Below are 55,418 nucleotides of genomic sequence, written 5' to 3'. Positions count from 1 at the left end.
GCCGGTTCGATGATCCAGAAGCCCTGGCTGGTGGCCGCAGCCCAGGCAAGCACCGCGAAGGCGATGGTTGCAAGACCGAGGCCGAAGAGCTGTGCCGGCTTGTAGCGCCCGAAGCGATGCAGCAGCACGCGGCCGTTGAGCATCGACGATATGACGACGCCGACCATCAGCGGGCCGGTCAGCAGGCCGGAATGCGACGGGCTGACACCCATGACCATCTGGAAGAATAGCGGAAAGAACAGGCTCGCGCCGAGCATGCCCATGAAGGTCAGGGCGAGCACGATGCAGGCGACGACGAACAGCCGGTTATGGAAGAGATCGGGCGGCAGCACCGGTTCGGCTTCGCGCCGGATGTGGAAGACGAACAGAACGCAGAGAACCAGGGCGAGTGCGGACAGGCTGAAAATTTCCGGCGAATTCCAGGCCCATTCATTGCCGCCGAGCGCCAGCACCAGCAGGAAGCTGGTCGTGCAGGCCGTCAGCAAGGCTGCACCGAGATAGTCGATGCGACGGCTGTGTGACTGATGCGGCCGCTTGAGCGCGCGGCCGATCATGACCAGCGCGACGGCGCCGATCGGCAGGTTGACATAGAAGATCCAGTGCCAGGACAGGAGATCGGTGATGATGCCGCCGGCAATCGGGCCGATGACACTGCAGATGGCGAAGACAGCCGCGATCGAGCCCTGATTGCGCCCGCGCTTGGCCGGCGGCACGATATCGCCGATGATGATCTGCGCCAGCGGCATCAATCCGCCCGCGCCGATGCCCTGGATGGCGCGGAAGATGATGAGCTGCATCAGCGTTTGCGCCATGCCGCTCAGGACCGAGCCGAGAAGGAAGATCAGGATCGCCGCATAGATCATCGGCTTGCGGCCATATTGGTCGCTGAGCTTGCCGTAAAGCGGCATGGTGCTGGTGGAGGCGAGCACATAGGCGCTGACGACCCAGGAGAGATGCGTCAAACCGCCGAGATCGCTGACAATGCGCGGCAGTGCGGTGGCGACGATGCTCTGGTCGATGGCGCCAAGGCCGAGAACGATCATCAGGCCGAGAATGACAGCACGGATCTCGCGACGATCCGGCGGATTATCACCGGCTGGCGTCAGTGGCGGAGTGGCATTCAGGGGTGTGCCGCTCATTGTCCGATCTCCCCAAGCGGCCCGACCGCGCCGCGAATGGCCGCGCGTTGTTCGGGTGATAGTTTGGCCAGTTCCGATGCGAGCCAGTCGGTTCGCTTCTGCTTCATGCTGCGCATGATGTCTTGACCTTTCTCGGTCGCCATCAGGCCATTGCGCCTGCGGTCAGTGGGGTCTGGTTCCGAACGCATGATGAGGCCGTCCCTCTCCATCACCTTCACATGCCCGGATATCGTCGGGCCGCGCAGCTTCTCCATCCGCGCAAGTTCGGCAACGCCGATGCCCGGTTGGCGCATGATGGCAAAGAGCAGCAGGGCGTGCAGCGGCGAAAGGCCGGGATCGTCGCTCTCGCGCCGCAATTGCCGATACAGACGATGGAGGGCGGGACGCAGCGCTTCAGCGAGCGCCTGTGCTTCTTCGAGCGCGTGACGAGGGTCGGATTTATCCATTGGTCTCGATCGACATATAGATAGGTAGGCTTCCTATCTATATGTCGAGTCCACGTACTTGCGCAAGCAGTAATATTGTGAAACATTTTCAATCATTGCGCGTTGTTCATCGGTGTTGCGACTCAAGAGGAGAAGAGCTGTGAAACGACTTCTGACAACGGTAACAGTGACTGCTTTAAGTGCATTGATGGCGCTCTCGTCTTTCGATCCGGCCACCGCGGGACCGATCCAGCCGATGGTCCAGCCGGCAGCTGCGCAGACAAGCACCCAGGCCGCGGGCGTGATCGACGTACAGTATCGTCATCACCGCAGGCACTATCGCCCGCATCGCCCTCATTATCGTCCGCACTACCGTCCGCATTATCGCGGCGGCTATTGGCATGGCCACCGCGGCTATCGCTATGCGCGCCCGGGCTATCGCCGCTATCACGACGGCTACTGGTATCCGCTGGCCGCCTTCACGGCCGGTGCGATCATTGGCGGGGCCATTTCTCATCCGCCCCGTGGCAGCGCTCATGTTCGCTGGTGCGCCAGCCGCTACAAGACCTACCGCGCTTCCGACGATACCTATCAGCCGACCAATGGACCGCGCCGTCAGTGCGTGAGCCCATAAGCCGAATGGGTGATGCTCTCTCCGTCATCGCGGAGAGAGCGCCGCTTCAGTCAGTTGTGGGGAGAGGCATCTTCAATCCTGTCAGCTGTTGCGAGACATCCCAAAGCCGCCGCCAAATGGCGGGGTCACGGGCATGTGCGGCAATCTTGGAGCGGACCGGCGGCCCCTTGAGTTCATAAAAGCCGTTTGGACCATACATGAGGCCACCTTCCGCCTCAGGCGAGGTGGCGGCAAGAAGCGTCGGCAAGGCGCCCGCCGCTGCCGATTGCGAGAGCATCGGCTCCATGATTTTCATCAGGAACTCGAGCGAACTTGCCCTTTCTCGGCCCATGCGTGGCCCCGCTGTCTGCAGACCGGTAACCGAATATCCGGGATGGGCGGCAACGCTTTTCAGCTTCCAGCCCTCCGCGCGGGCAATGCGATCGAGCTCCAGGCTGAACAGCAGCGTCGCGAGCTTTGACTGGCAATAGGCGCGCCAGGGCCTGTAATTTCTTCGCCATTGCAGATCGTCGAAATTGATCCGGCCGCTGCGATGCGCCAGGCTGCTGACGGTGACCACGCGCGGATTGTCGGAGGCGAAGACCTTGGGCAGCAGCCGCATCGTCCAGGCAAAATGGCCGATATAATTGGCTCCCATCTGCATCTCGAAACCGTCTTCCGTTTCGTGCCGATCCGGAATGGCCATGACGCCGGCATTGTTGATGAGAAGATCGATGTGCGGCACGGAGGCCGCGATGCGATCGGCCGTACGGGCGACCGAATCGAGGCGGGAAAGATCGAGAGGTTCGAAGGCTATATCCGCATCCGGCGTCGCCGAGCGGATATTGGCGAGCGCCTCTGCGCCCTTTCTTTCATTGCGCGAGGCGATGATCACCTTTGCGCCGGCGCCTGCCAGCGCCTTGGCTGCTTCATAGCCGATGCCACTATTGGCGCCGGTGATAACTGCAATTCTGCCTGCTTGCGCAGGAATGTCTTTCACTGACCAATCTGGCATTGCGGAACTCCTGTAAGGGGATTTGGCATCGCCTATTGTATCTGGTAATTTATTGCACTAAATGCAAGTTTGTAATTGATGAAAATAAACAATGAAAAAAATTAGATGATTGCGCTGGCATATCAGCGATTCCAGGCACTCTGATGGTGTGGCGCGCCTTTGAAATGCCACGCTGCTCGGTCCTGATCGCAATGCATTCGCCATCGTAGCCGGAGATTGGATTCGCGGAATGACGACAAAGACATCATGCTCCGATTTTGTGCAGTTTTTCCGCTCGTGGGTGAGCGATCCGATGCGGGTTGCCGCGGTCGCGCCTTCGGGTGAGCGTCTGGCCAGGCTGATGACGCAGGAAATCGATCCGTTTGACGGTCCCGTGCTGGAGCTTGGTCCCGGCACGGGTGTTTTCACGCGCGCCTTGTTGGCGCGCGGGATTCCTGAAAGCGCCCTGACCCTTGTCGAATTCGGCGAGGAGTTTGCCGTTCGGCTGCGCGCCCGCTTCCCCGAAGCGCGCGTGGTGCAGATGGATGCGGCGCAGCTTGGCGATTGTGGCCTGTTTGACGACGCGCCCTTTGGCGCCGTCATCAGCGGTCTGCCGCTATTGTCCATGCCGCCTTCCAAAGTCGCGGCGATTGTCGGCGGCGCCTTCGAGACGATGAAACCAGGCGGCGCCTTCTATCAGTTCACCTATGGTCCGCGTTGTCCGGTTCCCCGGCCCATTCTGGAAAGCCTGGGTCTGAGAGGCAAGCGCATTGGCGGCACCGTGCGCAACATCCCGCCCGCCGGCGTCTACAGGATATCGCGGCAAAATCCGCTTGAGCTCTCGATTGACGGCTCCAAATATCGTAGCACCGAGACGGGTGCGGGAATCGCCGCATATGCGGCGGAAGCCGGCAAGGCCGATACGGGACGGCCTGAAGCAAGTGCATAATGGGGGACCAGATGGCGGATTTGCCTGGCATCGATGTCGCGGTGAGGGAAGGGCGGCGTGAACGGAAGCGCCGCCAGACCCGGGAGCGTATCGAAAACGAGGCCTTGACGCTGTTTCTCGAGCGGGGCTTCGACAATACGACGATTGAAGACATCACCGAGGCAGCCGATGTCTCCAAACGCAGCTTCTTCGACTATTTTCCCAGCAAGGAAGATGTGGTTGCCGCCTGGCAGGACAGTTTTGCCTCCGAGTTGATCGGCGCCGTCGCAGCTCAGCCCCCGGACGCGTCGCTTGTGGAGGTTATCGAGGCGGCGATCAACGCGGCTTTGCATGCCGCTATCTCGGATCCGCGGCATCTTGCCGTCGCGGTCCTGATCCGTGACACGCCGGCGCTTCGCGCCCGCGATCAGCTGAAATATGCCAAGCTTGAAAGAAAGCTCGCGGCTGCGCTGCATGCCCGTTGTCACGGCGACCATAAGGAGCGGTTCCGCCTGAGTGTGCTCGCGGCTGCGGTCGTCAGCATGCTGCGCATCGGCGGTGAACGCTGGAATGATACGCCGCAAGGGACGACGTCGCTGGAAGACTTTGCCAGCAGCATATTCAAGGAGCTTTGGGAAGCGCTTGCTGATCTCGGCGTGCACGCGCAGCAGCATTTGTCGCACCGCTAGGCTCGACGGGGGCTTGTGATGGCCCTCTGCAATCGCACGCGAAAATGCGCCGCGCCGATCACGACACCCCGGAAAGAATAGCCTGTCTTGGGGCCGTGCATTGCATATGCTGAGCTGCCGACCCATGTACTAAGGCGTCGCGGCCTTATTCCCCTCTTCGCGACCAGCTCAATTTGCTCGAAAAGTCCCGGCCGCTCCGTTGCCGGGAACTCTATTCATATTTCAGATCAGCAAAGGGACCATCACCATGTCAGATTTCGACGCAGCCAAGTCCGGTCAATTCAAGATCGGCGGCGATCTCCCCGTTAATCGTCTCGGCTTCGGTGCCATGCGCATCACGGGTGCCGGCATATGGGGCGAGCCCGATGACCATGCGGAAGCCGTCCGCACCCTGAAGCGCCTGCCGGAACTCGGCATCAACTTCATCGATACGGCCGATTCCTATGGCCCGGATGTGTCCGAACGCCTCATCAAGGAAGCTCTGCATCCCTATCCCAACGGCCTCGTCGTCGCCACCAAGGGCGGATTGACCCGCACCGGCCCGAATGTCTGGGTACCTTTGGGCCGCCCGGAATATCTCATCCAGCAGGCGCATAAGAGCCTGCGTAATCTCGGCGTCGACCGGATCGACCTCTGGCAGCTTCACCGGATCGATTCCAAGGTGCCGGCGGCCGAGCAATTCGATGCCGTGAAATCTCTGCTGAGCGACGGCATTATCCGCCATGCGGGCCTGAGCGAAGTCTCGGTTGCCGACATCGAAGCCGCCTCGAAGCATTTCAAGGTCGTGACGGTGCAGAACCGCTATAATCTCGTCGACCGCACCAGCGAAGACGTGCTCGATTATTGCGAGAAGCACAATATCGGCTTCATTCCCTGGTTCCCGCTGGCCGCCGGCGATCTCGCCAAGGAAGGCTCGCTTCTCGATACCATCGCCAAGAAGCATGGTGCTGCGCCGAGCCAGATCGCACTTGCCTGGGTGCTGAAGCGCAGCCCCGTGATGCTGCCCATCCCGGGCACCGGCAAGGTCAAGCATCTCGAAGAGAACACCTCGGCCGTGAACATCGTGCTTTCCGACGAGGAATTTACTGCGTTGGATGTCGAGGGCAAGAAGGCGTTCAAGGCGGCGTAAGGCAATCGGGGCTTCAACAAAGCCACATCGTCCTATCGAGAACACCGAGGCGGCGGAGAAAAATCTCCGCCGCCTCGTCGGGAATCTGGACGGCATTATACGTCGATGCTTGCGATCACGATGATGTGAATCGCGGATCCCTGCTATCCGACGACTGTAAATTAGGCGGCGGAATACCGGAATGGCTGGAGATATGCGGCCTTTCCGGCGTTTTCGCGTAAAAGCAATGCGCTTGCTGCATTGCTGCATTGCGAAAGCCTGCCTTTTCATGAATGCGCCAGCATTATATCTATTTGTCTCGAAGGAAGCGCACTCCTCCTCCCAGCGCTCCTTCATTGATTGGCAACACTCCTCCTCCTCCCAGTTGCCAATCCGGATCAAGAGCCCGACGCATCCTCCTCCCGCGTCGGGCTCTTTTTTATTCTCCTTTCTCTCGGCATTTCAGCTTCGATCAACGGCGTTGCGCCTTTGCAATGCCATCACGAATTAGCATCGCTTCATGTGATCAAGAACACCTTTGCCGGCTTGCGCCCAAGGTGGCGATGCGTAGAGTGGCGCGACATTCAGGCGTAGGAAGAGGTTGCATGATGCAGCGTATGGCAGGTTCGGGCCGATGGAGAGGGATGCTTCTCCGGGCTGCAGCCGTCTTCGTGACGCTTTCTCTGGCGGCTTGCGGCCGTCCGATCGGGGTCATGCAGCCGATCGGCGAAAATGTGCCGGGCACATCGAAGGTCAACTTGCTGGTCGCCACGACGCGCTTGCCGGACAAGGATCCGGCGATCCTGTTCTCGGGCGAGCGCGGCCTTGGGCTGAAGGTTGATGCGGTCAGCATCTCGATTCCGCCGGAAGCCAACCGCAAGGTCGGCCAGGTGCAATGGCCGAGCCGTTTGCCCGGCAACCCCCTGAAGAATTTCGTGACGACGGCGGTCAAGCCGCTGGCGACCGAAGCGGACGGGCGAGCCTGGCTGCATACGGAGCTGCCGAAGAACAAGCGGGTGCTGATCTTCGTGCATGGTTTCAACAACCGCTACGAGGATGCAGTCTATCGCTTCGCGCAGATCGTCCATGATTCGCATGCCGACGTCGCGCCGATCGTCTTCACCTGGCCGTCGCGCGCCAGCATCTTCGACTATGCCTATGACAAGGAAAGCACCAACTATTCCCGCGATTCGCTGGAGGAACTGTTGCGCCGCGTCGCCGCCGATCCGTCAGTCGGCGAAATAACCGTCATGGCCCATTCGATGGGCAGCTGGCTTGCCGTCGAATCCTTGAGGCAGATGGCGATCCGCAATGGCCGCGTTGCGCCGAAGATCAAGAATGTCATCCTGGCGTCGCCGGATCTTGATGTCGATGTCTTCGGCAGGCAGTTTGCAGCGCTAGGCAAGGACAAGCCGCATTTCACGCTGTTCGTCTCGCGCGATGACCGCGCTCTGTCGCTGTCCAGGCGCATTTCCGGCAATATCGATCGCCTGGGCCAGATCGATCCTACTGCCGAACCCTATCGCAGCGAGCTGGAAAAGCAGGGAATCACCGTACTCGATCTCACCCAGCTCAAGACCGGTGACGGCCTCAATCACGGCAAGTTCGCCGAAAGCCCGGAAGTGGTGAAGCTGATCGGCGCCCGGTTGATTGCGGGACAGACGATTACCGATTCCGATGTCGGTATCGGCGATGCCGTCGGCGCGGTTGCCATGGGTGCCGCTCAGACCGTCGGCAGCGTCGCCGGTGCCGCCGTCAGCGCGCCGATCGCCATCTTCGACCCGCGCACGCGCCAGAATTACGGCGAACAATGGCGCCGCGTCGGTGCCTCCGCCGGCAACACCTTCGGCTCCGTCGGCGATAGCGTGCAAGCGACGGGCAGCAATGTCGGAGAGGCATTGGGCCAATAAAAGCCTCATGCCCTGACCAGTAACAGCCGTCTTCCTTGTGTTTTGAAAACGCAATAGCCAGCTCGTGCGATCTGATATATCAGAAGATGACGCCCATTGGGCGGCATGGTTTATTGGTGATCGATGACGGCATCACGCGGCACGTCTGATTGGAGCAGATGAGATGAGATGGAAGCGCACGATCCAGTTGCTGGATGTTCATTGCGAGGGTGAAATCGGCCGGGTTGCCATTGGCGGCGTGCCGAAGATCCCCGGCAACAGCATTGCCGAGCAACTGCACTGGCTGAACACCGATCCCAAGGGTCAGGAACTCCGTCGCTTCCTCGTGCTGGAGCCGCGCGGTGCGCCAATCGGCTCCGTCAACCTGCTGCTGCCGGCCAAACATCCGGATGCCGATGCCGCCTTCATTATCCTGCAGCCGGATCAGGCGCATGCCAGCTCCGGCTCCAATTCGATTTGCGTGACGACGGCGCTGCTCGAATCCGGCATTGTCGAGATGAAGGAGCCGGAAACGGTTGTCACGCTCGAGACGGCGGCTGGCCTCGTGCGGGCGACGGCGACCTGCCGTGATGGTCGCTGCGAGAAGGTGCGGCTGACCATGGTGCCTTCCTTCGTGCATGAGCTGGATGTCGAGATCGACACGCCGCAATGGGGCAAGATCAAGCTCGATCTTTGCTACGGCGGTATTTTTTATGGGCTCGTCGATGTCGGCCAGATCGGCCTGACTATCGAGAAGGCCAATGCGGCCGCCCTCGTGCAGGCCGGCATGGTTCTCAAGGAGGCGATCAATCGCACAAAGTCGGTCGTCCATCCGGAAATCCCGGCGATATCGGGCGTTGCCTATGTCATGTTCCGCGATATCGATGCGGACGGTGCCATCCGCACCTGCACGACCATGTGGCCCGGTCGCGCCGATCGCTCGCCCTGCGGCACTGGCAATTCCGCCAATCTGGCAACGCTGCATGCGCGCGGCAAGGCCAAGGTCGGCGATGTCTTCAAATCTCGCTCGATCATCGGCTCGGAGTTCGAGGTGGGCCTGCAGGCAGAGACCGAAGTCGCCGGCAAGACGGCAATCATCCCCACGATAACAGGCCGTGGCTTCACCTTCGGCTTGAGCCAGGTGGCGCTCGATCCCTTCGATCCGATGGCGGATGGCTTCGCGATGACGGATGTCTGGGGACCTTCGGCGGGGGAAATCTAGAGTCTATCCCTTCGGATAGATCACGCCTTTGCGCAAAATAATATTCCCATAGAGCCGGGGTTCGCTGGTCTGTATCAGCGCGTGCGCCTGCTTCACCCGGTCGTAAAACTCCGCCGGCAGCAGCGGCACGACCTTGATCTCGGGCACATGCCGGGCGCAGCACTCGATCATCTCGGCATGAACCGGATCGACCGCATCGCGATCCTGGCGCACGGTCGCGCGGAAGATCGCCTGCGGCACGAAATCGTCGATCGGCAGCACGCTGAGCACGGCGTCGAGCACGCGGACGACGCCATGGCCGTCGAGACGGATGAGGCGGCGCCCATGTTCGAGACCCGGATAATTGCCGTCGACGAGGGCGATTTCGTCGCCGTGGCCCATGGCGCGCAAGGTCGCCAACAGTTCCGGGCTTAACAGCGGGTCAATGCCCTTCAGCATGCTCTATCTCCTTGAAGAGGACGTTTTGGTCGATGAGGTAGCGCGCGAAGATCGGCAGGCTGGCGCCGCCGATGGCGCGTGCCTGCGGCCCCACGGCGCCTTCCATGATCTCTGGCATGACGACGCCCTGCAGGTCGAGCTCCGAAGCCGCCTTGATGGTTGCGCGCACCACGCGTTCCCGCACCCAGTCGGGAAAGCCGCCATCGATGACGGCGGCGCTGAAATCGATCACCGAGGCGGAGGCGACAATCGCCTGTGCCAGCGCCTTGGCCGTATCCTGGATCCAGATTTCCAGCGGCTCGCCGAAATCGATCCAGTTGTCGGCCGAGTACCAGAGCGGGCGCGGGTCGAAGCCGTGATCCCTCAACAGGTTCTCGAGCACGAAGATCGAGGCGATTTCCAGAAGCTGGCGGTTCTCGCCGTTGCGGCCGCGCACGGGCAGGGGGCCGAGCGCGCCGGCTGTGCCGGTGCGGCCGACGAAGATCGAGGAATTGAGAACGATGCCGCCGCCGAGGAAGGAGCCGATGAAGAAATAGACGAAATCCGGATAATGCGCGCCGACACCGAAGACGAGTTCGGCGCCGCAGGCACTGGTGGCGTCGTTCTGCAGGAAGACGGGATAGGTGACGCGCGCTGCGATCTCTGCCTGCAGGTTGAAGCCGCGCCACACATCCATCGCTCCCGGCGGCGCGCCCACCTGCTCCGCCCAGTTCCACAATTCGAACGGTGCTGCGACCCCGATGCCGACAAGCTTGCGGCGCTCTTCGCTGCTGAGGCGCCCCTCAAGTTCCTGAATGCCCGTGGTTATGAAAGCGATGATGTCCTGCGGCAACGGATAGGGATAGATCCTGTGAAGCTGCATCCTGATGCCGCCGACGAAATCCATCAGCACCAGATCGGCGCTGCGCCGGCCGATCTTGACGCCGAAGGAAAGCACGGCATCGGGGTTGAGCCGCATGGGGATGGATGGCTGCCCGACGCGGCCGCGAACCGGTGCATCGCGGGACAGCAGCCCGTCCTTTTCCAATTCCCGCATGATGACGGAAACGGTCTGTGCCGAAAGGCCGCTACGCCGGGCGATATCGGCTTTTGACAGCGCCCCGTGCCGACGCACGAGCGACAGCACTAGCCGCTCATTGTGCGCGCGCACACCAATCTGGTTCGCGCCCCCGCTGGGGTCGAGAATCGCTGGTGTTGTGGGTGTATCCTCCGGGTCATGCACGAGAGACATGGGCCTGCTCCTTCCACCATGGCCATGCCCTATTTTCTACCAGAATGCCATATCCAATTAATAATTCAATCGGATTTATTTATTGACAGACGGAAATCTTTAGGCTCAGATATGGACCGTCGAGGACGCGCATATGACCTGGGAGGAGGTCTTTCGGAACTAATCTGACAGGCATGGCGCATCTTTAAGCCGGGTTCGGGCCCGGGGCTGCCGGGTGGTCCGGCTTTTTAAACATCGGGAGGATTGAATGAAGAAATCTGTTATTTCCGCAGCTGTTGCTGCTCTGGCACTGGGCGTTGCCTTCGCCGCGCCGGCCAAGGCCGCAGGCGTCTCCGCCTGCCTCATTACCAAAACCGATACCAACCCCTTCTTCGTCAAGATGAAGGAAGGTGCCACCGCCAAGGCCAAGGAACTCGGCGTGACGCTGAAGTCCTATGCCGGCAAGATCGATGGTGACAGCGAAAGCCAGGTCGCCGCGATCGAAAGCTGCATCGCCGATGGCGCGAAGGGCATTCTGATCGCCGCTTCCGACACGAAGGGCATCGTTCCCTCGGTCAAGAAGGCCCGCGACGCCGGCCTGCTCGTCATCGCACTCGACACGCCGCTTGAGCCGGCCGATTCCGCCGATGCCACCTTCGCAACCGACAACCTGCTCGCCGGCAAGCTCGTTGGCCAGTGGGCAAAGGAAACCCTGGGTGACAAGGTGAAGGACGCCAAGGTCGGCTTCCTCGATCTGACGCCGTCGCAGCCGTCCGTCGACGTTCTGCGCGACCAGGGCTTCATGATCGGCTTCGGCATCGACCCGAAGGACCCGAACAAGATTGGCGATGAAACCGATCCGCGCATCGTTGGCCATGACGTGACCAACGGCAACGAAGAAGGCGGCCGCAAGGCCATGGAAAACCTTCTCCAGAAGGACTCCAGCATCAACGTCATCCACACGATCAACGAACCGGCCGCAGTCGGCGCCTATCAGGCCCTGAAGGCTGTCGGCCTCGAAAAGCAGGTGTTGATCGTCTCCATCGACGGCGGTTGCCCGGGCGTCAAGTCGGTCAAGGAAGGCGTCATCGGCGCGACTGCGCAGCAGTATCCGCTGATGATGGCGTCGCTCGGCGTCGAGGCGATCAAGAAGTTCGCCGATAACGGTGAAAAGCCGAAGCCGACCGAAGGCAAGTCCTTCTTCGACACCGGCGTTTCCCTGGTGACGGACAAGCCGGTTTCCGGCGTCAAGTCCATCGACACCAAGGAAGGTCTCGGGAAGTGCTGGGGCTAAGCCCTTCACGAATGTGATATGATCCCTTCGGGAGCCGCGTCATGCGCCTGCTGGCGCGGCTCTTCCCACAGGGAGCAGACATAGCAACAGTCATGTCGGTCGGGCTTTCATGCTGGCCGGCTCCAACAGCCGGCGGTTCCCGCGCGTCCGGCGCGGTGGCGGAGGAATATTATGTCCGGAGCACAAGAATTCGAAGAGGTTCTCGACGGCAGCGACAAGAATGTCGCCTCGTTCGATCACCAGAATGCCTCTCTTCTCAAGCGCATACAGCATTTCCTGCACTCGACCCAGGCAGCAGTGCCGCTGATCGTGCTGGTGCTGGCAATCGCCGCCTTTGGCATCGCCATAGGCGGGAAGTTCTTTTCTGCCTACACGCTGACATTGATCCTGCAGCAGATCGCCATCGTCGGCATTCTCGCTTCGGCGCAGACGCTCGTCATCCTGACCGCCGGCATCGATCTGTCGATCGGCGTGATAATGGTGATCGCCTCGGTCGTTATGGGCAATTTCGCCGTCACTTACGGCCTACCGGCGCCGATTGCCATTATCGCCGGTTTTATTGCGGGTGGCCTCTGCGGTTTGCTCAACGGTTTCCTCGTTGCCAACATGAAGTTGCCGCCGTTCATCGTGACGCTCGGCACCTGGAAGATCGTTGCGGCGATCAATTACATCTATTCAAGCAATAACACCATTCGCGACACCGACGTCGACCAACAGGCGCCGTTGCTGCATCTTTTTGCCGCCAGCTTCCGGGTTGGCGGCGCTGTGCTGACGCTCGGTGTCATCGCCATGGCGCTGCTGGTCGTTGGCCTCTGGTACGTGCTCAATCATACCGCGTGGGGCCGCCACGTTTACGCGGTTGGCGACGATCCGGAAGCAGCGAAACTTGCCGGTATCCAGACCAAGAAGGTGCTTCTTGCTGTCTACGGCGTTTCGGGGCTGATCGCCGCCTTCGCCGCCTGGGTGTCCATTGGCCGCAATGGCTCTGTCTCACCCTCTTCGGCCGAGACCGATTTTAATCTTCAGGCCATTACCGCGACCGTGATCGGTGGCATCTCGCTCTTCGGTGGCCGTGGCTCGATCCTCGGCAGCTTGTTCGGCGCCATGATCGTCGGCGTCGTTTCCATGGGCCTCAACATGCTCGGCGCCGATCCGCAATGGAAGGTGCTCCTGACCGGCGTTCTCATCATCGGCGCCGTCGCGATCGATCAGTGGATCAGAAAGGTATCGGCATGACCCCGACAGGCGAACCCATTCTCACCGCCCGCGGCCTCGTCAAGCGTTATGGACGTGTCACCGCGCTCGACCATGCCGATTTCGATCTCTATCCCGGCGAGATTCTTGCCGTGATCGGCGATAACGGCGCCGGTAAATCCTCGCTGATCAAGGCGATCTCCGGCGCAGTCATCCCAGATGAAGGCGAGATCAAGCTGGATGGGAAAACCGTTCAGTTCCGCTCACCGATGGAAGCGCGTGAGGCCGGCATCGAGACCGTCTATCAGAACCTCGCCCTGTCGCCGGCGCTGTCGATCGCCGACAACATGTTCCTCGGTCGCGAGATCCGCAAACCCGGTGTTCTCGGCTCGGTGCTCCGCATGCTCGACCGCCCGGCGATGGAAAAACGTGCCCGCGACAAGCTCACCGAGCTTGGCCTGATGACGATCCAGAACATCAATCAGGCAGTGGAAACGCTCTCGGGCGGCCAGCGCCAGGGTGTTGCCGTGGCACGTGCTGCAGCCTTCGGCTCGAAGGTTGTCATCATGGACGAACCCACCGCCGCACTTGGCGTCAAGGAAAGCCGCAAGGTCCTCGAACTCATCCTCGATGTCCGCGCCCGTGGCTTGCCGATCGTGCTGATTTCGCACAATATGCCTCACGTCTTCGAGGTGGCGGACCGCATCCATATCCACCGCCTTGGGCGACGCCTGACCGTCATCGATCCCAAGGAATACACCATGTCCGATGCCGTCGCCTTCATGACCGGCGCCAAGGCTCCCCCAGTGGAGACTGTTGCCGCATGACTGTTGCGCTTGAGGATGTTGCCGGCGAAATCGTTGCGCGCGCCGGCAACGCAAAGAGGATCCTGGTGGCGATTGCCGGCCCGCCCGGCGCCGGCAAATCGACACTGGCCGACAATGTCGTCAAGGCGCTCAAGGCCAAGGGCGAAAGCGCCGAGGTGCTGCCGATGGACGGCTTCCACATGGATAACGCCGTCCTCATCGAAAAGGGCCTTCTGAAACGAAAGGGCGTGCCGGAGAGTTTCGACGTGCGCGCTTTCCTCGATATTGTCAGGGCCGTACGGGCTGCCGATCAGGAAGTGCTCGTGCCGGTCTTTGATCGCTCGCGCGAGCTTGCCATTGCATCCGCCCGCGTCGTTTCGCCCGATCATCGCTTCATCGTGGTCGAGGGAAATTACCTGCTGTTCAGCGAAGGAAAATGGGCGGAGCTGGAGGGCATGTTCGACTATTCGATCATGCTTGCGCCGCCGATCGAGGTGCTCGAGGAGCGGCTCTGGGCGCGCTGGAGGGGCTATAATCTCGACGACGAGGAGGCCAGCGCCAAGGTCTACGGCAACGATCTGCCGAACGGCCGGCGTATCCTCGAAAGCCGTCGCCCGGCCGATATCACCATCGACATCGTGCAGGATTGAATCTTACGATCATTTAACCGCCGTCGCGGATTGTTTTGCGGTGGCGGTTGGTGCTATCGAAGCGCGACAGCACAAAGCGTGATCCCGAAAAGTGTGAAGCGGTTTTCGGAAGAGATCATGCTCACATTTCCAGAGGTCGCGCCCATGCAAAAGCTCACCATCCGCCGTCCCGATGACTGGCATCTGCATTTGCGGGATGGGGCGATGATGGAAGGCGTGATCGGCGATACCTCGAGGCATTTTGCCCGCGCCATCATCATGCCCAATCTGGTGCCGCCGGTCGTGACCACCGCCGATGCGGCTGCCTATCGCGAGCGTATCCTGAAGGCGCTGCCGGCTGGCGACCGCTTCCAGCCGCTGATGACGCTCTATCTCACCGAGCATACCAGCCCGGACGATGTTGATGAGGGAAAGAAGGGCGGCCTCATCACCGCGGTCAAGCTTTATCCCGCCGGTGCGACGACGAACTCCCATGGCGGCGTGCGCAATCTCGATAACGCCATGCCGGCGCTGGAGCGTATGGCGAAGATCGGCCTGCCGCTCTGCGTGCATGGCGAGGTGACGACGCCCGAGGTGGATATTTTCGACCGCGAGGCGGTCTTCATCGAGACCGTCCTTGATCCGTTGCGCCAGCGCTTGCCGGAGCTGAAGGTGACGATGGAGCATGTGACGACATCGGATGGCGTCAACTACATCAAATCGGCCAAGGCCAATCTCGCCGGCTCGATTACGACGCATCATCTGATCATCAACCGTAACGCCATCCTCGTCGGCGGCATCCGGCCGCATTATTACTGCCTGCCGGTTGCCAAGCGCGAAAGCCATCGCCTGGCGCTGCGGGCAGCCGCCACAAGCGGCGACAGCAGGTTCTTCCTCGGCACGGATTCGGCGCCGCATGTCGATCCGCTGAAGGAATGCGCCTGCGGCTGCGCCGGCATCTATACGTCGATCAATACGATGAGCTGCCTCGCGCATGTTTTCGAGCAAGAGGGCGCATTGGACAGGCTGGAAGCCTTCGCATCGCTGAATGGCCCGACATGGTACGGCCTGCCTGTTAACGAGGACAGCATCACCTTGGTGCGCCGTCCGGATGCCGTGACATTCCCGGCGAAGATCGAGACCGGGGCCGGCCCGGTCACCGTATTTGACCCGATGTTCCCGTTGCATTGGGACGTTGAAGAATAATTTAGTTTTTGTGTATATAAGTATTTCTGAATTTATAAGCAGTATTAACGATAAGTATTCGTTCATTGTCGCGATATGGAACGTATATTTTGTTGAAATATATTTTCTTTATTATTTGCCGTAACTAATTTGATACCCTTGAGGGCTAGCGTGTCATTGATCCCCTACGGTAATGAAGAGACCGTCGAAAGAGCATGATGCTGGTCGATTACAACTCCCTCCTTCTCGCGCTCGGCGTCTCGGCGTCCTGCCTTGCGGTCACACTGGTGGGAAGCTGGTTTTCGCGCCGGCCTGATACTTTCCTTTTGACGTGCTCCGCCGGCCTGGTCCCGCTTGTTGCCGGCATCTTCATATATGGCGCCTATGTCGACAGACCCCTGCCGATTTTTGCCAATCTGACTTTTGTGTTGTTTTTCATCGGCTTCGCCACGATCTGGGTCGCCGGTCATCAATTCCGCACGCGCCGTCTTTCAAAGGCGCGCTTTCTGCTCGGATGCCTGGTCGGCATTGCCGCCTCGGTCGGGCCGATGCTGGCGGGCTATGATGGGCTGGCCTTCATCGGCGACAATCTCGTCATCAGCCTGCTTCTGCTGCTGACGGCGCGCGAGTATTGGCTGAGCCGCCATGAAGCCCCCACGCCGCTCTATGGCATCACCGCGCTCTACACTTTGACGGCCATTTCTTTCGTGCTCTGCGCGGCAGTGCTGATCGCGGACGGCAAGCTTGTGCTGGGCCGCGCGCCGGACAACTGGGCGGAGGATTTCAGCCTTGCCGTCTGCATCGCGGGCATGACCGGGATTGGCGCGCTGTCGCTTGCTCTGCACCAATGGCGGCAGGCGGCGTTGCACCGGCAGGAGGCGATCACCGATTCCCTGACGGGGCTGCTCAATCGCCGCGCCCTTTTCGATCTTTACGGCCACCGCACCTTTGGCCCGTCGATGGCCGTCATCGTCTTCGATATCGATCGGTTCAAGGCGATCAACGATCAGCATGGCCATGCTGCGGGCGATCTCGTGCTCAGGCTTTTCGGCAAGGAGCTGTCCGTAGGCCTGCGCTCGTCCGATACGGTCGCCCGGCTTGGCGGCGAGGAATTCGCGCTGGTGCTCGACAATACGCTGCCCGGTCGCGCCGAGCAGGTGGCCGAACGGGTGCGAGACGCCTTTGCCGGGCAGGTGGTCAGCATTGACGACAAGGCCCTGGTCTGCACGGTCAGTGCCGGTGTTGCGACCGGCACGGTCAAGGGCATCGGTTTCGATGAGGTCCTTCGCGCCGCCGACAAGGCGCTTTATGTGGCAAAGCGCAACGGCCGCAACCGTGTCGAGGTCGCGGCCTATCTTCACGCAGTCTAGGCAATCATTTCGTTAGACGCGTCGATGCTTTGCGAGCCAGTCAGAACAAGGCCCGCACGAAGGCACATGCCGCAAGAAGCGATGCCACGGTGCGCACATGGTTCCAGCGTGTCCAGTCGCTGAGATAGGTCGACCAGAGCTGGGCTCCTTCCGCCGTGTGCCCGTCGACCTTGTCCAGCGCGTCGTTCAACGGCACGTTGAACACCATGGTCGAAAGAAGGCTGGCGACGATATAGAGCGCGGCCCCGGCCAGCATCAGCACGCTGATGCCGCCGCGCCAATAGAGGATTGCCATCACGGCGATGAATATCGACAGCGCCGCCGTGAGCAGGAACAGCACGATAAAGGGCGAGCGCACGATCGTCGTGTTGATCGATTGCATGGCGGCGATCCCCTGGTCGGCAGGGAGGCGGGCAAAGGCCTGCATGATGAATGTCGAGAAGGCGAAGTAGACGCCAGCCAGAAGGCCGCTGCTGAGCGCCGCGACGATAAGGGCGATATTGGTGATCGGAAAGGTCATGGCTAGATGCTCCAGATGCCGGTTGATGCGGTTTCGCGGGCATAATCGGAAAAATCCTTTGGTTGCCTTCCAAGGATCTGTCTCACGCCTTCTTCGACGCGAGAATTGCGCCCGTCCAGAACTTGCGTGAACAGTTCATGCAGGAGATCGGTCGCCTCTTGCGGCAAGCCGAAAGCGGTCATCTCGGCGATAAAGGCATCAATAGGGACTGTTTCGTAGGTAACAGCCCGGCCGGAAGCGGCCGCGATTTCGGAAACGGCGTCGCGGAACGTCAGAGCACGAGGTCCCGTCAGCTCGTAGGTCTGGTTGCGATGGCGCGGATTGGTCAGAGCCTCGACCGCGGCGTCGGCAAGATCGCCTGCATCAACGAAAGGTTCGACGACATCTCCGGCCGGCAAGGCCAGCTTTCCCTGGAGAAGCCCGTCCAGAAAGGCACCCTCGCTGAAATTCTGGTTGAACCAGCTGGCACGCAGAATGGTGTAGTCGACGCCGACAGCCTTGAGTTCCCTTTCGCTGAGGACAGCGCCGTCCTCGCCGCGGCCAGACAGCAGGACGATATGCCCGACACCAGCCACGACTGCCGTCTTCGCAAAGGCCGAAATTGCTTCGGCCGCCCAGGCGACGGCAAGATCCGGCTGGAAGGTGACATAGGCGGTGGAAGCGCCTTCCAGCGCCTGACGCCATGTGCCGCGGTCCTGCCAATCGAAGCGAGGCGTCGTCGAGCGCGATGCGGCGCGGACATGGATGCCACGCTCCTTCAGTCGCTCGGCGACCCGGCCTCCGGTTTTTCCCAATCCGCCGATGATGGCGACTGTCGAGATCTGCATATCAAACTCCCCAGGTTCAAAATGTGATAAATTCTCTCATTTGCCAAATGTGATAAACTCTCTTATATTGCTTGTCAACAGTGACGAGCGAGGAATGAAATGGCGCAGGAACCGGTGGCGAGACGCAGGCGCAGCAAGGATGAGGCGGGCACGCCGCGGCGCATCCCCAGCCAGCAGCGCGGTCGCGAACGGGTCGAGCGCATATTGGCTGTCGCAACGGAGCTGATCGCCAGCAATGGCAGCGATGCGCTGCGCATGGGCGAGATCGTCGAGAAGGCCGACGTCTCCTTCGGCTCGCTCTATCAATATTTCCCCGACAAGACCGCGATCATCCGCGTGCTGGCCGAGCGCTTCAACGAGCAGGGGCGGCAATGCGTCGAGGACGAGCTGCTGGCGATCAAGAGCATCGGCGACCTGCAGGCCGGGCTCGGCCGCATTGTCGACGGCTACTACGCCATGTTTCTTGGCGAGCCCGTGATGCGCGATATCTGGCATGCCACCCAAGCGGACAAGCTGCTGCAGCAGGTCGACGCGGAGGATACGGAATGGCATTCGCAGGCCTTCCTCACTGTTCTCGTGCGTCTTTGGCCGGAGCGTGATCGCGTGGAGCTTGCAAGGATTGCCCGACTGACCATGCAGCTGGTCGCCGCCGCCGTCCGCTATGCGATTTCGATCGAAAGAGACGAAGGGGATAGAGCGATCGCCCTGTTCAAGACCATGCTGCCGGCCGATCTCGGCGCGATCCGGTAGGCGCATCCGCCACAGCCTGCAGACCTTGCGTCTATCGTGGCGACAGATGCATGCAAAACCTTCTATTCGTCTGGAAACCAGGGCCGCCAACTGCTATTGCCGCTGGAACATTAGCGCTGCGAAGGAGACCCGAATGACCCAGATGACATTTACCGATCGCGCCGTCATGGCGGAGTTGGTGGCCAGGATGCTTTGGGAGATCAAGGCGGTCCATTTCAGCGCCGACAAGCCCTATAAATTTGCCTCCGGCATGGCGAGCCCGGTCTATATCGATTGCCGCAAGCTGATCTCCTATCCGCGCATCCGCTCGACGGTCATGGATTTCGCCGCAAGTATCATCGTCCGCAATGTCGGCTTCGAGCAGTTCGACTGCGTTGCCGGCGGCGAAACGGCGGGTATTCCCTTCGCCGCCTTCCTGGCGGAGCGGCTGAACCTGCCGATGATCTATGTGCGCAAGCAACCGAAGGGACATGGCCGCAACGCCCAGATCGAAGGTGACATGAAGGACGGCGCCCGCGTGCTCGTCATCGAGGATCTGACGACGGCCGGCGGCAGCATGTTCACCTTCATCGACGCCATCCGCGCCGCCGGCGGCATCGTCGATCATGGCATGGCGCTGTTCTACTACGGCATTTTCCCGGAGGCGGTCGAACGCTTTGCCAACAAGAAGGTCCGCCTGCATCACATCGCCACCTGGCGTGATGTGCTTGCGGTCGCCAAGGAGCAGAAGCTGTTCGACGACAAGACGCTCGAGGAAGTCGAGGCCTTTCTCAACGCACCACTCACCTGGTCGGGCTGGAACGGCGGCATTTCGGAGCTGCCCACAAACTGACGCTTTGCTTTTGCCGTGAATTTATCTAATCGATTTATGAACCTGGATACGACAGACGCGCTCTTTGGGAGGCCGGAATGATATTGTGCTGTGGCGAAGCTTTGATCGACATGCTGCCGCGGGAGACGACGCAGGGCGAAAAGGGCTTTGCGCCCTATGCCGGCGGCGCGATCTTCAACACCGCCATAGCGCTTGGCCGCCTCGGCGTGCCCACAGGTTTCTTCACCGGCATTGCCGACGACATGATGGGTGAGATCCTGCGCGACACGTTGTCTGCGTCCAAGGTGGATTATAGCTACTGCGCCATCGCACCGCGTCCCAGCACCATCGCGTTCGTCAAGCTCGTCAATGGCCAGGCGACCTACGCCTTCTACGATGAAGGCTCCGCTGGCCGCATGATCACCGAGGCAGACCTCCCGGCACTCGGCGATGATTGCGAAGCCCTGCATTTCGGCGCGATCAGCCTGATCCCCGATCCCTGCGGCGCAACCTATGAGGCGCTGATGAAGCGCGAATATCAAAGCCGCGTCATCTCGCTCGATCCGAATATCCGCCCGGGCTTCATCAAGGACAAACAGGCGCATATGGGCCGCATCGGCCGCATGGCCGCCATGTCCGACATCCTGAAATTCTCGGACGAGGATCTGGAGTGGTTCGGCATATCAGGAAATCATGACGAACTCGCCGCTCACTGGCTGAACCAGGGCGCCAAGCTGGTCGTCGTGACGAAGGGTGCCGAGGGGGCGACGGGCTATACCAAGTCGTTGAAAGTCTCCGTGCCGAGCGAGCGCGTCACCGTCGTCGATACGGTCGGCGCTGGCGACACCTTCGATGCCGGCATCCTGGCCTCGCTGAAGATGAATGGTCTGCTGACCAAGGCGCAGGTGGCTTCGCTCGATGAGAGGGCGCTGCAGGATGCACTGGCTTTGGGCGCCAAGGCTGCGGCGGTGACAGTGTCCCGCGCCGGCGCTAATCCGCCTTGGGCAGCTGAGATCGGGCTCTAGTCTAACCCTCCCCTTGAGGGGGAGGGTCGGCACGCAGTGCCGGGGTGGGGTGATCCTTCGGGCAATGGGAGAGTTCAGTCACCCCCACCCGCCTCTTTGCGGCCACCTCCCCCCTCAAGGGGGAGGTGAATAAATGCCTTACTTCGCGCGGCTTGCCAGCGCAGCCACCAGACCTTGTGTCGAGGAATCGTGGCCTGTAGCGCTTTCCTTGCCTTCGACAACCGGCAGCAGACCGGTTGCCAGTTCCTTGCCGAGCTCGACGCCCCACTGGTCGAAGGAGTTGATGCGGAACAGCACGCCTTCGACGAAGACTCGATGTTCGTAGAGTGCGATCAGGCGTCCCAGGGCAAACGGCGTCAGCTTGTCGTAGACGAAGGTGATTGATGGGCGGTTGCCGGTGAAGACGCGATGCGGTGCGATGAAATCGGCCTTCTTGTCGTCCATGCCCTTGGAGGTGAGCTGTTCCTTGGCTTCCTCGAAGGTGCGGCCCTTCATCAGTGCTTCCGACTGTGCAAGGCAATTGGCCATCAGCAGCTGATGCTGGTGGCGCAGCTCTGGCTCGAAACCGTTGGCGGCGATCATGAACTCGGCCGGGATGACGCTCGTGCCCTGGTGGATGAGCTGGTAGAAGGCGTGCTGGCCGTTGGTGCCCGGTTCGCCCCAGACGACCGGACCGGAATTGCCTTCCACCGGCGTGCCGTCGATGGTGACGCCCTTGCCGTTCGATTCCATGTCGAGCTGCTGGAGATAGGCCGGGAAGCGCGACAGGCGCTGGTCATAGGGCAGGATGGCGCGCGTCGTGTAGCCGAGCACGTTGCGATGGTAGAAGCCGATGAGGCCGAGCAGCATCGGCAGGTTTTCCTTGAACGGCGCCTGACGGAAGTGGTTGTCCATCGCATGCGCGCCGTCGAGGAACTTGCCAAAGTTTTCCGGGCCGACGGCGATCATCAGCGGCAGGCCGATGGCCGACCAGATCGAGTAGCGGCCGCCAACCCAATCCCAGAAGCCGAAAACGCGCTGGCTGTCGATGCCGAACGCGGCAACCTTGTCGAGCGCCGTCGAGACGGCGGCGAAATGATGCTGCACGGCAGCTTCACCGAGCGCGTCGGCGATGAACTTGCGCGCCGTCTGGGCATTGGTCATCGTTTCGATCGTCGTGAAGGTCTTCGACGCGACGATGAAGAGCGTCGTTTCCGGCTTAACGAGCTTCAGAATGTCGGCGATGTGGGCGCTGTCGATGTTGGAAACGAAATGCGAGCGCGGACCGTCATGGAAAGGAGCCAGCGCCAGCGTCGCCATGACCGGGCCGAGATCGGAACCGCCGATGCCGATATTGATGACATCGGTGATCGCCTTGCCCGTGGAGCCCTTGAGCGCGCCGGAGCGGATGCCGTCGGCAAACTTGCCCATGGCCGCCAGCACGGCGTTGACGTCAGGCATTACATCCTTGCCGTCGACCAGCACCGGCGTGTTGGAGCGGTTGCGAAGTGCTGTGTGGAGCACGGCGCGGTTTTCGGTGAAATTGATGGCAACGCCGGAGAACATTTCCTCGCGCTTGGCAGCGACGCCGCCCTCGGTTGCGAGCTTTTCGAGCAGGCCGAGGATCTGGTCGTTCACCGCCGTCTTGGAAAAATCCATCAGCAGGTCGTCGAAGGAAGCGCTGAAGTGGGAGAAGCGCTTGGGATCGGCAGCAAAGGCGGCGCGAATGTCCGTTGCCTTCGTTGCCGATGCGGTGCTCTTCAGTTGATCGACGAGGGCGTTCATGGGAGGCTCCTTGCGGTTCGCGCCACAAGCCGTCAGACAGGGCAGGGCGCTTTGAGTTTGGTCGCGGAAACTATTCCCTATGTAGGGCGTAAATCAAGTTCACGTATCGTCCAAAACGAAAAAAGGCCGCTCGCCGGCTAAGGCGAACGGCCTCCTGAATGACATGGGATTATGTCAGCCGCGCAACTCCTTGCGCAGGATCTTGCCGACATTTGATTTCGGCAGCTCGGTACGGAATTCGATGAAGCGAGGACGCTTGTAGTTGGTGAGGTTGGCGGCGCAATGCGCCTTGATGTCGGCCTCGGTCAAAGCTTGGTCCTTCTTGACGATGAAGAGCTTCACCGCCTCGCCGGAATGCGGGTCCGCAACACCGATTGCCGCCGCCTCGAGAACGCCAGGATGCATCATGGCAACTTCTTCGATCTCGTTCGGATAGACGTTGAAGCCCGAGACCAGGATCATGTCCTTCTTGCGGTCGACGATCTTCGTATAGCCGCGCTCGTCCATGAAGCCCATGTCGCCGCTGCGGAAGAAGCCGTCCGATGTCATCACGCGTGCGGTTTCGGCCGGCTGCTTCCAGTAGCCGGCCATCACCTGCGGTCCGCGGATGCAGATTTCCCCGACTTCGCCGAGCGGCAGCGAATTACCGTTTTCGTCGCGAATATCGAAATCGGTGCCTGTTATCGGCAGGCCGATCGTGCCGGTGAATTCCGGGCTGTCGAAGCGATTGGCGCTCGCGACGGGGGATGTTTCGGAAAGGCCGTAGCCTTCGGTGATCCAGGCGCCCGTCATCTTCTGCCAGCGCTCGGCGACCGGCCGCTGCACCGCCATGCCGCCCGCAAGCGTCCCGGTGTTGGAGAGGTCGAGCTTGGTGAATTCCGGATTGTTCATCAGGGCATTGAACAGCGTGTTGAGGCCCGGGAACATGTCGAACTTGTATTTGCCGAGCTCCTTGATGAAGCCGGGTATATCGCGCGGATTGGCGATCAGCACGTTGTGGCCGCCGAGCGACATGCCCATCAGCGAATTCACCGTCAGCGCGAAAATGTGATAGAGCGGCAGCGCGCAGACGAAGGTCAGCTGCTCGGGCCGCGGCTTGTTGATATAGGCGGATTGCAGCCAGAGCAGCAGCTGCAGCTGATTGGCGAGCAGGTTGGAATGCGTCAGGATCGCGCCCTTGGCAACGCCGGTCGTGCCGCCGGTATATTGCAGGAAAGCGATGTCGTTTCCGGAAAGCTCGGCGGGCTTCAATGGCAGGCGTGCACCTTCGGCGACCACAGCCTTGAAATTGCGATGGCCCGGGATCGACCAGGCCGGCACCAGTTTCTTCACCTTGCGGACGATGAAATTGACGATATGGCCCTTCACGCCCAGCATGTCGCCGAGTGAGGTGACCACCACATGGCGCACATCCGTATGCGCCAGCACCTGTTCCACGGTATGGGCGAAGTTTTCGAGGACGAAGATCGCCTTGGCGCCGCAATCGCGAAGCTGGTGTTCAAGTTCGCGCGGCGTATAGAGCGGATTGACGTTCACGACGACGAGGCCGGCGCGCAGTATGCCGTAGGTGGCGATCGGATTCTGCAGCACGTTCGGCATCATCACGGCGACCCGGTCGCCCTTTTGCAGGCCGAGGCTTTGCAGCCAGGCAGCGATCTTGCGCGTTTGCGTGCCGAGATCACGATAGGTGATCGATTTGCCCATGCTGGTGAAGGCGGGCCGGTCGGCGTAGCGCGCGCAGCTTTCCTCCAACAGCTCGACGAGTGATGCATGCTCCAGCGGCGGCAGTTCTGCCGGTACGATATCCGGATAGGATGCAAGCCAAATCTTCTTGACCTGCGGTCTATCCGAAGGAGCGGAGACTGAATTCATGCGCACTTCCTCCTCTACGCATCATCACCACGCCCCGCCGTTTGTAGCGGCGGTTATGTAAACTGTCACTGCGCGAGCGAAAAGTCTCCCGCTTTTCATATCTTCGCAGCATTCGCTCTCAACTAAATCATGAGAGCCTTATAGAAGCTATAATAACCTTGACGTAAACGTCAATAACGACTGTGCGCTCACGTTTTTTTACAGTTTTGAAAAAAATGCTGGAACTTTTCCCGTAACGGAGCGTTAATGGGTCCGTGGGCGGAAACCCACCGGAGCATCGTCTCGCCTCAAAGAGCAGATCGGACGCTCCAGCATTTATGTGACGCGTATCCAAAAGGAGGTGCGCATATGCATAGGGAGATTGCCGATACCGCTGGCCGTGACCTTTACGTGAAGGACATGTCGATGCTGGTTGCCTGCGACCGCGTCGAGGGATCCAAGGTATTCGGATCGGACGGCAAGCAGATTGGCCATATCGAGCGCCTGATGCTGGAAAAAAGCGATGGACGCATCGCGTTTGTCATTCTGAGCTTCGGCGGCTTTTTCGGCATCGGTCAGGATCACTACCGCTTGCCATGGCAAAAGCTGCGCTACGATGCCCGTATCGACGGCTATCGCGTCGCCATGACCAAGAACGACATCGAAAAAGCGCGCCGCTTCGCCAGCAAGGACGACCACGACCATAAGGATCATGGCCACAAGAGCCATGACTACTTTGGCGTACCGCCATATTGGATGTGAGCGCCGGTAGATCCGCTTTGACAAGCCCCGCCGGCGCGGGGCTTTGGTTTGTGCGGCCTATTGAAACCGCCCGTATCTCTGCACGACCTCGATCTTGTAACCGTCGGGGTCGGTGAGGAAGAACAGCAAGGCGAACAGTTTCCCATCGCGATTGAGTTCGATGATCTTGCCGGGATTGAGCCCGAGCGTGGTCAGGCGTGCATGCTCATCCCTCAGTTCTGCCACTGAGACGGCGAGATGGCCATAGGCATCGCCAAGCGCATAAGGCTGGCTGCGGCCCTGATTGACCGTCAATTCCAGCTCGAAGCCGCTCTCGGCATTGCTGAGATAGACAAGCGTGAAGGTTTCGAAGGCGATGCGGTCGGCAACCTCCAACCCGAACGCCTTTTTGTAGAAGTCGACCGAACGCCCCTCGTCGAGCACGCGGATCATCGAGTGAATCATCTTGGCCATCGGCGCCTCCTTGGATCATCAGAATCTGCAGTCCATGCCATCGGTCACGGGTTGATGGCAAGCGTGGGAGAGATGATAGGTCAATCTGGGGGCTTCTGAATTTCGAACAGTCTGCTTACAATCCCACGCGGTGAGGAAACGGCCCGACCGGCCGAAGCTGGTGCGTGTCCGAAGGGGGGAGAACCGATGTATTTTGCCATTCTGGCCTATCACGAAGAGGGCATCGTCAAATCCTGGAGCGAGGAAGAGGATGCGGCGCTGATGAGCGATCTGCTTCAGATCAACGATCGCCTCATCAAGCAAAAGTCGCTCGGGCCGGCCGCGCGTCTTGGCGCCACGCAGGGCGCCGTAACCTTGCGCGGCAAGGGCGCGGGCATGGTCGTCGATGGCCCATTTGCCGAGACCAAGGAGCAACTGCTCGGCTTTTATGTGGTCGATTTTCCGACGCTGGAGGCGGCTGTGGAAGCGGCGCGCGATCTGCGCCGCGTCAACCCGACCGCCGTCTATGAGATCAGGCCGATCTCGCTTTACCTGCCGGGAGCATCACTGGGCGCGCGCGAGGAAGACTAATAGGTCTCAGTTGCCGCCCATTGCGATTCGGTAAGACGACACTCGCCTCTCGTCAATTAGGCTGCAGGCCGATCTTGCGGGTTATGGAATGTTCGATCATTTCCATGCCGTCATAGATCAATACCGCCATCAGGCCGACGATCAGGCCGCCTTGCAGGATGAAGGCGGTGTTATCGTTGATCAGCCCGGCAATGATCACTTCGCCAAGGCCCTTGGCTGCGACGGTGGAGCCGATCGTTGCCGTGCCGATATTGATGACGGTGGCGATCTTCAACCCTTCGATGATCAGCGGCAGGGCGAGCGGCAGCTCCACCCGGACCAGTCGCTGCCAGCCATCCATGCCCATGCCGTCGGCGGCGTCGAGAACGGATGCCGGCACCTGCTGCAGGCCGGCGACGGTATTTTCGAAGATCGGCAACAGTGCATAGAGAAACAGCGCGATGAATGTCGGCACCGCGCCGAAGCCGGTGGTGGAAATGGCCAGTGCCAGCACCGCGACGGGAGGAAAGGTCTGGCCGGCATTGGCGATCGCCCGTGACAGCGGCAGGAAGTCGGCACCGACCGGCCGCGTGACGAAGATGCCGCCGAGAACGGCCAGTATCCCGCTCGCGGCTATGGAGACGAAGATCAGTTCGAGATGGGAGAGCGCCAGGCTCGGCAGACTATTCTGCGTATAGATCGGCGACGCGCCGAATTTGGTCAGCGGCGCCAGAACGGGTGTCAGCCATTCCGGGCGGAAGAGCATCACCAGCAGCAACGCCAGTGCCAAAAGACGGAAGAGATTGGCGGCGAAAAATCTCATGCTTTGCGGCCCAGTTCGATCAGATGCTGGATTGAGATCGAGCCGACGGGCACCTTACGCTCATCCTCGACGGAAGCCTCATCCGCGCCCTGCCAGATGAGCTCGGCCAGGGCATCGCGCAGATTGAGGGTTTGCGGCAGGCTGTGGCCGAGGCCGGCCCTCGGAGGCTGCATGCTGTCCTTCAGCGGCAGCAGCGACATCAGCTTCAGCGCGCGGTCGGACGTACCGGTCAATTGCTGAACGAAGGGATCGGCCGGCTCGGTCAGGATTTTTTCGGGCTCGGAACATTGCAGCAATTTGCCGCCGCTCATGACGGCGATCTTGTCACCGAGATGGAAGGCTTCGTCCATGTCGTGGGTGACGAGAATGACCGTCGTGCCGAACTGCTTCTGGATGGCGAGCAGATCGTCCTGCGCCTTGCCGCGGATGACGGGGTCGAGCGCGCCGAAGGGCTCGTCCATCAGCAGCACCTCCGGCTCGGCGGCAAGGGCACGGGCAACACCGACACGCTGCTGCTGGCCACCGGAAAGCTGGCTCGGATATTTGGCGGCAAAGGTGCCGGGGTCCAGACGGAAGAGATTGAGGAGTTCTTCGACCCGGCCGTCGATCCGTGCCTTGTCCCAGCCGAGAAGCTCGGGCACGGTGGCGATGTTCTGCGCGACGGTACGGTGCGGGAACAGCCCATGGCCCTGGATGGCGTAGCCGATGCGGCGGCGAAGCTCGGTCGCCGGCACGCTCATGATATCCTCGCCGTCAACTGAGATGCTGCCCTCGGAGATCGGCACAAGCCGGTTGATCATCCGCATGAGCGTCGACTTGCCGGAGCCGGAGGTGCCGACGATGACGGTGATAGTGCCCTTCTCCATGCTCATGCTGACGTCGTCGACCACAGTGGCGGCGCCGTAGCGCTTGGTAACGCCATTCAACTCGATCATGTTGGTCATGTGCGTTGTCCCCGAATGCTGTCGATGACCGCATCGAGGATGACGGCCGATGAGAAGGCGAGAATGACCGTCGGCACGGCGCCGAGCAGCACCAGGTCGTTGGCCGTCTGGCCGATGCCCTGGAAGATGAAGAGGCCGAAACCGCCGCCGCCGATAAGGGCTGCAACTGTTACGAGGCCGATTGCCTGCACCAGCACGATACGGATGCCGGTGAGGATAACAGGAAAAGCGAGCGGCAGGTCGACGCCGGTCAGGATCTGCCGGCGTGTCAGGCCCATGCCGGCAGCGGAATCGCGCACGGACGGATCGACACCGGTAAGACCGACGACTGTATTGGCGACGATTGGCAGCAGCGAATAAATGACGAGGGCCACCAGCGCCGGCGCGACGCCGATACCCTTGACGCCGATATCGGCGGCGAAGGGCACATGGGCTGCGATATAGCCGAGCGGCAGCATAAGAATGCCGAAGAGCGCCAGGCTCGGGATGGTCTGCACCAGGCTCAATGCCCGCAGGACCACGGCGCGCAGCCTCGGCTGCCAAAAACAGAAGATGCCGAGCGGCAGGGCAAGCACGATGGCGATGGCAACGGAACCGAGTGACAGGAACACATGGCCGAGCGCCTCGCGCCAGAACTTATCGGCATTGTTGGCGTATTCCTTCATGATCGACAGGTTGTCGAGCAGCCCGGAGCGCAAAATGGCGAAGAGCAGCACAGCATAGAGCGCCAGTGCGGCGACCCTGAGCCAGGGTGTCAACCGCAGCTTCACCAGTGCATCTGAGATCATCAGGCCGACAACGGCGAGCAGCACCCAGAAGCAGCCGCCGGGTGTTATGCGTGCGACGGTACTTCCAGTTGGTGTCGCGGCTGTCGAAACGAGCCCGAGCGTGACGATGAGCACGGTGATCGCAAGCGTCGCGATGCCGAGGCGGATGAATTGGTTATGCAGGAAAAGCGCGGCAAGCGCGGCTGCGATCAGGAGAACGAGCAGGCATATTGCCGAGGGCTGGGCGATGAGCTGCGTCAGCAATTGTGGCTTGCCAGCGGCGATGCGGTTTGCCTTGACGATGATGAACGGCATCCAGGTTAGAGCCAGCGCGCCCCCAGCCACCAGCACCACTCCGAGACGGTCCACTCTGCGGACTGTTAGCGCATCTTCCATAAGGCAAGCTCCGTCAGCGCATGAGCCCAAAATGAGGCGGTTTCGGACAAGATCATGCCCATTCGACGTCCCGCGGCTCCATGGATCGAAATGGAGCCGCGGGAACAGTGATCAAGCCTTACTTCAGGAAGCCATTGTCCTTGAGGTAGGATTCAGCGACAGCCTTGGCCGGCTCGCCGTCCACCTGGATGCGACCGTTCAGCTTGCGCAGTACATCGGCGGTCAGGCCCTTGAAGATCGGAGCGAGAACTTCTTCGATCTTCGGATTGGCCTTCAGTACGGCTTCGCGGACGATCGGCGTCGGTGCATAGACCGGCTGCACGCTCTTGTCGTCTTCGAGAACCGTCAGTTCAGCCGCTTCGATGGCGCCGTCGGTGCCATAGACCATCGCCGTGTTGGCGCCGTTGGTCTGGTCGGCCGCAGCCTTGATCGTGGCCGCGGTGTCGCCGCCAGAAAGCACGATTTCCTGATCCGGCTTCAGCTTGAAGCTATAGGTCGTCTCGAAGGCGGGAAGTGCTGCCGGAGAGTTGACGAATTCGGAGGAGGCCACAAGCTTGGCCGCGCCGCCGCCGGCAACCCACTTGCCGAAATCGGACATGGTCTTGAGGTTGGCCGGGCCGGCAACATCGCTGCGCACGGCGATCGCCCAGGTGTTGTTGGCGGGCGAAGGCGTCAGCCAGACGATCTTGTTGGCGTCATAGTCGAGCTTCTTGGCGAGGTCGTAGCCCTGCTGCAGGTTCTTCCAGGCCGCATCGTCGGCCTTGTTGAAGAAGAAGCCGGCATTGCCGGTATATTCGGCATAGATGTCGATTTCACCGGCGGTAATTGCCTTGCGCACAACCGGCGTCGTGCCGAGCGCGATGCGATCCTGCGCCTTGATGCCGTTGGCATTGAGCGCGGCCAGGATGATGTTGCCGAGCAGGGTGCCTTCGGTGTCGATCTTGGAGGAGACGACGACGTCGGCGGCGCTGGCACCGCTGGCGAGAAGCGCCGTCAGCGTGGCGGCAAGTGCAAGCTTCTTGAACATGATGTTTCCCTTTGTACCCCGTTAAATCTTTAGCCCTGCATGCCCGAGCCGCCTCAAGGCCACTGTCCGGACACGCAGGTTTTCGTGCGGATCGGCGACCCACAGGCGAATTTGTGGCTGCTGCGGGCTAAGCGTACGCATCGGAAAAATCGATGGCGCTTCGGTTTCCCGCTGCAGTCGCGCGATTATGACGAGCGTACTCGACATTCGCGCGAAATTGGATTTCTTTTTTCGGGGGCAAGTGCGTTTGTTTTTGTTCCCCTTACCCGTTTGACGCTGTTCCGATCTCATTTTGGTGTCTGGATCAGTTAGGCGACGAAAAAACGATAGCGGTCGCCTTAGTTCTTAGGGATATCTTTTTTCGAGAACACGTCATATCGTCCGGATATCATCGGCGCCGCCGCGTCCGCACGGAAGGCGCGCAATCGGCTTGGAAGGAAGAACGGCTTGTATCTCGGCGCATTGTTCATAGCCGACATGGTATTTTCCATCGGCTCGGTAAGGGAGACCGCTCGCCGGCTTTCCTTTTCGGCCTCCACCGTCTCGAGCGCGCTTCGCCGTCTCGAAACGGAGTTGGCGCTGAAGCTTGTCGAACGCGCTTCCGGCGAGCTCGCAACGCTCTTGGCCAGCTCGAAGGTGCAGAAGGCGCTGCAGCCGGTTCTTGCCGGTATTCGCCAGCTGTCGCTCCTGGTGAAGGAGCCGCCTCCACCGGATGGATATGACCAATGGGCCGCGCGTCTGTCGCTGAAGATCGCCACCATCGAGCGTTTCCTCGAGGTGGCCGATCAGGGCAGCATCAATCGCGCCGCCCGCCGCCTGCGCCTGGGTCAGCCGCAGCTTTCATTGCAGATCGCCAATCTGGAGGAACTGTTCGGCTGTCGCTTGTTCGAGCGCCAGGCACAGGGATCGGTGCTGACCGAGGCAGGCCAGGAGGTTCACACCATTCTTGCCGGCATCGCCCAGGCATGGGACGAGATGAAGGCGGCGGCGGACGAACGCTTCCAGCGGACCGCCCGTGCCGTGCGCATCGGCTCGATCATTCCCACCGGCTCGGAAAGCTGGGTCGCACGCTCGCTGGCAAGTCTGGTGTCGCGCTGGAACATCGGCGGCAACCGCAACATGCTGTCGCTGATGCTGATGACGGCGGACGATCTGCGCGAGGCGCTCCGATCCGGCCGCATCGATGTCGCCATCGTCGATTCCGTTTTCGGCCTCGATGCCTTCGAACATATGGAGCTGGTCGCGACCGACATGGTGGCGATCGCCCCGCCCGATAGCAAGGAGGAGACCTTTGCCGCGCTGGTGGAAAATCATCCGCTCTGCGTGCCGAGCCCGCGAACCGGCATCGGCAATGCCGCAACGGCCTTCGGTTACGACAGTCATGATCGGCGGCGGTTTCGCGGTCGCGACATCACCTCGGCCGATTCGCTGCCTGTTATCGTCGACCTTGTCGCCAATCATGGCTACGTCTCGTTTCTCGGCCGCGTCAGTGCCATGCCGATCTCGGACAAGGTGAGGATCGTCGATCCTGATCAGCTCCTGCCACTGTCCTATCATATTGCCCACAATAGCCGCAAAGCGTCAGTCGAGGCCTGCCGGTTGATCCAGCAGGCAGTCCGCGAGCTGATGGTGGAGGCGGGAGCCTCCCGAAAATATCTCCCCACGCGTGGATAGGCGGAACCATCGCGCCATCTTCGCGTTTAAGTACGTTACGTTAGTCCGGACGTACGAAAATTCTAAGCCCCCAAGATCTCGTCCGGCACCCAAGGAGATTAAAATGAAAATTTTGGCAACGGCGCTCGTCGCGCTGGGCATGCTAGCTTTGCCTGCAACCTATGCCGAAGCTCGTGATAACCATCACTGGCGCCATCATGGCCCGGTGATCGTCGAGCATCACCGTCACGGCCATGGCTGGGACCGTCATCACGGTTGGGATCATCATCATCGCTGGGACAGGCGGTATCACAGCAGGCCGCATTTCTCGCATAACTGATCACTCACTATCCGACATGCAGAACGGCGCCTTCCGGCGCCGTTTTTTGTTGAGCTGCCGAAGTCGGGTTAACGAGACCTTGGCCAGAACGGGATCTTTGGAAAATACGTCGCCATCTCCGGATGTTTTGGAACTATCGGAGCGCAACCGCGTTTACTCTATCGGTCTGGACAAACGCGGATGAATGAGCCGCCTTGGTGTCCGGCATCGAAGGAGGCTGGAAATGAAAATTCTGGCAACAGCGCTCGTCGCGCTCGGCGTAATCATCCTACCTGCAACTCAAGTCGAAGCGCGTCCACATCACCGCGTGCATCACTATCATACGGTGATCGTTCATCGGCATTACCACCACTACTACCGGCCGTACTACTACCGGCCTTATGGTTATTACCGCCCCTATTATTATGATGATTACTACCAGCCCCTCGTGCCTTTCGCATTTTACGGCTGGGGTAACCACTATAATCGCGGCTGGTATGGCGGCCACAGATGGTATGGCGGCGGGTATCGTCACGGCTGGCGCGGGGGTGGCTGGCATGGCGGTGGCGGTTGGCATGGTGGCGGGGGCTGGCACAGATGGCATAGCCAGCCGCATTTCTCTCATAACTGAGCACGCTACCGATATGCAAAACGGCGCCTTTCGGCGCCGCTTCCTCAGAGATTAGCAGCCGTTTGAAATCAACGGCTCATGCCGGGTTCAGCACATGTACGGCGCGGGCGGCCATAAGGTGCTTCACCTTCTCGCCATAGGCGGCCATATGCGCCGCTGCGGCATGGGCCTTCAGGGCGTCCATGCTTGCCCACTTCTCGACGACGACGAATGTATCCGGCCCGAATGCCGGATCGGCACCTTCCACATCCACGACAGCCGTATATTCGATGCAGCCGTCTTCGGCATGCACGGCCGGAACATTGGCCTGGAAGGCTTCGAGCACTTCGGCCCGCTTGCCGGGCAATGCGGTGAGGATCGCGAGAACGTGGATCATGATGATGTCCTTGAAACTATAGATAGCACGGGTGAAAAATAGAGGATGCCGCCGATTCCGCGACCGGTTTCAATCACTATCATAGAAAGATGAAATTCGAACGCCGATTGCCGATGAAGACGCGGGTACTTTGCTCCCGATCCGCGTCTTTCGTCTCGAATGCCTGACGCAAGCCATGAATGGCAAGAATTCAACCATCCAGGCTTTCCAAAGCAGATCGCTTATGCGGCCTCGGCTGCAGCAACGTCGAAGGTATCCGCCGCACATGAACACGCGCGACTCGAGATTTTACTACAAGGGCGCTCTGCCGCAGACGCAGCTCAGCCTGCATCACACGGAAAACGCCCGATTGCTGCCCGATCGCGGCGAACTTCTTTATCGCTTGCCGCATGGCGGCATCGGTGCGGAAATCGGCGCGGCCTTTGGCGATTTCACCGGCGAGATTCTGGAAAAGAATGTGCCGCGAGAGCTCTATCTGATCGATGCCTGGGACACGCCCCGCTACCAGGATGGCCTGACGCAGATCAAGACGAAATTCAGGGACGCGCTGGACAATGGCCGGCTGCACATCGTGCAAGGCTATTCAACGGTGAGGCTGGCTGAATTTCCCAACGGCTTCTTAGACTGGGTCTATATCGACACCAATCATAGTTTCGAGACCACCTGGGAAGAGCTGGTGATCAGCCACGCCAAGGTCAAGCAGGCCGGGCGCATCGCCGGTCACGACTTCTGCACCGGCAACGTTGTCGATGCCGTGCCCTATGGCGTGGTAGAGGCCTGCACCAAGTTCTGCAAGGATTTCCACTGGCAGTTCGAATACCTGACCGTGGAATCCCAGGGACATTTCTCGTTTTCCCTGAAGCGGCTCTGAGCGCATCAGCAGCCGCACGTGCTGATTCCGAAGAGGCTTAGTTGGAGCCAGGAGGCGTGTACCGCTCGCATTTGTAAGGTGTCGAGCCTGCCTTGTCGCGAACGACGGCATTGCCCTCCGCATCGAGCTTCAAGGTCCAGGATGTTTGCAGGCCGTTTGAGCCCATGACGCCTCCGGTGAAGGTCACGTCGTCTCCCTGTCGGCTGAACCCGGTGACGCCGCCAAGGTGGCGCTGATAGTCCTTCGGGCGCATGACGACGCCGATCAGGGCCGCAGTTCCGGTGGGAGCCGACAGGCCGTAGCCGCCATCGGGCGCGCAGGCGGTCATATCGGTGCTGAAGGGGCCGCTGACACAATTGAGGACATGGCCGAACTGCTTCCTGGAATTCAGGTGAACATAGACGGTGTCACTGCCATCATCCTTGCAGAGCAGATGCATTGGCTTATCCGCAGGAGCGGCCAGCGCCATCTCGGTGGCTGCCAGATAAAGGATGGCAGCGATAGCATTCATGACGTTCATATGGGCCTCTGGTCGCAGCCACGAAATTGTGGAAACAGGCACCTGGGAACGCCTGTCGCAATGTGTGGAAAGAGTAGCGCCTGGAAAATGGTGCCGCTTACGTGACTCGAACACGTGACCCCATCATTACGAATGATGTGCTCTACCAACTGAGCTAAAGCGGCATTCAGAGGGCCTTCGGTTCGGCCCTGCGATTTGCATGGCGCTGATACAGTCTATGCGGCCAGATTTCAAGCGTCCAAATTGCCATTTGGCAAAAAAGCGAAAAGCCTGAGGAAAAGCCGCCCGCTTCCGGCCTGTTTCAGAGCGCCAGTCGTGCCCGCGCCTGGCGATATTCCGCCTCCAGCCGGTCGACGAGCGCGGCGACGGGCTGGATCGCCTTGACCGCGCCGATACCCTGGCCGGAGCCCCAGATATCCTTCCATGCCTTGACGCCGGTCGTGGCGGCTTCGAAGTCCATTTTGGAAGGATCGGCTTCCGGGAGCTTGTCGGGATCGAGCCCGGCGGCAACGATGGAGGGCTTCAGATAGTTGCCATGGATGCCGGTAAAATAGTTGGAATAGACGATATCGGCAGCAGTGCCATCGACGATCGCCTGCTTGTAGGCGTCGACGGCGCGAGCCTCTTGCGTTGCGATGAAGGGCGAGCCGATATAGGCCATGTCGGCGCCGGCTGCCTGGGCTGCCAGAACGGCGCCACCGGTGGCGATGGCCCCAGCGAGCAGCAGCGGGCCGTCGAACCATTCGCGGATTTCCTGGATGAGCGCGAAGGGCGAGAGCTGGCCGGCATGGCCGCCGGCCCCGACGGCAACGGCGATCAGCCCGTCGGCGCCCTTGCGGATTGCCGAATTGGCGTGGCGGTTGTTGATGATGTCGTGCAGCACGATGCCGCCATAGGAATGCACGGCCGCATTGACCTCGGGCACGGCGCCGAGCGAGGAAATGACGATCGGCACCTTGTATTTCACGCAGAGCATCAGATCGTGTTCCAGACGCTTGTTTGACGTATGGACGATCTGATTGACCGCAAATGGAGCTGCCGGACGCTCGGGGTTTGCGGCATTATAGGCTGCAAGGTCCTCGGTGATTATGGCGAGCCATTCGTCGAGCTGGCTTTCAGGGCGCGCATTCAGGGCGGGGAACGATCCGACGACACCAGCCTTGCATTGCGCCAGCGTCAGCGCCGGATGCGAAATGATGAACAGCGGCGAGGCCACGACCGGCAACCGCAAGCGCTCGGTCAGGATTGAGGGGAGGGCCATGTACATCATCCCTTTCTTTGACGTTTACGAAAACGTCAAAGGAATAACAGATGTCTTTTTGAAGGGGAAGATGGTGCTCGCGTGGAGGTGCAATCGGCGGCCTTATGGCCAAACCCGAACAAATTCCTCGCAGATTTGGGGAGAGCCTTTAGATTTTATTTTTCCGCTTGAGATAATCTCCCAGCGCCATATCCGGAATCTTTCTCTTGGCCGGACGTCGAGCTTTCCTGTCTGCTTCGAGAAGCCCCGCTTCCTCATCGACCGTTTCATCGCCGCTCATTTGCGCGACCACGATATTAGAGGCATGTCGGCCTTGCCTATTGGATTGCGCCTTGAATCGTGGAATCGCCTTGCGCTTGGCTTTGTTGTTCTCGCCATACGCATCCCGTCCGTCGCGCTCATAGGAAAGAAGCTTGTCTTCCAATGGAGACCGGCTTTCGCGAGTCTTTTGATCACTCATCCTTTTGCACCTCATTGTAGGGACAAAGGCTATCATTCGAAAATCGATCATGTCGAGAGAGTTCCGCGCAGTCCGATGCGCCTTCCAGCCATCGCAATTGCGTCGTCTTTGACATTTATCCCCGCCCGAGTGCTTGTGGCTTTGGTCGGAGGCTTGCGTATTGGCGGACAGGGCGTTACCGAATCCGGTTAACGAATGATAAAGACCATGGCCGTCTTGTCGGTAGAGTCTGCAGGTATGTTGCGAGTGAGAGTAAAGGACCTGATGTGAGCGGATTAGAAACGGCTATCAGAAGCGCGTTGGACCGGTCCGATCGCGCCAATCCGGAAATCCGGGCTCGCATCTATCAATCTGCACGGCAGGCTCTGGAAGCCGGTCTCCGCAAGCAGGATATTACCGATATCAATATCGTCTCCGCGCAGCGTCAGCGGCTGGAGGAAACGATCCGTGAGATCGAGGCGGAGGAGCGCACCCGCCCGGCGGAGAACCTATCCGTTGCGCCCGAGCTTGGCGCGCCGCATGTCTCCCGGAGCGCAGCGCGGCCAGCGCCCGAACAGCCGGTGCAGCGCCAAGAGCCGGTCATGAGCGTTCGCGGCGAAACTCGCGACCCACCCCTTTCCGCTCCCACTTCCGCTTCCGTGGAATCGGAGGCTTCCGAACCTCCGGCATCGGCTGGTGATTTCGGCGACATGCGCGCAGGTCCCGCCGATCACCTCGGCGCCGACAGCGACATGCGACCGGTAGCGGCAGCCGCACCGGCAAACGCCCGATCGATGAATTTCAAGCCGGAGCGCGCTGCCGTTCGCCGCAAGCCGCGCAAATTCTTCTCACGTCTGCTGGTCTTTTGCATCCTGCTCGCCTTCCTTGGTGTCGGCGCCTGGTGGATCAAGACCTCGGGCGTCCTGATGTCGGCGGCGCAAAGGGATACGAGCGTCCGTAATCCCCCGGCCCATGTCGATTCGCAGGACTTCAGCGGTGATAATGCCGACGACGACACGGCGGATGACGACAATAGCGGTCCGGTCAATCCGGGGCTCGCGACCATCGATCCGCAAAACAGCTTCTCCGAAGAATGGATCGAGGTGCTGAAGCCGACGGAGGCGTCGAAGGTCACGACCAGCACGCAGGCGAAGGCTGAAAATGTCTCGGAAAATGAAGGGCCGGCCGTGCGGCTGACCTCGCTCAGCAGCGGCCCGGACGGTAATGCCTCCGTCGAAGTGCCGGTCAGCGTGCTGCAGCAGATGGCCGGCAAGCCTTCGACGATCGCGCTGACATTGCAATCGACCTCGGACGCGCCGACGCAGATTACCGTGGAATGCGATTTCGGCTCGCTCGGCAGCTGTGGGCGTCATCGCTTCACGGTGAGCCGTCAGAAGACGGATGCTTTGTTCCAGGTTCGCTACGATCGTTCGCTGGCGCCGACCAGCCCTGGCCGTCTGATCATCAATAGCGATCTGGACGGCAAGGCCCGCGGCGTCAATGTCTACGCCATCCGCGTCCTGCCCGGGCAATAGGCCCGGGCTGCTGCCTTCCATCTTCTATTTCAGAAAGTCCGATCCCGTGCCGAGGATCTTGTCGTCGATTTCGCCGATGGCCTTCTTGTCTTTGCCGTCGTAGTCGAGCGTCAGCAGGATGTGGCGGATAAGGTTCAGGCGGGCGCGGCGCTTGTCGTTGGCGCGCACGACAGTCCATGGCGCATAGTCGGTATGGGTATCCTTCAGCATGCGATCACGCTTTTCGCCGTAATCCTTCCACTTCGGCAGGGCGGCGATATCCATGGAGGATAGTTTCCAGACGGCGCGCGGATCGTGGCACCGGTCGTGGAAACGCTTCAATTGCATCTCCCTGCCGATGTCGAGATAGAATTTGAAGAAGTAGATGCCGTCCTGGACGATGAGCTTTTCCATCTGCGGCGCCTGCTTCAGGAACTGCTCGTATTGTTTCGGCGTGCAGAAACCCATGACGGGCTCGACGCCGGCGCGGTTGTACCATGAACGATCGAACAGAACGAATTCGCCGGCCGTCGGGAATTGCGCGACGTAGCGCTGGAAGTACCATTGTCCGGCTTCGCGGTCCGTCGGCTTGGTCAACGCCACAACGCGCGCCAGGCGAGGGTTCATATGCGCCGATGTTGCGGCAATTGAGCCGCCCTTGCCGGCGGCGTCTCGCCCCTCGAACACGGCCATCACCCGCTTTCCGGTCGCCTGCAGCCAGAATTGCACCTTGATGAGTTCGATCTGCAGCTTTTTCAGCTCTTCCAGATAGTCCTCTTCCTTGAGCTTCTTCTTGTAGGGATAGTCGCCCGAGGTCAGCGCCTCGTCGTCGATCCAGCTTGGCAGTACGGGGTCATCGACATCGAACACGCGCTTGGTGCCATGGATGTCCAGTTTCACCGCGCGGCTTTTGGCTTCCTCTCCCATATATCCCCGGCTCCTCGGTTGTTTACGTTCCGTTAATCTCACCGCTTGGACACGGCAAAAAAGCTCCTCAGGCAAACTGGGGCTTTTATTCAATAGTTTCAACCCCTTTGCTGTTCGCCTCATTTGCCGGCTATATTTATTGCTGTGAGTTGGCGGCTTCTGTGGATGGAGCCGAATACTTCTGTCATGAATCCCGGCTAATAGGCGGAATCCAGCATTCCATGATGGCAGGCGAAGGGACGGGCGCAGTTGGAAGACGAATGGTCATTTGTCAGGAAATTGGCAGTAAGGCTGCGGCAGGAGAGCGCCATCCTGATTTTGGCGACGCTGATCGCCGCACTCGCGCTCATGGGAAACAATAATACCGGCGCGGTGTTCTGGATCTGGGCCATCGTGGTCATCGTCGCGCTGATCCGCCCGCCGCTGGTGGAGCGGATCGTCGTGCCGTCGCAGGCCGAGCATGAACCGGCCGATTCGGGCGTTCTGCTCAATACCGTTTTCGCAGGCTTGGCCGCGCTAGACATTCCGGTACTGATCATCGACCGCGAGGCATCGGTGCTGGTGCAGAACAACGCCGTCGAAAAGGCCTTCGGCGCATTTCCGATCGGAGCCCACATTTCGTCGAAGCTGCGGTCCCCCGGCCTGCTTGACATGGTGCGCGAGACGATCGCGACCAACACGCCGAACCAGATCGAGCATTCCGAGCGCCTGCCTTCCGAGCGTGTCTATATCGTGCGCATCGCCCCGGTCGACCTGCCGCCATCTGACGCCGAGCTGGGCTCCTTCTTCCTGCTGTCGTTCCGCGATATTTCGGAGCTGCGCCATATCGATCGCATGCGCTCCGACTTCGTCGCCAATGCCAGCCATGAGCTGCGCACGCCGCTTGCCTCGTTGCGCGGCTTCATCGAAACCATCCAGGGGCCGGCGAAATCGGATTTAAAGGCGCAGCAGCGCTTCCTTGGCATCATGTTCGATCAGACCACGCGCATGAGCCGGCTTGTCGACGACCTTCTGTCTCTATCCCGATTGGAGCTGAAATCGCATCTCGCACCGGATCAGAAGGTCGATCTTGTGCCATTGCTTGGCCATGTACGGGACTCGCTGCTGCCGCTTGCCGGCGATCTCGATGTGACGATCAATCTGAATGTGCCCTCCGGCAAGGTCGAGGTGCTGGGTGATCGGGACGAGCTAGTACAGGTGTTCGAAAATCTCATCGAGAATGCCTGCAAATACGGTCAGGAGGGCAAGTCGGTCGAAGTTTCGCTGCTGAACGAGCCGGGCCAGGCGGTCGAGGTCATCATCTCGGACAAGGGCCCGGGGATACCCGCGGAACATGTGCCGCGTCTGACCGAGCGCTTCTATCGCGTTAACGTTGAGGACAGCCGTTCCAAGAAGGGTACGGGTCTGGGGCTTGCCATCGTCAAGCACATTCTGACCCGCCATCGCGCCAGGCTGATCGTCAAGTCGGAAGTCGGCAAGGGAACGGACTTCACGGTCCGTTTCTGAAAGCCTCTGTGAATCGCCTGTTTTTGGCGTGTTTTATCGCATATATTTCAAACGCATAGCTTGTCATAATTGTTTCACTCGCCTGACATAAAAGGGCGGTGCTTGGCCAGTAGAAAAGAGACGCTGAAACTGGCGGATGTGGCATCCGTCGCAGTGCTCTTCAAAGCTCGCCAGGGGGATTCGTTATGAACGCTTTGAAACTATCCATTCTTGCGATGGTTGCGTCGACCGCTTTTGCTGGTGTCGTCGTGGCTCGCGATCAGATTCAAATCGCTGGCTCGTCCACTGTATTCCCGTATGCGAAGATCGTTGCAGAAAGCTTCGGCGAGACCTTTACCAATTTCAAGACGCCGGTCGTCGAGTCGGGTGGTTCCGGCGCCGGCCTCAAGGAATTCTGCAAGGGCGTGGGCACGGATTCCATCGATGTCGCCAATTCATCGCGCCCGATCAAGGATAGCGAAGTCGAGGCCTGCAAGGCTGCCGGCGTTGCCGATATCCAGCAGATCAAGATCGGCTATGACGGCATCGTCTTCGCCTTCGACAAGAGCAATCCCGATATCAAGTTCGAGCCTGTCGATCTCTACAAGGCGCTTGCCGCCGAGGTGGTCGTTGACGGCAAGCTGGTTGCCAACCCCTACAAGAAGTGGTCGCAGATCAATCCGGCGCTGCCTGATTTCGAAATAGCGGCCTATATTCCGGGCGAGAAGCACGGCACGCGCGAAGTCTTCGAAGAGAAGGTTCTTGCGGCCGGCTGCAAGACGTCAGGCGCGGCCGACGTCATCAAGGCGACGATTTCCGATGCCGGCCTGCAGACCAAGAAATGCATTGCCGTGCGCAAGGATGGCGTTGCGGTCGATATCGATGGCGACTATCCCGAGACGCTGGCCCGTATCGATGCCAACAAGCACGGCATCGGCGTTTTCGGCCTCTATTTCTTCCAGAACAATGCCGACAAGCTGAAAGTCGCCACCGTCAGTGGCATCGTGCCGTCGGGCCAGACGATCGCGGACGGCACCTATCCGGTGTCGCGTCCGCTGTTCTTCTACGTCAAGAAGGCGCATCTGGGCGTCATCCCGGGCCTTAAGGAATATGTCGATTTCTTCACGAGCGATCAGATGATCGGGCCGGACAGCCCGCTGGCGGAATATGGCCTTGTGCCTGCTCCGGATAGCGAGCGCGATCAGATCCGCAAGGACTTCGCCAACGGGAAGATCATGTAAGTGCATTGAGACTGCGCCGGTGCGGGTTGCATCCGCACCGGCGTTCGCCGGGGAATGGGAATGAGCGTATCGCTGCTGTTGTTAAGCCTGTCGGTCATCGGCGCCCTTGCCTTCGTGCTTGGGCGTGTGAGGGCGGCTGCGCTGTCGGACGGCAGATCCTCGTCGATGCATTCCCGGCTCGGCTATCATGGCGCCTATGCCGCGATCTGGGCGGTTCTGCCGGCCCTGGCGCTCGTCTGCGTCTGGCTGATCGTCAGCCCTATCGTGATTGATCGGCTGGTGATCAAGTCGTTTCCGGAGGAGGTGAAAAGCCTCCCGCCGGCAGAGCTCAATCTCAGCTACGGTATGGTGCGCAGCATCGCCCATGGCATGCGCCTGCTCGATGATCAGGAGCTCGCCGCCGTCGACGCCGGCTCGGCCGACCTGCAATTGCTTCTGGCGCAGAAGGGCGTGCCGCTCGCGGTTCGCCCGACGGGCTATATGATCGACGCCGCCAACAAGTATAACGGCATGCGCGAGGTCAGCCGGACGGTGATGTCCGCATCGGCGATTCTGCTGTCATTGCTTTGCGCAATCTATGGCCTGCGCGCCATCGCCTTGCGCTTTCGCGCCCGCAACCGCGTCGAGCAGGTCATTCTCGGCGCCCTGATCCTAGCATCCTCCATCGCGGTGCTGACGACGGTTGGTATCGTCGTCTCGATGCTGTCGGAAGCGGCCCGTTTCTTCAGCATGGTGCCGGCCAGCGAATTCTTCTTCGGCACGGTCTGGGATCCGCGCTTCGCCGGTGCCGGTTCGCAGACATCGGGCACCTTCGGCCTGATCCCGTTGCTGGCCGGCACGCTCTATATCGGCCTGGTCGCCATGTTGTTTGCCGTGCCAATCGGATTGTTCGCCGCAATTTACATGGCCGAATATGCCTCTGCCCGCGTCCGCTCCGTCGCCAAGCCCATGCTTGAAGTGCTGGCCGGCATTCCCACCATCGTCTACGGCTTTTTTGCCCTCGTCACGGTCGGGCCTTTCCTGCGGGACATCTCGGCCGAGATCGACGGCCTTCTGACGGGAAGCTACCGGAGCTTCATCGAGGCGCAGAGCGTCCTGACCGCCGGCTTCGTCATGGGTGTCATGCTCATCCCTTACGTCTCCTCGCTGTCGGACGACATCATCATGGCCGTGCCGCGCTCGCTGCGTGACGGCTCGCTCGGCCTGGGCGCCACGCGATCCGAGACGGTGAAACGCGTCCTGTTGCCGGCCGCACTTCCAGGTATCGTCGGTGCGCTGCTGATGACCGCATCGCGCGCGGTTGGCGAAACGATGATCGTGGTGCTGGCAGCGGGCGTCGCCGCCCGCATGCAGCTCGATCCCTTCGAGCCGATGACGACGGTGACCGTGAAGATCGTCAATCAGCTGACCGGCGACCTGGAATTCACCTCACCGCAGACCCTCGTCGCCTTCGCGCTCGGCATAACGCTGTTCTGCCTGACCCTTTGCCTGAACGTCTACGCGCTCTACATCGTCCGCCGCTACAGGGAGCAGTACGAATGAGCGGCGTCGTTTCCTCCCCGTCACACAATATTCCGCGCGGGCTCACGCCTGGTGCGCCGGCGCGGCGCGATATCGGCATCAAGCGCCGTTATGCCGCCGAACGCCGTTTTCGCGCCTATGGCATCGCCGCCGTCGTCTTCGGGCTGGTCTTCCTTCTCACTCTTGTATCGACGGTGGTGCGCAACGGCTATACGGCCTTCGTGCAGACATCGATCACGCTCCCGATCGAGTTCACCGAGAAGATCATCGACCCCACGGGCAAGCGCGCCAGCGATCCGAAGGTGCTGATGGTCGCCAACTATCCGGTCCTGATCCGCGATGCCCTGGTGAAGGCGCTTGATATCGATCCCTCCAACCGGGCGCTCGTGCGCGAGGCAACCGCCATGGTGTCGGATGGCGCCAGGATCGTGCTGCGCGACAAGGTGACCGCCAATCCGTCGATCGTGGGGACGACGCAAAACCTCACTGTCCTTGCGAGCGCCAACATCGATTCCGCCAATAAGGGGCAGATCGACCTCACGGTTGATGAGAAGGATCGCAAGGTGTCCGACCGCCAGCTCGGCTGGATGAAGCAGCTGACGGCGAGCGGCGCTCTGCACGAAGCCTTCAACAGCGGTCTGTTTGTGTCGGGCAATTCAAGCCGCCCCGAGGCTGCCGGTCTCGGCGTCGCACTGATCGGCTCGCTCTATCTGATGTTGACGGTGCTGGTTCTGGCACTTCCCGTTGGCGTCGCCGCGTCGATCTATCTGGAGGAGTTCGCGCCGAGGAACCGGCTGACGGATCTGATCGAGGTCAACATCAACAATCTGGCGGCCGTGCCCTCGATCGTCTACGGGCTGCTCGGGCTTTCGGTCTTCATCAACATGATGGGCCTGCCGCGCTCGGCCTCGCTGGTCGGCGGCCTGGTACTGAGCCTGATGACGCTGCCGATGATCATCATCGCCACGCGTTCGGCCCTGCGGGCGGTGCCGCCGTCGATCCGCAGCGCGGCGCTTGGCCTCGGCGCCTCGCGCATGCAGATGGTCTTCCATCATGTCCTGCCGCTCGCCATGCCCGGCATATTGACGGGCACCATCCTCGGGCTGGCGCATGCGCTCGGCGAGACGGCGCCGCTGCTCCTGATCGGCATGGTCGCCTTCGTCGCCAACTACCCGGCATCGCCGCTCGATCCTTCGACCGCACTGCCGGTGCAGATCTACATGTGGGCGAGCGAAGCCGAACGGGCGTTCGTCGAGCGAACCTCCGGCGCGATCATCGTCCTGCTCTTCTTCCTCGTTGCGATGAATATCGGCGCGATCCTGCTGCGCCGCCGCTTCGAACGGCGCTGGTAGGGGAGGGCGATCGAATGAACATGATGACGGAAGCCGCAAGTGAAAGAGCATTGGCCAAGAAGATGATGACGATCCCCTTCAAGATGATCGGCCAGGACGTGTCCGTCTTCTACGGCGACAAGCGTGCGCTCTTCGATGTCAACCTGAATATCCGTGCCAATACCGTTACGGCATTGATCGGCCCATCGGGCTGCGGCAAGTCGACATTTCTGCGTTGCCTCAATCGCATGAACGATACGATCGAGACCTGCCGCGTCACCGGCAAGATCACCCTCGACGATCAGGATGTCTACGACAGCAACATCGATGTCGTGGAACTGCGCGCCCGCGTCGGCATGGTCTTCCAGAAGCCCAACCCGTTCCCGAAGTCGATCTACGAGAACGTTGCCTATGGCCCCCGCATTCACGGCCTGCATCGCTCGAAAGCCGATCTCGAGCACATTGTCGAAACCAGCCTGCAGAAGGCCGGTCTTTGGGGTGAGGTGAAGGATCGGCTGCATGATGCCGGCACGAGCCTTTCGGGCGGTCAGCAGCAGCGCCTGTGCATCGCGCGTGCCGTCGCGGTCAGTCCGGAGGTCATCCTGATGGACGAGCCCTGTTCGGCGCTCGATCCCATTGCCACCGCCAAGGTCGAGGATCTGATCCACGAGCTGCGCGAAAACTTCACCATCGTCATCGTCACGCATTCCATGCAGCAGGCAGCCCGCGTGTCGCAACGTACAGCCATGTTTCATCTCGGCCACCTGGTCGAGGAGAACGATACCGATAAGATGTTCACCAACCCCGACGATTTCCGCACGCAGGATTACATCATGGGCCGTTTTGGTTGATGATGCCGTGCGCGCGGCTCCTTTCACACAGTTCACCTTGAGGATAGAAAAATGGTCTCCACTCACATTCTCTCTGCCTATGACGAAGACCTGAAGTTCCTGACGCGCCGCATTGCGGAAATGGGCGGCCTGGCCGAGCAAATGGTCAGCGACAGCGTGCGGGCGCTGGTCCAGAGCGACACTGCTCTTGCGCAGAAGGTCATCTCTGACGACGTCATCCTCGATCATGCCGAGCGTGAAGTCGGCGACAAGGCCATCGTCACCATCGCCCGTCGCCAGCCGATGGCTGCCGACCTTCGCGAGATCATGGGTTCGATCCGTATCGCTTCCGATCTGGAGCGCGTCGGCGATCTGGGCAAGAACACCGCCAAGCGCGTCATCGCCGTGCAGGGCACCGGCGTTCCGCGTCGTCTCGCTCGCGGCATCGAGCATCTTTCCGAACTGGCGCTGAGCCAGCTCAAGGAAGTCCTGGACGTCTACGCCACCCGCTCGCCGGACAAGGCCGTGTCGATCCGCGAACGCGACGAGGAAATCGACGCGATGTACACCTCGCTCTTCCGCGAGATGCTGACCTACATGATGGAAGATCCGCGCAACATCACCACCTGCACGCATCTTCTCTTCTGCGCCAAGAACATCGAGCGCATCGGCGACCATGCCACCAACATCGCCGAGACGATCTATTACATGGCGACGGGTGCTCAGCCCGAAGGCGAGCGCCCGAAGGACGATACCGCCAATACCGTCGGCGCAGTGACGGAATAATCCGAAAGCGAAGAAAGGAGACCATAGGCGCATGGTTCCGAGAGTTGCTGTTGTAGAAGACGAGGAAGCGCTCAGCGTTCTGCTGCGCTACAATCTCGAGGCCGAAGGCTTCGAGGTCGACACGATCCTCAGAGGCGATGAAGCCGAGTTGCGTCTCCAGGAGCGCATCCCCGATCTTCTGATCCTCGACTGGATGCTCCCCGGTGTATCCGGCATCGAGCTCTGCCGCCGGCTGCGTATGCGGCCGGAGACGGAGCGCCTGCCGATCATCATGCTGACGGCCCGCGGCGAGGAAAGCGAGCGCGTGCGCGGTCTTTCCACCGGCGCGGACGATTACGTCGTCAAGCCGTTCTCGACGCCCGAGCTGATGGCTCGCGTCAAGGCGATGCTGCGGCGCGCCCGTCCGGAGGTTCTCTCCACGGTGTTGCGTTGCGGCGATATCGAGCTGGACCGCGAAACCCATCGCGTTCACCGCAAGAGCCGCGAAGTGCGGCTTGGACCGACAGAATTCCGCCTGCTGGAATTCCTGATGTCCTCGCCGGGCCGCGTCTTCTCGCGTTCGCAACTGCTCGACGGCGTTTGGGGGCATGATATCTATGTCGACGAACGCACGGTCGACGTGCATGTCGGCCGCCTGCGCAAGGCGCTTAACTTCTCCAATATGCAGGATGTCATCCGCACCGTTCGCGGCGCGGGCTACTCCATGGAGGCCTGAGCGGGAATACCCGATCAGGCACTCAACATAGCGGCGGAAACAGAAAACGGGCCCCAAAGGGCCCGTTTCTTTATCTCAGTGATGAGGTATCTCAGCCGCGCGGCTGAGCCGGCCTGCGCCGTTCATGCACCGGCTGGTAGGCCAGGCGCTGATGGTAGGTGCAGTAGGGCGATGAATCCGGGCTCTCGTTGCCGCAGAAGTGGAAATCGTCCTTCAGGGGATCGCCGACCGGCCACTTGCAGGTGCGCTCCGTCAGCTCCGTCAGGCCGAGGCGCCGGGAGATCGGAACGACTACATTGGCAGCCGGGCGATACTGGATCTCGTTGACCGTATCGATCTCGACCTCTTCCTTCAACATGGTTGCACCCTGCTGACGGGTAACCGTGCGGGTTGCGACGCGAGCCTGATAGTTCGAAGCCCGCGGTGCCGTGGCGCTGCGCTTCGGCGTACGAGCTGCCGCCGTCGTGCCGCCGGCCTTCGCTCGGCCCGGAAGGTTCAAGCGATGCACCTTGCCGATAACGGCGTTACGGCTGACGCCGCCGAGCTGTGCCGCGATCTGGCTGGCGCTCAACCCTTCGGACCATAGCTTTTTCAGCTTCTCGACGCGTTCGTCTGTCCAATTCATGCCCTGTCTCCGCTGTCGCGTTTCCGATGGCAGAATCCCTCACCATTGCCTCGCATGGGGATCGAGGCACGAAACGCTCTAAAATTGTGGTGACTAGTTCCGCCGCATGCAGTCTAGCAATTGGTTTTTAACCTAGTGTGAGGCAGACTCCGTGACAAGAGTCGCGGGAATCTTGAGGAATCGATTTCGAGGTTTTCCCCAACTTGCTGTCCGGGCGTGGCATTTCTGCAATATGCGGCGCCGAACGTATCCCTTTTGCGCGCAAGGACTTTCTCGCACCTGCTAAAGCGCCAGTTTTGTTGACATCGCGGTGCAAAACAACAATAGTAACCGGGCCGCCGCAAGGCGGCATTTTTGATTTTTTCGGACCCCTTTCGTAAAAACGAAGCGATTGGTCCTTAAAGTTGTGATCGAGGAGATATGGCCATGGCCGAGACCGCGCCGCTTTATGATACCTACATGCGAGCTCCGCTGCGGTTCGAGCGAGGCGAAGGCGTGTGGCTGATCACTGAAAGCGGCGAACGCTATCTCGATTTTGCAGCCGGCGTGGCGGTCAATTCGCTCGGTCATGCTCATCCCCATCTTGTCGCCGAGCTGAAGGCGCAGGCTGACAAGGTTTGGCATCTGTCCAACCTCTACGAGGTGCCTGGCCAGGAGAAGCTGTCGAAGCGGCTGACGGAAGCAACCTTTGCCGACAAGGTGTTCTTCACCAATTCGGGTGCCGAAGCGCTGGAATGCGCCATCAAGACGGCGCGGCGCTATCAGTTCTCCAAGGGCCATCCTGAGAAGTTTCATATCATCACTTTCGAAGGCGCTTTCCACGGCCGTACCACCGCGACGATCGCGGCCGGCGGCCAGGAAAAATATATCGAAGGCTTCGGTCCGAAAGCCCCTGGCTTCGATCAGGTACCGTTCGGTGATCTCGACGCCGTGCGCGCAGCTATTACCGATGCGACGGGCGCCATCCTGATAGAGCCGGTGCAGGGCGAGGGTGGTATCCGCCCGGCGACCAATGAATTCCTGCGCGGTCTCCGCCAGATCTGCGACGAGCACGGCCTGCTGCTGGTTCTCGACGAGGTGCAGTCCGGCGTCGGTCGTACCGGCAAGCTTTTTGCCCATGAATGGGCTGGCATCAAGCCCGATATCATGGCGGTCGCCAAGGGTATCGGCGGCGGCTTCCCGCTCGGCGCATGCCTGGCCACGGCCGAAGCTGCTTCCGGCATGAAAGCCGGCACGCATGGATCGACCTATGGCGGCAATCCGCTGGCCATGGCAGTCGGCAATGCGGTGCTCGATATCGTGCTGGCCGATGGTTTCCTTGAGCATGTGCGTGACATCGCGCTGGTCTTCCGCCAGGGTCTCGCCTCGCTCAAAGATCGCTTCCCGGATATCATCGAGGATATTCGCGGCGAAGGCCTCATGCTCGGTATCAAGGCGGCCATCCCGCAGGCGGACCTCTTGCAGGCGATCCGCGCCGAACATCTGCTCGGCGTGCCGGCCGGCGACAACGTGATCCGTCTGTTGCCGCCGCTGATCGTCACCGCCGAGGAAGCGCGCGAAGGCCTTGCACGCATCGAGCGCGCCGCAGAGCATGCGCGTGCCATTCGCGTCAAGAAATCCGCTTGAATTCAGCGCCCGTAGTTGGGGCGGTTACTGCGCCGCGCGTCGAGACGACGCGCAAAGGACGCAGTAAGATTTAGGAATCGCATAAGCCTTTCCTTAAATCGGTCCCGATCTAAGGGGTTATGCGTGCCCCACGCGGGCATTATTGTTTTTTCTGGAGTACAGGTAAGGACATGGCTTCTCCGAAACACTTTCTCGACCTCTCGGCCGTAGCAGCCGCCGATCTGCGCAACATCATCGATGATGCGATCGTGCGAAAGCAGGCGCTGAAGGCCGGCACGGCCGACAAGCCGCTCGCCGGCAAGATGCTGGCGATGATCTTCGAGAAGCCTTCCACCCGCACCCGCGTATCCTTCGATGTGGGCATGCGCCAGCTCGGCGGAGAAACACTCTTCCTCTCCGGCACGGAAATGCAGCTCGGCCGCGCCGAGACGATCGGTGACACGGCGAAAGTATTGTCGCGCTATGTCGATGCGATCATGATCCGCACGACCGATCATTCGCGCCTGCTGGAGCTGGCGGAGCATGCGACGGTTCCCGTCATCAATGCGCTGACCGACGATACGCATCCCTGCCAGATCATGGCCGATATCATGACCTTCGAGGAGCATCGCGGACCGATCAAGGGCAAGACCGTTGCCTGGACCGGCGACGGCAACAACGTGCTGCATTCGCTGATCGAAGGTGCCGCGCGCTTCGGCTATCGCATGAACATGGCGGTACCCCTTGGTTCCGAGCCGAAGGATCACTATCTGAACTGGGCCCGCAACGAGGGCGCCGAAATCATGCTCTCGCATGATGCAGACCGTGCGGTCGCCGGCGTCGATTGCGTGGTAACCGATACCTGGGTTTCCATGAATCAGGAACACCGGGCACGCGGTCACAACGTCTTCCAGCCCTATCAGGTCAACAAGGCTTTGATGGCACAGGCCGGCAAAGACGCGTTGTTCATGCATTGCCTGCCCGCTCACCGTGGGGAGGAAGTGACGGACGAGGTGATCGATGGCCCGCAATCCGTTGTTTTCGATGAGGCGGAAAACCGCCTTCATGCGCAAAAGTCGATTCTTGCTTGGTGCCTGGGCGCAATCTGAGGATAGGAAGCCGCGCTTGAGAGCGCGGGCGCAGTAGGAGTAAAGCAATGGCCGAAAATGCAGCCTCGCTGGGTCAGTTCGATTTTGCCGGTGACGATCACGTTGTGCCCTTCCAGGTCGAAGGTCTCGATGTGCGCGGCCGTGCCGTGCAGCTTGGTCCTTTGCTGGATGCAATCCTTGCCCGGCATGATTATCCGACGCCGGTGGCCCGCCTTTTGGCCGAGGCTATCGTTCTCACGGTCTTGCTCGGCACATCGCTGAAGTTCGAAGGCAAGTTCACCGTACAGACCAAGGGCGACGGCCCGGTCGACCTCCTGGTCGCCGATTTTTCGACGCCTGAAAATGTCCGCGCCTATGCTCGCTTCAACGAAGAGGCGCTGGCAAAGGCTGTTGCCGAAGGCCGCACCGAGCCCGAGCAGCTGCTCGGCAAGGGCGTTCTTGCCTTCACGATCGATCAGGGCCGCTACAGCCAACCCTATCAAGGCATCGTTGCGCTTGACGGAGCTTCGCTCGAGGATATCGCCGGCACCTATTTCCGCCAGTCGGAGCAAATCCCGACACGTGTGCGCCTTGGTGCCGCAGAGCTCTTCGACCGCGATGAGAATGGCAAGCCACGTCATCGCTGGCGGGCGGGCGGTCTGATCGCGCAGTTCCTGCCCGAGGCACCGGAGCGCATGCGCCTGCCGGATCTGCACGGCGGCGACGGCGATGAGCTTATCGGCAATCACGTCGAGGACGATGCCTGGGCCGAAGCACGCAGCCTCGTGGAGACCATCGACGCCGATGAGTTGACGGATCCGCTTGTCGGCACCGAACGCCTGCTGTTCCGCCTATTCCATGAGCGCGGTGTGCGTGTCTATGAGCCGAAGGCGGTTTTCGACCGCTGTTCCTGCTCGCGTGACAAGCTGAAGGGCGTGTTGCAGGGTTTTTCGGCCGAGGAGATCGAGGCCAGCCAGGAGAACGGTGAAATCGCGGTCACCTGCGAATTCTGTTCGACCACCTACCGCTTCGAAGTGGCCGAGGTAAACGCGGCCTGACTCAGTTCAGCGTGCGCAGCAGATTGGGCGTATCGAGAGAGAAGGCGGGGATATTGACATGGAATTGTTCCCCGTCGTCCGTCTCCATCTGGTAATGGCCGAACATCATGCCTGAAGGCGTGTCCAGCGGGCAGCCCGATGAATATTCATAGGTATCTCCGGGGTTGAGGTGCGGCTGTTCGCCGACGACGCCGGGCCCCGTCACCTCATCCACGATGCCGTTCATGTCGGTGATGTGCCAGTAGCGCGTCACCAATTTGACCGACGTCTTGGAATGATTGGAGATGACGATACGGTATCCCCAAACATAGCGATCGTCGTCCGGATCGGATTGCTCCTCCAGATAGAATGGCTCTACGACAACTTCTATGTCGCGTGTTAAGGCGCGATACATGCCTGATTACCTTGCCACTGCTCTGGAATGTCGAACGCTCTTGCAAGCGCCGCTTACGCTCCAGCATTTTAAAGTCCGCGGCATATTACCCGCTTTCCATGCTTCCCGCAAAGTGCGGGATATCTAGCGGTATCCTATAACCAGCCCGTTCCGTCAAGGAATGGAATGATGAAAATTATCATCGGCGATTTTTCCGTGGTGAATCGTAGATATTACGACAGAAAACGAAGACTATCAGGCTGACGTCAAAAGTATCTCGTCTTGCTTGTCCTTTAGTGTTTTCTACCATAGCTCCACTCGCCATGTCTTGGCGAGGCAGAAAGGCTTGGCATCATTTGGGGTGCACTTGATGCTTGATTACCATATCTGTCAGGTTCGGGTCGAAAACTCTCGACCATATGAGGCTCGGCTCGGTCTTCAGCTCTGCGAAAAGAGCCTCCGCGCGATTTCCCGACGACGGGATTTCGACTATCATCTGATTCTGGCACGGCCCGTGCCTCCCCCCTCCATCCGGGAAAGTATACTTCATGCGGGGCTGTCGATCATCAAACCGACTGTTTGAGCGCCTGGCATAAGGAGGGGTTGCGGTCACTGCTCGCAATAGGAGGTTTACAATGAGGCTTTCCGCCCCTGTCTATCATTTGAAGCGCAAGGCACGGCTTTTGTCGCGCCAGCAGAATATCCCTTTGCATGCCGCGCTGGATCACATCGCGGCCGGCGAGGGGTTTGGAGGATGGAGCTTGCTTGCGTCCAAGACGCAGGCTGCCGTTTCCCCTGATGATTTCTTCTCGTTGTTGAGCCCGGGCGATCTGGTGTTGGTCGGTGCACGCCCCGGCCAGGGCAAGACGCTGATGAGCCTCAAGCTCGCCGTGGGGGCGATGAAATCGGGCAATCGCAGCGCCTTCTTCACGCTCGAGGATACCGAAAAGGTCGTTCTGGATCGTTTCCGGATCATCGGCGTGGATCAGGCCGAGTTCAGGGAGTTGTTTGAGCTCGACAGTTCCGACGCCATAAGTGCCGACTACATTGCAAACAGGCTGGCCTCGGCGCCACGCGGCACGCTGGCAGTCGTCGACTATCTGCAGATACTCGATCAGAAGCGGGAGAAGCCGGAACTGGAGACGCAGGTCTGCGCGCTGAAGGCGTTCGCGCGTGAGACGGGCGTAATCATCGTGTTCATCTCGCAGATCGACCGTTCATACGATCCGGCGCTGAAACCATTGCCCGATCTCGATGACGTTCGTCTGCCAAACCCGCTGGATCTGTCGCTTTTCGACAAGATGTTCTTCCTGCACGCCGGCAGGGTTCAATACAAAGCGGCGAGCTGACGACGACCGCATGGCTCCAATAGGAGCATGTCGAGCCGCCCGGAGAATCTCCGGGCGGCTTGAAGGAATAGTATCAGGCGGAAACCTGTTCCAGGGCGCGGGCGAAATCCTCGACCAGATCCTGGCTGTCCTCGATACCGGCGGAGAAGCGCACGGTACCCGGTGAAATGCCAAGCTCCGCGCGGGCCTCGTCGGTGAGGTTCTTGTGCGTCGTGGTGGCCGGATGAGTGATCAGGCTCTTGCTGTCGCCGAGATTGTTGGAAATCTTCACGATCTCTAGGGCGTTCTGCAGCTTGAAGGCCGCTTCCTTGCCGCCCTTCAGCTCGAAAGCCACCAGCGTCGAGCCGCCGGTCATCTGCTTGGCGATGATGTCGGCCTGCGGATGGTCCTTGCGGCCGGGATAGATCACGCGGGCAACCTTGTTGCCCTGCTCGGCGAGGAAGTCAGCCACCTTGGCGGCATTCGCCGTCTGCTGCGCAACACGCAGCGGCAAGGTCTCGATGCCCTTCAGCAGCGTCCAGGCCGTGAACGGCGACATGGCCGGGCCTGTGTGGCGGAAATAATCCTGCAGGTGCTCATCGATCCACTGCTTGTCGGAAAGGATGACGCCGCCGAGCGAACGGCCCTGGCCGTCGATATGCTTGGTAGCGGAATAGACGACGATATGGGCGCCGAGTTCCAGCGGCTTCTGGAAGAGCGGGGTGGCGAACACGTTGTCGACTACGACTTTGGCGCCGATCTGGTTGGCAAGCTTGGCCACCGCAGCGATGTCGACGACTTCCAGCGTCGGGTTGGTCGGGCTTTCCAGGAAGAAGACCTTGGTCGTCGGACGGATCGCCTTTTCCCAGTTCTCGACAAAGCGACCGTCGACCAGCGTGCATTCGATGCCGTATTTCGGCGCGAGCGTCTCGACGACCCAGCGGCACGAGCCGAAGAGGGCGCGGGCGGCAACGATATGGTCGCCGGCCTTCAGCTGGCAGAGAATGGCGGCAGTGACTGCAGCCATGCCCGAGGCCGTGGCGCGGGCATCTTCCGCGCCTTCCAGCGCGCACATGCGCTTTTCGAACATGTCGTTGGTCGGACTGCCGTAACGGGCGTAGATGAAACCATCGGTCTCGCCCTTGAAGCGGGCTTCCGCCGCTTCCGAGGTGTCATAGACGAAGCCCTGGGTCAGATAGATTGCTTCGGATGTTTCGCCAAATTGCGAACGGAGCGTTCCGCCGTGAACGAGTTGGGTTGCGGGGCGCCAAGTCTTGCTCATGCCATCACCACTTTCAAAACAAAAAAACCGGCCGCAATTGCAGACCGGTTTCAACCCGGTCTTTTTAGCCACTTGTTTAACGTGGCTGCAAGCCGACCGGCCAAATCACCACGGGATAAGTTGCAATACTGCCGTTGATCGCTTGCGTCAATTCCCTGAGTTTGGTTTTGTCTGCGACAAATACTGCCCGCGCGTCTTTCTGGATGCGCTAAGGTCGCAGTAACGTTTTGAATCAGCCCGCAGGCAGACAAGTCGAAAATGGATTTGGAGGCTTACAGGCTGGGGAAAGAGGCATGATGGCTCGCAATACTGGAATTCTCGCGGATCGCGCCATTGCGGCGCTCTTTGACGCCGGACGGCTGATGAGCGAAAGAGAGCTGGATGTCGATCAGATCCAGCCGGCAAGCCTTGACCTGCGCCTCGGTTCCCATGCATTCCGCGTTCGCGCCAGCTTCATGCCCGGTCCGTCACATCTGGTTGCCGACAAGCTCGACTGGCTGAAGCTGCATGTCGTCGACCTCTCCGAAGGCGCCGTGCTGGAAACGGGCTGCGTTTACATCGTGCCGCTGATGGAACGGCTGGACCTGCCGGCGGACATGTCGGCCTCGGCCAATCCGAAGAGCTCGACCGGCCGTCTCGATATCTTCACCCGCGTCATCACCGACCGGGCGCAGGAGTTCGACAAGATCCCGGCCGGCTATTCCGGCCCGCTCTATCTCGAAATCAGCCCGCGCACCTTTCCGATCGTCGTTCGCCGTGGTTCGCGCCTGTCGCAGATCCGTTTCCGCGTCGGCCAGGCTCTGCTTGACGAGCCGGAACTGCTGGCACTGCACGAGACCGAGACGCTCGTCGCCAGCAAGAAGCCGAACATCACCGGCGGCGGCATCGCGCTGTCGATCGATCTTGCCGGCGACAAGGAAGGCCTGATCGGTTATCGCGGCAAGCACCACACAGCCGTCGTCGATGTCGACAAGAAGGCCCAGCACGATATCTTCGATTTCTGGGAGCCGCTTTACAGTCGCGGCCGCACCGAGCTGATCCTCGATCCCGACGAATTCTATATCCTCGTTTCGCGCGAGGCCGTGCATGTGCCGCCGCATTATGCCGCCGAGATGACGCCGTTCGATCCGCTGGTCGGCGAATTCCGCGTCCATTATGCCGGCTTCTTCGATCCCGGCTTCGGCCATGCCCCGGCCGGCGGCCGTGGCAGCCGCGCCGTGCTCGAAGTGCGCAGCCA

At 60.4% G+C, this 55,418-nt stretch carries 56 protein-coding genes, 1 tRNA gene and 1 riboswitch (2 of these 58 only partly in view); of the genes, 34 read left to right on the top strand and 23 right to left on the bottom strand.

Annotated features, from left to right (window positions below; genetic code table 11):
- Positions 1–1,139: the 5' portion of an MDR family MFS transporter gene (locus tag A6U86_RS26740; protein WP_068397499.1), read on the bottom strand. The gene continues 418 nt to the left of window position 1, outside the view; only the first 1,139 of its 1,557 coding nucleotides appear in the window; it begins with the start codon at positions 1,137–1,139; its stop codon lies off the left edge, out of view.
- Positions 1,136–1,585, bottom strand: coding sequence for a MarR family winged helix-turn-helix transcriptional regulator (locus A6U86_RS26735; RefSeq protein ID WP_068397498.1), 450 nt, complete (start codon positions 1,583–1,585; stop codon positions 1,136–1,138). The genes A6U86_RS26740 and A6U86_RS26735 overlap by 4 nt, the downstream gene beginning before the upstream one ends.
- 139 nt (positions 1,586–1,724) lie before the next feature.
- Between A6U86_RS26735 and A6U86_RS26730 the strand changes: the two genes are divergently transcribed.
- Positions 1,725–2,198 carry a BA14K family protein gene (locus A6U86_RS26730; RefSeq protein ID WP_244510106.1) on the top strand — a complete coding sequence of 158 codons (474 nt, stop codon included), beginning with the start codon at positions 1,725–1,727 and terminating at the stop codon, positions 2,196–2,198.
- Positions 2,199–2,244: 46 nt separating this feature from the next.
- Here A6U86_RS26730 and A6U86_RS26725 read toward each other — a convergent pair whose 3' ends face one another.
- On the bottom strand, positions 2,245–3,192 hold the full coding sequence (locus A6U86_RS26725; protein ID WP_068397492.1) for an SDR family oxidoreductase: 948 nt from the start codon (positions 3,190–3,192) through the stop codon (positions 2,245–2,247).
- Between the two features lie 229 nt (positions 3,193–3,421).
- On the opposite strand from A6U86_RS26725, the gene A6U86_RS26720 reads away from it, so the two are divergent.
- From A6U86_RS26720 to A6U86_RS26700, 5 genes are all read left to right on the top strand, one after another.
- Positions 3,422–4,120, top strand: coding sequence for a class I SAM-dependent methyltransferase (locus A6U86_RS26720; protein ID WP_068397489.1), 699 nt, complete (start codon positions 3,422–3,424; stop codon positions 4,118–4,120).
- Positions 4,121–4,131: 11 nt separating this feature from the next.
- Positions 4,132–4,788 carry a TetR family transcriptional regulator gene (locus tag A6U86_RS26715; protein WP_068397487.1) on the top strand — a complete coding sequence of 219 codons (657 nt, stop codon included), beginning with the start codon at positions 4,132–4,134 and terminating at the stop codon, positions 4,786–4,788.
- Positions 4,789–5,035: 247 nt separating this feature from the next.
- Positions 5,036–5,917: an aldo/keto reductase gene (locus A6U86_RS26710; protein ID WP_068397486.1), complete on the top strand. Its 882-nt coding sequence runs from the start codon at positions 5,036–5,038 to the stop codon at positions 5,915–5,917.
- 623 nt (positions 5,918–6,540) lie between these two features.
- Positions 6,541–7,806 (top strand): alpha/beta hydrolase, encoded by a 1,266-nt coding sequence (locus A6U86_RS26705; protein ID WP_141683825.1) that lies wholly within the window; start codon positions 6,541–6,543, stop codon positions 7,804–7,806.
- Positions 7,807–7,969: 163 nt separating this feature from the next.
- Positions 7,970–9,007: a 4-hydroxyproline epimerase gene (locus A6U86_RS26700; RefSeq protein ID WP_068397484.1), complete on the top strand. Its 1,038-nt coding sequence runs from the start codon at positions 7,970–7,972 to the stop codon at positions 9,005–9,007.
- Between the two features lie 3 nt (positions 9,008–9,010).
- Here the strand turns inward: A6U86_RS26700 and A6U86_RS26695 are convergent, their stop codons facing one another.
- Together A6U86_RS26695 and A6U86_RS26690 are read right to left on the bottom strand one after the other, a co-directional pair.
- A complete protein-coding gene (locus tag A6U86_RS26695) occupies positions 9,011–9,445 on the bottom strand; it encodes an RbsD/FucU family protein (protein WP_068397929.1) in 435 nt (144 codons plus the stop codon).
- Complete coding sequence (locus A6U86_RS26690) at positions 9,429–10,676, bottom strand: ROK family transcriptional regulator (protein ID WP_068397482.1); 1,248 nt, start codon at positions 10,674–10,676, stop codon at positions 9,429–9,431. The genes A6U86_RS26695 and A6U86_RS26690 overlap by 17 nt, the downstream gene beginning before the upstream one ends.
- A gap of 247 nt (positions 10,677–10,923) precedes the next feature.
- Between A6U86_RS26690 and A6U86_RS26685 the strand changes: the two genes are divergently transcribed.
- The 6 genes from A6U86_RS26685 to A6U86_RS26660 all read left to right on the top strand — a co-directional run bounded on the left by A6U86_RS26685 (position 10,924) and on the right by A6U86_RS26660 (position 17,133).
- Positions 10,924–11,949 carry a sugar ABC transporter substrate-binding protein gene (locus A6U86_RS26685; RefSeq protein WP_068397479.1) on the top strand — a complete coding sequence of 342 codons (1,026 nt, stop codon included), beginning with the start codon at positions 10,924–10,926 and terminating at the stop codon, positions 11,947–11,949.
- A 171-nt stretch (positions 11,950–12,120) separates the two neighbouring features.
- Positions 12,121–13,185, top strand: a complete 1,065-nt coding sequence (locus A6U86_RS26680; protein WP_068397477.1) for an ABC transporter permease — start codon at positions 12,121–12,123, stop codon at positions 13,183–13,185.
- On the top strand, positions 13,182–13,970 hold the full coding sequence (locus A6U86_RS26675) for an ATP-binding cassette domain-containing protein (RefSeq protein WP_068397472.1): 789 nt from the start codon (positions 13,182–13,184) through the stop codon (positions 13,968–13,970). Before A6U86_RS26680 ends, A6U86_RS26675 begins: the two co-directional genes overlap by 4 nt.
- Positions 13,967–14,599 (top strand): nucleoside triphosphate hydrolase, encoded by a 633-nt coding sequence (locus A6U86_RS26670; protein ID WP_068397470.1) that lies wholly within the window; start codon positions 13,967–13,969, stop codon positions 14,597–14,599. Before A6U86_RS26675 ends, A6U86_RS26670 begins: the two co-directional genes overlap by 4 nt.
- Positions 14,600–14,743: 144 nt before the next feature.
- Entirely contained in the window at positions 14,744–15,784 is a 1,041-nt protein-coding gene (gene pyrC, locus A6U86_RS26665) for a dihydroorotase (RefSeq protein WP_068397927.1), read from the top strand.
- A gap of 197 nt (positions 15,785–15,981) precedes the next feature.
- Entirely contained in the window at positions 15,982–17,133 is a 1,152-nt protein-coding gene (locus tag A6U86_RS26660; RefSeq protein ID WP_068397924.1) for a diguanylate cyclase, read from the top strand.
- A gap of 40 nt (positions 17,134–17,173) precedes the next feature.
- Here A6U86_RS26660 and A6U86_RS26655 read toward each other — a convergent pair whose 3' ends face one another.
- Positions 17,174–17,653 carry a DUF1772 domain-containing protein gene (locus A6U86_RS26655; RefSeq protein WP_068397467.1) on the bottom strand — a complete coding sequence of 160 codons (480 nt, stop codon included), beginning with the start codon at positions 17,651–17,653 and terminating at the stop codon, positions 17,174–17,176.
- 2 nt (positions 17,654–17,655) lie between these two features.
- A complete protein-coding gene (locus tag A6U86_RS26650) occupies positions 17,656–18,480 on the bottom strand; it encodes an NmrA family transcriptional regulator (protein ID WP_068397465.1) in 825 nt (274 codons plus the stop codon).
- Positions 18,481–18,579: 99 nt separating this feature from the next.
- On the opposite strand from A6U86_RS26650, the gene A6U86_RS26645 reads away from it, so the two are divergent.
- The 3 genes from A6U86_RS26645 to A6U86_RS26635 all read left to right on the top strand — a co-directional run bounded on the left by A6U86_RS26645 (position 18,580) and on the right by A6U86_RS26635 (position 21,066).
- Complete coding sequence (locus A6U86_RS26645; RefSeq protein ID WP_068397461.1) at positions 18,580–19,230, top strand: TetR/AcrR family transcriptional regulator; 651 nt, start codon at positions 18,580–18,582, stop codon at positions 19,228–19,230.
- A 133-nt stretch (positions 19,231–19,363) separates the two neighbouring features.
- Positions 19,364–20,062, top strand: a complete 699-nt coding sequence (locus tag A6U86_RS26640) for an orotate phosphoribosyltransferase (protein ID WP_068397458.1) — start codon at positions 19,364–19,366, stop codon at positions 20,060–20,062.
- Positions 20,063–20,139: 77 nt separating this feature from the next.
- Positions 20,140–21,066, top strand: coding sequence for a carbohydrate kinase (locus tag A6U86_RS26635; RefSeq protein ID WP_068397456.1), 927 nt, complete (start codon positions 20,140–20,142; stop codon positions 21,064–21,066).
- 138 nt (positions 21,067–21,204) lie between these two features.
- Here the strand turns inward: A6U86_RS26635 and pgi are convergent, their stop codons facing one another.
- Positions 21,205–22,830: a glucose-6-phosphate isomerase gene (gene pgi, locus A6U86_RS26630; protein ID WP_068397454.1), complete on the bottom strand. Its 1,626-nt coding sequence runs from the start codon at positions 22,828–22,830 to the stop codon at positions 21,205–21,207.
- A gap of 174 nt (positions 22,831–23,004) precedes the next feature.
- Positions 23,005–24,702, bottom strand: a complete 1,698-nt coding sequence (locus A6U86_RS26625) for a long-chain fatty acid--CoA ligase (protein ID WP_068397452.1) — start codon at positions 24,700–24,702, stop codon at positions 23,005–23,007.
- 348 nt (positions 24,703–25,050) lie between these two features.
- Between A6U86_RS26625 and A6U86_RS26620 the strand changes: the two genes are divergently transcribed.
- Positions 25,051–25,443: a PRC-barrel domain-containing protein gene (locus tag A6U86_RS26620; protein ID WP_068397450.1), complete on the top strand. Its 393-nt coding sequence runs from the start codon at positions 25,051–25,053 to the stop codon at positions 25,441–25,443.
- Positions 25,444–25,500: 57 nt separating this feature from the next.
- Here the strand turns inward: A6U86_RS26620 and A6U86_RS26615 are convergent, their stop codons facing one another.
- The gene (locus A6U86_RS26615) at positions 25,501–25,896 is read right to left on the bottom strand and encodes a VOC family protein (RefSeq protein ID WP_068397448.1); all 396 of its coding nucleotides are present in this window, start codon (positions 25,894–25,896) and stop codon (positions 25,501–25,503) included.
- A 186-nt stretch (positions 25,897–26,082) separates the two neighbouring features.
- On the opposite strand from A6U86_RS26615, the gene A6U86_RS26610 reads away from it, so the two are divergent.
- Positions 26,083–26,466, top strand: a complete 384-nt coding sequence (locus tag A6U86_RS26610; protein WP_068397445.1) for a YciI family protein — start codon at positions 26,083–26,085, stop codon at positions 26,464–26,466.
- Between the two features lie 52 nt (positions 26,467–26,518).
- Here the strand turns inward: A6U86_RS26610 and A6U86_RS26605 are convergent, their stop codons facing one another.
- From A6U86_RS26605 to A6U86_RS26590, 4 genes are all read right to left on the bottom strand, one after another.
- On the bottom strand, positions 26,519–27,268 hold the full coding sequence (locus A6U86_RS26605) for an ABC transporter permease (protein WP_068397444.1): 750 nt from the start codon (positions 27,266–27,268) through the stop codon (positions 26,519–26,521).
- Positions 27,265–28,212, bottom strand: a complete 948-nt coding sequence (locus A6U86_RS26600; protein ID WP_068397442.1) for an ABC transporter ATP-binding protein — start codon at positions 28,210–28,212, stop codon at positions 27,265–27,267. Before A6U86_RS26600 ends, A6U86_RS26605 begins: the two co-directional genes overlap by 4 nt.
- Entirely contained in the window at positions 28,209–29,375 is a 1,167-nt protein-coding gene (locus tag A6U86_RS26595) for an ABC transporter permease (RefSeq protein ID WP_068397440.1), read from the bottom strand. The genes A6U86_RS26600 and A6U86_RS26595 overlap by 4 nt, the downstream gene beginning before the upstream one ends.
- Positions 29,376–29,493: 118 nt before the next feature.
- On the bottom strand, positions 29,494–30,402 hold the full coding sequence (locus tag A6U86_RS26590) for an ABC transporter substrate-binding protein (protein ID WP_068397439.1): 909 nt from the start codon (positions 30,400–30,402) through the stop codon (positions 29,494–29,496).
- 447 nt (positions 30,403–30,849) lie between these two features.
- On the opposite strand from A6U86_RS26590, the gene A6U86_RS26580 reads away from it, so the two are divergent.
- From A6U86_RS26580 to A6U86_RS34955, 3 genes are all read left to right on the top strand, one after another.
- Positions 30,850–32,076 (top strand): LysR family transcriptional regulator, encoded by a 1,227-nt coding sequence (locus tag A6U86_RS26580; RefSeq protein ID WP_068397435.1) that lies wholly within the window; start codon positions 30,850–30,852, stop codon positions 32,074–32,076.
- Positions 32,077–32,179: 103 nt separating this feature from the next.
- A complete protein-coding gene (locus A6U86_RS35315) occupies positions 32,180–32,395 on the top strand; it encodes a hypothetical protein (protein ID WP_141683819.1) in 216 nt (71 codons plus the stop codon).
- A 223-nt stretch (positions 32,396–32,618) separates the two neighbouring features.
- Positions 32,619–33,005, top strand: a complete 387-nt coding sequence (locus A6U86_RS34955; protein WP_083196997.1) for a hypothetical protein — start codon at positions 32,619–32,621, stop codon at positions 33,003–33,005.
- 76 nt (positions 33,006–33,081) lie between these two features.
- Here A6U86_RS34955 and A6U86_RS26570 read toward each other — a convergent pair whose 3' ends face one another.
- Entirely contained in the window at positions 33,082–33,381 is a 300-nt protein-coding gene (locus A6U86_RS26570) for a putative quinol monooxygenase (protein ID WP_068397432.1), read from the bottom strand.
- 265 nt (positions 33,382–33,646) lie between these two features.
- On the opposite strand from A6U86_RS26570, the gene A6U86_RS26565 reads away from it, so the two are divergent.
- Positions 33,647–34,252: a class I SAM-dependent methyltransferase gene (locus tag A6U86_RS26565; protein ID WP_068397921.1), complete on the top strand. Its 606-nt coding sequence runs from the start codon at positions 33,647–33,649 to the stop codon at positions 34,250–34,252.
- A gap of 37 nt (positions 34,253–34,289) precedes the next feature.
- Here A6U86_RS26565 and A6U86_RS26560 read toward each other — a convergent pair whose 3' ends face one another.
- The 4 genes from A6U86_RS26560 to A6U86_RS26545 form a co-directional block, all read right to left on the bottom strand.
- Positions 34,290–34,772 (bottom strand): hypothetical protein, encoded by a 483-nt coding sequence (locus A6U86_RS26560; protein WP_068397430.1) that lies wholly within the window; start codon positions 34,770–34,772, stop codon positions 34,290–34,292.
- An 88-nt stretch (positions 34,773–34,860) separates the two neighbouring features.
- A tRNA-Thr gene (locus A6U86_RS26555) sits at positions 34,861–34,936 on the bottom strand.
- 137 nt (positions 34,937–35,073) lie between these two features.
- A complete protein-coding gene (locus tag A6U86_RS26550) occupies positions 35,074–36,033 on the bottom strand; it encodes a nitronate monooxygenase family protein (RefSeq protein ID WP_068397918.1) in 960 nt (319 codons plus the stop codon).
- 148 nt (positions 36,034–36,181) lie between these two features.
- Complete coding sequence (locus tag A6U86_RS26545; RefSeq protein ID WP_141683818.1) at positions 36,182–36,493, bottom strand: hypothetical protein; 312 nt, start codon at positions 36,491–36,493, stop codon at positions 36,182–36,184.
- 266 nt (positions 36,494–36,759) lie between these two features.
- Between A6U86_RS26545 and A6U86_RS26540 the strand changes: the two genes are divergently transcribed.
- Entirely contained in the window at positions 36,760–38,007 is a 1,248-nt protein-coding gene (locus A6U86_RS26540; RefSeq protein WP_068397425.1) for a hypothetical protein, read from the top strand.
- A gap of 24 nt (positions 38,008–38,031) precedes the next feature.
- Here A6U86_RS26540 and ppk2 read toward each other — a convergent pair whose 3' ends face one another.
- Positions 38,032–38,913: a polyphosphate kinase 2 gene (gene ppk2, locus A6U86_RS26535; protein WP_068397421.1), complete on the bottom strand. Its 882-nt coding sequence runs from the start codon at positions 38,911–38,913 to the stop codon at positions 38,032–38,034.
- A 249-nt stretch (positions 38,914–39,162) separates the two neighbouring features.
- Between ppk2 and phoR the strand changes: the two genes are divergently transcribed.
- From phoR to phoB, 7 genes are all read left to right on the top strand, one after another.
- The gene (gene phoR, locus A6U86_RS26530; RefSeq protein WP_068397419.1) at positions 39,163–40,419 is read left to right on the top strand and encodes a phosphate regulon sensor histidine kinase PhoR; all 1,257 of its coding nucleotides are present in this window, start codon (positions 39,163–39,165) and stop codon (positions 40,417–40,419) included.
- 185 nt (positions 40,420–40,604) lie between these two features.
- Positions 40,605–41,639: a substrate-binding domain-containing protein gene (locus A6U86_RS26525; RefSeq protein WP_068397417.1), complete on the top strand. Its 1,035-nt coding sequence runs from the start codon at positions 40,605–40,607 to the stop codon at positions 41,637–41,639.
- Between the two features lie 60 nt (positions 41,640–41,699).
- Positions 41,700–43,181: a phosphate ABC transporter permease subunit PstC gene (gene pstC / locus A6U86_RS26520; RefSeq protein ID WP_068397414.1), complete on the top strand. Its 1,482-nt coding sequence runs from the start codon at positions 41,700–41,702 to the stop codon at positions 43,179–43,181.
- Complete coding sequence (gene pstA, locus A6U86_RS26515) at positions 43,178–44,512, top strand: phosphate ABC transporter permease PstA (protein ID WP_068397410.1); 1,335 nt, start codon at positions 43,178–43,180, stop codon at positions 44,510–44,512. Before pstC ends, pstA begins: the two co-directional genes overlap by 4 nt.
- A 14-nt stretch (positions 44,513–44,526) precedes the next feature.
- A complete protein-coding gene (pstB, locus tag A6U86_RS26510; RefSeq protein ID WP_068397409.1) occupies positions 44,527–45,342 on the top strand; it encodes a phosphate ABC transporter ATP-binding protein PstB in 816 nt (271 codons plus the stop codon).
- Between the two features lie 51 nt (positions 45,343–45,393).
- Positions 45,394–46,107: a phosphate signaling complex protein PhoU gene (gene phoU / locus A6U86_RS26505; RefSeq protein ID WP_068397408.1), complete on the top strand. Its 714-nt coding sequence runs from the start codon at positions 45,394–45,396 to the stop codon at positions 46,105–46,107.
- Positions 46,108–46,138: 31 nt separating this feature from the next.
- On the top strand, positions 46,139–46,822 hold the full coding sequence (gene phoB, locus A6U86_RS26500) for a phosphate regulon transcriptional regulator PhoB (protein ID WP_004128368.1): 684 nt from the start codon (positions 46,139–46,141) through the stop codon (positions 46,820–46,822).
- 91 nt (positions 46,823–46,913) lie between these two features.
- On the opposite strand, the gene A6U86_RS26495 is transcribed toward phoB, so the two are convergent.
- Positions 46,914–47,447, bottom strand: a complete 534-nt coding sequence (locus A6U86_RS26495; protein ID WP_068397406.1) for a GcrA family cell cycle regulator — start codon at positions 47,445–47,447, stop codon at positions 46,914–46,916.
- Between the two features lie 426 nt (positions 47,448–47,873).
- Between A6U86_RS26495 and A6U86_RS26490 the strand changes: the two genes are divergently transcribed.
- From A6U86_RS26490 to A6U86_RS26480, 3 genes are all read left to right on the top strand, one after another.
- Positions 47,874–49,073 (top strand): aspartate aminotransferase family protein, encoded by a 1,200-nt coding sequence (locus A6U86_RS26490; protein ID WP_068397915.1) that lies wholly within the window; start codon positions 47,874–47,876, stop codon positions 49,071–49,073.
- Positions 49,074–49,243: 170 nt separating this feature from the next.
- Positions 49,244–50,161 (top strand): ornithine carbamoyltransferase, encoded by a 918-nt coding sequence (gene argF, locus A6U86_RS26485; RefSeq protein ID WP_068397404.1) that lies wholly within the window; start codon positions 49,244–49,246, stop codon positions 50,159–50,161.
- A 47-nt stretch (positions 50,162–50,208) separates the two neighbouring features.
- Positions 50,209–51,198: an Hsp33 family molecular chaperone gene (locus A6U86_RS26480; RefSeq protein WP_068397403.1), complete on the top strand. Its 990-nt coding sequence runs from the start codon at positions 50,209–50,211 to the stop codon at positions 51,196–51,198.
- 1 nt (position 51,199) lies between these two features.
- On the opposite strand, the gene apaG is transcribed toward A6U86_RS26480, so the two are convergent.
- Positions 51,200–51,592 (bottom strand): Co2+/Mg2+ efflux protein ApaG, encoded by a 393-nt coding sequence (gene apaG / locus A6U86_RS26475; protein WP_068397400.1) that lies wholly within the window; start codon positions 51,590–51,592, stop codon positions 51,200–51,202.
- 614 nt (positions 51,593–52,206) lie between these two features.
- Here apaG and A6U86_RS26465 point away from each other — a divergent pair.
- Positions 52,207–52,920, top strand: coding sequence for a DNA helicase (locus A6U86_RS26465; protein WP_068397394.1), 714 nt, complete (start codon positions 52,207–52,209; stop codon positions 52,918–52,920).
- Between the two features lie 73 nt (positions 52,921–52,993).
- Here A6U86_RS26465 and A6U86_RS26460 read toward each other — a convergent pair whose 3' ends face one another.
- Complete coding sequence (locus A6U86_RS26460) at positions 52,994–54,181, bottom strand: O-succinylhomoserine sulfhydrylase (protein WP_068397391.1); 1,188 nt, start codon at positions 54,179–54,181, stop codon at positions 52,994–52,996.
- A 43-nt stretch (positions 54,182–54,224) separates the two neighbouring features.
- A riboswitch (SAM riboswitch) is annotated at positions 54,225–54,303 on the bottom strand.
- A gap of 171 nt (positions 54,304–54,474) precedes the next feature.
- Here A6U86_RS26460 and A6U86_RS26455 point away from each other — a divergent pair.
- Positions 54,475–55,418, top strand: the 5' portion of a protein-coding gene (locus tag A6U86_RS26455; protein WP_068397388.1) for a 2'-deoxycytidine 5'-triphosphate deaminase. The gene runs 151 nt beyond the window's last position; 944 of the gene's 1,095 nt are visible here — the first part of the coding sequence; its start codon is at positions 54,475–54,477; its stop codon lies off the right edge, out of view.

The organism is Rhizobium sp. AC27/96, assembly GCF_001692325.1.
Taxonomy (GTDB): domain Bacteria; phylum Pseudomonadota; class Alphaproteobacteria; order Rhizobiales; family Rhizobiaceae; genus Rhizobium.
This window is presented reverse-complemented; position numbering and strand designations above follow the sequence as displayed.

Excerpts from the sequence above, each read along its gene's own strand:
- A6U86_RS26735 (WP_068397498.1), bottom strand. The coding sequence starts at position 1,585 with ATGGATAAATCCGACCCTCGTCACGCGCTCGAAGAAGCACAGGCGCTC.
- A6U86_RS26725 (WP_068397492.1), bottom strand. The coding sequence starts at position 3,192 with ATGCCAGATTGGTCAGTGAAAGACATTCCTGCGCAAGCAGGCAGAATT.
- A6U86_RS26720 (WP_068397489.1), top strand. The coding sequence starts at position 3,422 with ATGACGACAAAGACATCATGCTCCGATTTTGTGCAGTTTTTCCGCTCG.
- A6U86_RS26715 (WP_068397487.1), top strand. The coding sequence starts at position 4,132 with ATGGCGGATTTGCCTGGCATCGATGTCGCGGTGAGGGAAGGGCGGCGT.
- A6U86_RS26710 (WP_068397486.1), top strand. The coding sequence starts at position 5,036 with ATGTCAGATTTCGACGCAGCCAAGTCCGGTCAATTCAAGATCGGCGGC.
- A6U86_RS26705 (WP_141683825.1), top strand. The coding sequence starts at position 6,541 with ATGCTTCTCCGGGCTGCAGCCGTCTTCGTGACGCTTTCTCTGGCGGCT.
- A6U86_RS26700 (WP_068397484.1), top strand. The coding sequence starts at position 7,970 with ATGAGATGGAAGCGCACGATCCAGTTGCTGGATGTTCATTGCGAGGGT.
- A6U86_RS26695 (WP_068397929.1), bottom strand. The coding sequence starts at position 9,445 with ATGCTGAAGGGCATTGACCCGCTGTTAAGCCCGGAACTGTTGGCGACC.
- A6U86_RS26690 (WP_068397482.1), bottom strand. The coding sequence starts at position 10,676 with ATGTCTCTCGTGCATGACCCGGAGGATACACCCACAACACCAGCGATT.
- A6U86_RS26685 (WP_068397479.1), top strand. The coding sequence starts at position 10,924 with ATGAAGAAATCTGTTATTTCCGCAGCTGTTGCTGCTCTGGCACTGGGC.
- A6U86_RS26680 (WP_068397477.1), top strand. The coding sequence starts at position 12,121 with ATGTCCGGAGCACAAGAATTCGAAGAGGTTCTCGACGGCAGCGACAAG.
- A6U86_RS26675 (WP_068397472.1), top strand. The coding sequence starts at position 13,182 with ATGACCCCGACAGGCGAACCCATTCTCACCGCCCGCGGCCTCGTCAAG.
- A6U86_RS26670 (WP_068397470.1), top strand. The coding sequence starts at position 13,967 with ATGACTGTTGCGCTTGAGGATGTTGCCGGCGAAATCGTTGCGCGCGCC.
- pyrC (WP_068397927.1), top strand. The coding sequence starts at position 14,744 with ATGCAAAAGCTCACCATCCGCCGTCCCGATGACTGGCATCTGCATTTG.
- A6U86_RS26660 (WP_068397924.1), top strand. The coding sequence starts at position 15,982 with ATGCTGGTCGATTACAACTCCCTCCTTCTCGCGCTCGGCGTCTCGGCG.
- A6U86_RS26655 (WP_068397467.1), bottom strand. The coding sequence starts at position 17,653 with ATGACCTTTCCGATCACCAATATCGCCCTTATCGTCGCGGCGCTCAGC.
- A6U86_RS26650 (WP_068397465.1), bottom strand. The coding sequence starts at position 18,480 with ATGCAGATCTCGACAGTCGCCATCATCGGCGGATTGGGAAAAACCGGA.
- A6U86_RS26645 (WP_068397461.1), top strand. The coding sequence starts at position 18,580 with ATGGCGCAGGAACCGGTGGCGAGACGCAGGCGCAGCAAGGATGAGGCG.
- A6U86_RS26640 (WP_068397458.1), top strand. The coding sequence starts at position 19,364 with ATGACCCAGATGACATTTACCGATCGCGCCGTCATGGCGGAGTTGGTG.
- A6U86_RS26635 (WP_068397456.1), top strand. The coding sequence starts at position 20,140 with ATGATATTGTGCTGTGGCGAAGCTTTGATCGACATGCTGCCGCGGGAG.
- pgi (WP_068397454.1), bottom strand. The coding sequence starts at position 22,830 with ATGAACGCCCTCGTCGATCAACTGAAGAGCACCGCATCGGCAACGAAG.
- A6U86_RS26625 (WP_068397452.1), bottom strand. The coding sequence starts at position 24,702 with ATGAATTCAGTCTCCGCTCCTTCGGATAGACCGCAGGTCAAGAAGATT.
- A6U86_RS26620 (WP_068397450.1), top strand. The coding sequence starts at position 25,051 with ATGCATAGGGAGATTGCCGATACCGCTGGCCGTGACCTTTACGTGAAG.
- A6U86_RS26615 (WP_068397448.1), bottom strand. The coding sequence starts at position 25,896 with ATGGCCAAGATGATTCACTCGATGATCCGCGTGCTCGACGAGGGGCGT.
- A6U86_RS26610 (WP_068397445.1), top strand. The coding sequence starts at position 26,083 with ATGTATTTTGCCATTCTGGCCTATCACGAAGAGGGCATCGTCAAATCC.
- A6U86_RS26605 (WP_068397444.1), bottom strand. The coding sequence starts at position 27,268 with ATGAGATTTTTCGCCGCCAATCTCTTCCGTCTTTTGGCACTGGCGTTG.
- A6U86_RS26600 (WP_068397442.1), bottom strand. The coding sequence starts at position 28,212 with ATGACCAACATGATCGAGTTGAATGGCGTTACCAAGCGCTACGGCGCC.
- A6U86_RS26595 (WP_068397440.1), bottom strand. The coding sequence starts at position 29,375 with ATGGAAGATGCGCTAACAGTCCGCAGAGTGGACCGTCTCGGAGTGGTG.
- A6U86_RS26590 (WP_068397439.1), bottom strand. The coding sequence starts at position 30,402 with ATGTTCAAGAAGCTTGCACTTGCCGCCACGCTGACGGCGCTTCTCGCC.
- A6U86_RS35315 (WP_141683819.1), top strand. The coding sequence starts at position 32,180 with ATGAAAATTTTGGCAACGGCGCTCGTCGCGCTGGGCATGCTAGCTTTG.
- A6U86_RS34955 (WP_083196997.1), top strand. The coding sequence starts at position 32,619 with ATGAAAATTCTGGCAACAGCGCTCGTCGCGCTCGGCGTAATCATCCTA.
- A6U86_RS26570 (WP_068397432.1), bottom strand. The coding sequence starts at position 33,381 with ATGATCCACGTTCTCGCGATCCTCACCGCATTGCCCGGCAAGCGGGCC.
- A6U86_RS26565 (WP_068397921.1), top strand. The coding sequence starts at position 33,647 with ATGAACACGCGCGACTCGAGATTTTACTACAAGGGCGCTCTGCCGCAG.
- A6U86_RS26560 (WP_068397430.1), bottom strand. The coding sequence starts at position 34,772 with ATGAACGTCATGAATGCTATCGCTGCCATCCTTTATCTGGCAGCCACC.
- A6U86_RS26550 (WP_068397918.1), bottom strand. The coding sequence starts at position 36,033 with ATGGCCCTCCCCTCAATCCTGACCGAGCGCTTGCGGTTGCCGGTCGTG.
- A6U86_RS26545 (WP_141683818.1), bottom strand. The coding sequence starts at position 36,493 with ATGAGTGATCAAAAGACTCGCGAAAGCCGGTCTCCATTGGAAGACAAG.
- ppk2 (WP_068397421.1), bottom strand. The coding sequence starts at position 38,913 with ATGGGAGAGGAAGCCAAAAGCCGCGCGGTGAAACTGGACATCCATGGC.
- A6U86_RS26525 (WP_068397417.1), top strand. The coding sequence starts at position 40,605 with ATGAACGCTTTGAAACTATCCATTCTTGCGATGGTTGCGTCGACCGCT.
- pstC (WP_068397414.1), top strand. The coding sequence starts at position 41,700 with ATGAGCGTATCGCTGCTGTTGTTAAGCCTGTCGGTCATCGGCGCCCTT.
- pstA (WP_068397410.1), top strand. The coding sequence starts at position 43,178 with ATGAGCGGCGTCGTTTCCTCCCCGTCACACAATATTCCGCGCGGGCTC.
- pstB (WP_068397409.1), top strand. The coding sequence starts at position 44,527 with ATGAACATGATGACGGAAGCCGCAAGTGAAAGAGCATTGGCCAAGAAG.
- phoU (WP_068397408.1), top strand. The coding sequence starts at position 45,394 with ATGGTCTCCACTCACATTCTCTCTGCCTATGACGAAGACCTGAAGTTC.
- phoB (WP_004128368.1), top strand. The coding sequence starts at position 46,139 with ATGGTTCCGAGAGTTGCTGTTGTAGAAGACGAGGAAGCGCTCAGCGTT.
- A6U86_RS26495 (WP_068397406.1), bottom strand. The coding sequence starts at position 47,447 with ATGAATTGGACAGACGAACGCGTCGAGAAGCTGAAAAAGCTATGGTCC.
- A6U86_RS26490 (WP_068397915.1), top strand. The coding sequence starts at position 47,874 with ATGGCCGAGACCGCGCCGCTTTATGATACCTACATGCGAGCTCCGCTG.
- argF (WP_068397404.1), top strand. The coding sequence starts at position 49,244 with ATGGCTTCTCCGAAACACTTTCTCGACCTCTCGGCCGTAGCAGCCGCC.
- A6U86_RS26480 (WP_068397403.1), top strand. The coding sequence starts at position 50,209 with ATGGCCGAAAATGCAGCCTCGCTGGGTCAGTTCGATTTTGCCGGTGAC.
- apaG (WP_068397400.1), bottom strand. The coding sequence starts at position 51,592 with ATGTATCGCGCCTTAACACGCGACATAGAAGTTGTCGTAGAGCCATTC.
- A6U86_RS26465 (WP_068397394.1), top strand. The coding sequence starts at position 52,207 with ATGAGGCTTTCCGCCCCTGTCTATCATTTGAAGCGCAAGGCACGGCTT.
- A6U86_RS26460 (WP_068397391.1), bottom strand. The coding sequence starts at position 54,181 with ATGAGCAAGACTTGGCGCCCCGCAACCCAACTCGTTCACGGCGGAACG.